54 protein-coding genes (1 of these 54 running past the window's edge) are annotated in these 57,671 nt (G+C 56.8%); 30 read left to right on the forward strand and 24 right to left on the reverse strand.

Features of this window, described 5'->3' with window-relative positions:
• From BM114_RS14530 to BM114_RS09290, 3 genes are all read left to right on the forward strand, one after another.
• The coding region (locus BM114_RS14530; protein ID WP_218151484.1) for a hypothetical protein at positions 1-365 on the forward strand (365 nt) is incomplete at its 5' end.
• Between the two features lie 84 nt (positions 366-449).
• Entirely contained in the window at positions 450-923 is a 474-nt protein-coding gene (locus tag BM114_RS09280; protein ID WP_255406479.1) for a hypothetical protein, read from the forward strand.
• A 578-nt stretch (positions 924-1,501) separates the two neighbouring features.
• Positions 1,502-1,807, forward strand: a complete 306-nt coding sequence (locus tag BM114_RS09290; protein ID WP_143089298.1) for a hypothetical protein — start codon at positions 1,502-1,504, stop codon at positions 1,805-1,807.
• Here BM114_RS09290 and BM114_RS09295 read toward each other — a convergent pair.
• The 3 genes from BM114_RS09295 to BM114_RS09305 all read right to left on the reverse strand — a co-directional run bounded on the left by BM114_RS09295 (position 1,773) and on the right by BM114_RS09305 (position 4,403).
• Positions 1,773-2,603, reverse strand: coding sequence for a hypothetical protein (locus tag BM114_RS09295; RefSeq protein WP_255406480.1), 831 nt, complete (start codon positions 2,601-2,603; stop codon positions 1,773-1,775). The genes BM114_RS09290 and BM114_RS09295 overlap by 35 nt on opposite strands.
• A 93-nt stretch (positions 2,604-2,696) precedes the next feature.
• Positions 2,697-3,386 carry a DUF554 domain-containing protein gene (locus BM114_RS09300; RefSeq protein ID WP_092112744.1) on the reverse strand — a complete coding sequence of 230 codons (690 nt, stop codon included), beginning with the start codon at positions 3,384-3,386 and terminating at the stop codon, positions 2,697-2,699.
• 21 nt (positions 3,387-3,407) lie between these two features.
• Positions 3,408-4,403, reverse strand: a complete 996-nt coding sequence (locus BM114_RS09305) for a homocysteine S-methyltransferase family protein (RefSeq protein WP_092112746.1) — start codon at positions 4,401-4,403, stop codon at positions 3,408-3,410.
• Between the two features lie 347 nt (positions 4,404-4,750).
• Here BM114_RS09305 and BM114_RS09310 point away from each other — a divergent pair, with 347 nt between their 5' ends.
• The 5 genes from BM114_RS09310 to BM114_RS09330 all read left to right on the forward strand — a co-directional run bounded on the left by BM114_RS09310 (position 4,751) and on the right by BM114_RS09330 (position 10,208).
• On the forward strand, positions 4,751-6,544 hold the full coding sequence (locus tag BM114_RS09310) for a sialidase/neuraminidase family protein (RefSeq protein ID WP_092112748.1): 1,794 nt from the start codon (positions 4,751-4,753) through the stop codon (positions 6,542-6,544).
• A gap of 149 nt (positions 6,545-6,693) precedes the next feature.
• Entirely contained in the window at positions 6,694-6,879 is a 186-nt protein-coding gene (locus tag BM114_RS09315; RefSeq protein WP_092112751.1) for a type II toxin-antitoxin system HicA family toxin, read from the forward strand.
• 93 nt (positions 6,880-6,972) lie between these two features.
• The gene (locus tag BM114_RS09320) at positions 6,973-7,374 is read left to right on the forward strand and encodes a pilus assembly protein HicB (protein ID WP_092112753.1); all 402 of its coding nucleotides are present in this window, start codon (positions 6,973-6,975) and stop codon (positions 7,372-7,374) included.
• Positions 7,375-7,451: 77 nt separating this feature from the next.
• Positions 7,452-9,539, forward strand: a complete 2,088-nt coding sequence (locus BM114_RS09325) for a TonB-dependent receptor plug domain-containing protein (protein ID WP_092112755.1) — start codon at positions 7,452-7,454, stop codon at positions 9,537-9,539.
• Between the two features lie 39 nt (positions 9,540-9,578).
• Positions 9,579-10,208, forward strand: a complete 630-nt coding sequence (locus tag BM114_RS09330; protein WP_092112757.1) for a YiiX/YebB-like N1pC/P60 family cysteine hydrolase — start codon at positions 9,579-9,581, stop codon at positions 10,206-10,208.
• A 160-nt stretch (positions 10,209-10,368) separates the two neighbouring features.
• Here BM114_RS09330 and BM114_RS09335 read toward each other — a convergent pair whose 3' ends face one another.
• Positions 10,369-10,902, reverse strand: a complete 534-nt coding sequence (locus BM114_RS09335; protein ID WP_177207086.1) for a cyclophilin-like fold protein — start codon at positions 10,900-10,902, stop codon at positions 10,369-10,371.
• Positions 10,903-11,326: 424 nt separating this feature from the next.
• Between BM114_RS09335 and cysK the strand changes: the two genes are divergently transcribed.
• Entirely contained in the window at positions 11,327-12,274 is a 948-nt protein-coding gene (gene cysK, locus BM114_RS09340) for a cysteine synthase A (protein ID WP_092112759.1), read from the forward strand.
• A 67-nt stretch (positions 12,275-12,341) separates the two neighbouring features.
• On the opposite strand, the gene BM114_RS09345 is transcribed toward cysK, so the two are convergent.
• Positions 12,342-13,226 carry a serine O-acetyltransferase gene (locus BM114_RS09345; RefSeq protein ID WP_092112761.1) on the reverse strand — a complete coding sequence of 295 codons (885 nt, stop codon included), beginning with the start codon at positions 13,224-13,226 and terminating at the stop codon, positions 12,342-12,344.
• 123 nt (positions 13,227-13,349) lie between these two features.
• On the opposite strand from BM114_RS09345, the gene BM114_RS09350 reads away from it, so the two are divergent.
• Entirely contained in the window at positions 13,350-13,991 is a 642-nt protein-coding gene (locus BM114_RS09350; protein ID WP_092112763.1) for a response regulator transcription factor, read from the forward strand.
• 74 nt (positions 13,992-14,065) lie between these two features.
• Here BM114_RS09350 and BM114_RS09355 read toward each other — a convergent pair whose 3' ends face one another.
• Complete coding sequence (locus tag BM114_RS09355) at positions 14,066-15,628, reverse strand: SLC13 family permease (RefSeq protein ID WP_092112765.1); 1,563 nt, start codon at positions 15,626-15,628, stop codon at positions 14,066-14,068.
• A gap of 277 nt (positions 15,629-15,905) precedes the next feature.
• Here BM114_RS09355 and BM114_RS09360 point away from each other — a divergent pair, with 277 nt between their 5' ends.
• A complete protein-coding gene (locus BM114_RS09360; protein WP_092112768.1) occupies positions 15,906-16,199 on the forward strand; it encodes a hypothetical protein in 294 nt (97 codons plus the stop codon).
• Between the two features lie 346 nt (positions 16,200-16,545).
• Here the strand turns inward: BM114_RS09360 and dnaA are convergent, their stop codons facing one another.
• From dnaA to BM114_RS09385, 5 genes are all read right to left on the reverse strand, one after another.
• Positions 16,546-17,955: a chromosomal replication initiator protein DnaA gene (gene dnaA / locus BM114_RS09365; protein ID WP_092112770.1), complete on the reverse strand. Its 1,410-nt coding sequence runs from the start codon at positions 17,953-17,955 to the stop codon at positions 16,546-16,548.
• Positions 17,956-18,383: 428 nt separating this feature from the next.
• Positions 18,384-19,274, reverse strand: coding sequence for an MlaD family protein (locus tag BM114_RS09370; RefSeq protein ID WP_092112772.1), 891 nt, complete (start codon positions 19,272-19,274; stop codon positions 18,384-18,386).
• Positions 19,275-19,280: 6 nt separating this feature from the next.
• A complete protein-coding gene (locus BM114_RS09375) occupies positions 19,281-20,579 on the reverse strand; it encodes an N-acetylmuramoyl-L-alanine amidase family protein (protein ID WP_092112775.1) in 1,299 nt (432 codons plus the stop codon).
• A 132-nt stretch (positions 20,580-20,711) separates the two neighbouring features.
• Positions 20,712-21,092: a dihydroneopterin aldolase gene (gene folB / locus BM114_RS09380; RefSeq protein WP_092112777.1), complete on the reverse strand. Its 381-nt coding sequence runs from the start codon at positions 21,090-21,092 to the stop codon at positions 20,712-20,714.
• A 63-nt stretch (positions 21,093-21,155) separates the two neighbouring features.
• Entirely contained in the window at positions 21,156-23,741 is a 2,586-nt protein-coding gene (locus BM114_RS09385) for an adenosylcobalamin-dependent ribonucleoside-diphosphate reductase (RefSeq protein ID WP_092112780.1), read from the reverse strand.
• 429 nt (positions 23,742-24,170) lie between these two features.
• Between BM114_RS09385 and BM114_RS09390 the strand changes: the two genes are divergently transcribed.
• The 3 genes from BM114_RS09390 to BM114_RS09395 all read left to right on the forward strand — a co-directional run bounded on the left by BM114_RS09390 (position 24,171) and on the right by BM114_RS09395 (position 26,002).
• Entirely contained in the window at positions 24,171-24,908 is a 738-nt protein-coding gene (locus tag BM114_RS09390; protein ID WP_092112782.1) for a nitroreductase family protein, read from the forward strand.
• A gap of 176 nt (positions 24,909-25,084) precedes the next feature.
• Complete coding sequence (locus BM114_RS14385; RefSeq protein ID WP_177207087.1) at positions 25,085-25,255, forward strand: hypothetical protein; 171 nt, start codon at positions 25,085-25,087, stop codon at positions 25,253-25,255.
• Positions 25,256-25,297: 42 nt separating this feature from the next.
• A complete protein-coding gene (locus BM114_RS09395; RefSeq protein WP_092112784.1) occupies positions 25,298-26,002 on the forward strand; it encodes a hypothetical protein in 705 nt (234 codons plus the stop codon).
• Positions 26,003-26,201: 199 nt separating this feature from the next.
• On the opposite strand, the gene crcB is transcribed toward BM114_RS09395, so the two are convergent.
• From crcB to BM114_RS09435, 8 genes are all read right to left on the reverse strand, one after another.
• Complete coding sequence (gene crcB / locus BM114_RS09400; protein WP_092112786.1) at positions 26,202-26,579, reverse strand: fluoride efflux transporter CrcB; 378 nt, start codon at positions 26,577-26,579, stop codon at positions 26,202-26,204.
• Positions 26,580-26,594: 15 nt separating this feature from the next.
• Entirely contained in the window at positions 26,595-28,061 is a 1,467-nt protein-coding gene (locus BM114_RS09405) for an MFS transporter (RefSeq protein WP_255406481.1), read from the reverse strand.
• 88 nt (positions 28,062-28,149) lie between these two features.
• Positions 28,150-30,627, reverse strand: coding sequence for a bifunctional UDP-N-acetylmuramoyl-tripeptide:D-alanyl-D-alanine ligase/alanine racemase (locus BM114_RS09410; protein ID WP_092112789.1), 2,478 nt, complete (start codon positions 30,625-30,627; stop codon positions 28,150-28,152).
• An 18-nt stretch (positions 30,628-30,645) separates the two neighbouring features.
• Positions 30,646-31,470 (reverse strand): GSCFA domain-containing protein, encoded by an 825-nt coding sequence (locus tag BM114_RS09415; protein WP_092112791.1) that lies wholly within the window; start codon positions 31,468-31,470, stop codon positions 30,646-30,648.
• Entirely contained in the window at positions 31,449-31,886 is a 438-nt protein-coding gene (locus BM114_RS09420; RefSeq protein WP_092112792.1) for an NUDIX domain-containing protein, read from the reverse strand. Before BM114_RS09420 ends, BM114_RS09415 begins: the two co-directional genes overlap by 22 nt.
• Positions 31,887-31,891: 5 nt before the next feature.
• A complete protein-coding gene (locus BM114_RS09425; RefSeq protein WP_092112793.1) occupies positions 31,892-34,732 on the reverse strand; it encodes a bifunctional fucokinase/fucose-1-phosphate guanylyltransferase in 2,841 nt (946 codons plus the stop codon).
• Positions 34,729-37,224, reverse strand: a complete 2,496-nt coding sequence (locus BM114_RS09430) for a YfhO family protein (protein ID WP_092112794.1) — start codon at positions 37,222-37,224, stop codon at positions 34,729-34,731. The genes BM114_RS09425 and BM114_RS09430 overlap by 4 nt, the downstream gene beginning before the upstream one ends.
• An 82-nt stretch (positions 37,225-37,306) precedes the next feature.
• The gene (locus BM114_RS09435; protein ID WP_092112795.1) at positions 37,307-37,753 is read right to left on the reverse strand and encodes a hypothetical protein; all 447 of its coding nucleotides are present in this window, start codon (positions 37,751-37,753) and stop codon (positions 37,307-37,309) included.
• Between the two features lie 47 nt (positions 37,754-37,800).
• On the opposite strand from BM114_RS09435, the gene BM114_RS09440 reads away from it, so the two are divergent.
• Genes BM114_RS09440 through BM114_RS09450 form a run of 3 tightly spaced genes read left to right on the forward strand, consistent with a single transcriptional unit; the run spans position 37,801 to position 39,295 of the window.
• Entirely contained in the window at positions 37,801-38,067 is a 267-nt protein-coding gene (locus BM114_RS09440) for a hypothetical protein (RefSeq protein WP_092112797.1), read from the forward strand.
• A 30-nt stretch (positions 38,068-38,097) separates the two neighbouring features.
• Complete coding sequence (locus BM114_RS09445; protein WP_092112799.1) at positions 38,098-38,781, forward strand: 5'-methylthioadenosine/adenosylhomocysteine nucleosidase; 684 nt, start codon at positions 38,098-38,100, stop codon at positions 38,779-38,781.
• Positions 38,782-38,815: 34 nt separating this feature from the next.
• The gene (locus BM114_RS09450; protein WP_092112800.1) at positions 38,816-39,295 is read left to right on the forward strand and encodes an S-ribosylhomocysteine lyase; all 480 of its coding nucleotides are present in this window, start codon (positions 38,816-38,818) and stop codon (positions 39,293-39,295) included.
• Positions 39,296-39,422: 127 nt separating this feature from the next.
• Here BM114_RS09450 and BM114_RS09455 read toward each other — a convergent pair whose 3' ends face one another.
• The 3 genes from BM114_RS09455 to typA all read right to left on the reverse strand — a co-directional run bounded on the left by BM114_RS09455 (position 39,423) and on the right by typA (position 43,157).
• Positions 39,423-40,520 carry an ROK family protein gene (locus BM114_RS09455; protein ID WP_092112801.1) on the reverse strand — a complete coding sequence of 366 codons (1,098 nt, stop codon included), beginning with the start codon at positions 40,518-40,520 and terminating at the stop codon, positions 39,423-39,425.
• A 109-nt stretch (positions 40,521-40,629) separates the two neighbouring features.
• The gene (locus BM114_RS09460) at positions 40,630-41,328 is read right to left on the reverse strand and encodes a porin family protein (protein WP_092112802.1); all 699 of its coding nucleotides are present in this window, start codon (positions 41,326-41,328) and stop codon (positions 40,630-40,632) included.
• Positions 41,329-41,354: 26 nt separating this feature from the next.
• On the reverse strand, positions 41,355-43,157 hold the full coding sequence (typA, locus tag BM114_RS09465; protein ID WP_092112803.1) for a translational GTPase TypA: 1,803 nt from the start codon (positions 43,155-43,157) through the stop codon (positions 41,355-41,357).
• Between the two features lie 231 nt (positions 43,158-43,388).
• Here typA and BM114_RS09470 point away from each other — a divergent pair, with 231 nt between their 5' ends.
• The 6 genes from BM114_RS09470 to BM114_RS09500 all read left to right on the forward strand — a co-directional run bounded on the left by BM114_RS09470 (position 43,389) and on the right by BM114_RS09500 (position 47,710).
• Entirely contained in the window at positions 43,389-43,913 is a 525-nt protein-coding gene (locus BM114_RS09470; RefSeq protein ID WP_092112804.1) for a hypothetical protein, read from the forward strand.
• A gap of 97 nt (positions 43,914-44,010) precedes the next feature.
• Entirely contained in the window at positions 44,011-45,042 is a 1,032-nt protein-coding gene (locus tag BM114_RS09475; RefSeq protein ID WP_092112805.1) for a hypothetical protein, read from the forward strand.
• A gap of 6 nt (positions 45,043-45,048) precedes the next feature.
• On the forward strand, positions 45,049-45,324 hold the full coding sequence (locus BM114_RS09480; protein WP_092112806.1) for a hypothetical protein: 276 nt from the start codon (positions 45,049-45,051) through the stop codon (positions 45,322-45,324).
• Positions 45,325-45,530: 206 nt separating this feature from the next.
• Positions 45,531-45,800, forward strand: a complete 270-nt coding sequence (gene rpsO / locus BM114_RS09485; RefSeq protein WP_092112807.1) for a 30S ribosomal protein S15 — start codon at positions 45,531-45,533, stop codon at positions 45,798-45,800.
• Between the two features lie 346 nt (positions 45,801-46,146).
• Positions 46,147-47,499, forward strand: coding sequence for a leucine-rich repeat domain-containing protein (locus BM114_RS09495; protein ID WP_092112809.1), 1,353 nt, complete (start codon positions 46,147-46,149; stop codon positions 47,497-47,499).
• 7 nt (positions 47,500-47,506) lie between these two features.
• On the forward strand, positions 47,507-47,710 hold the full coding sequence (locus tag BM114_RS09500) for a hypothetical protein (RefSeq protein ID WP_092112810.1): 204 nt from the start codon (positions 47,507-47,509) through the stop codon (positions 47,708-47,710).
• 388 nt (positions 47,711-48,098) lie between these two features.
• Here BM114_RS09500 and BM114_RS09505 read toward each other — a convergent pair whose 3' ends face one another.
• Entirely contained in the window at positions 48,099-49,196 is a 1,098-nt protein-coding gene (locus BM114_RS09505) for an ankyrin repeat domain-containing protein (protein ID WP_092112811.1), read from the reverse strand.
• Between the two features lie 6 nt (positions 49,197-49,202).
• Positions 49,203-50,489: a hypothetical protein gene (locus BM114_RS09510; RefSeq protein ID WP_255406482.1), complete on the reverse strand. Its 1,287-nt coding sequence runs from the start codon at positions 50,487-50,489 to the stop codon at positions 49,203-49,205.
• A 154-nt stretch (positions 50,490-50,643) separates the two neighbouring features.
• Between BM114_RS09510 and BM114_RS09515 the strand changes: the two genes are divergently transcribed.
• The 7 genes from BM114_RS09515 to BM114_RS09545 all read left to right on the forward strand — a co-directional run.
• Positions 50,644-51,300, forward strand: coding sequence for a hypothetical protein (locus tag BM114_RS09515; RefSeq protein WP_092112812.1), 657 nt, complete (start codon positions 50,644-50,646; stop codon positions 51,298-51,300).
• Positions 51,301-51,659: 359 nt separating this feature from the next.
• Positions 51,660-51,881 (forward strand): DUF4492 domain-containing protein, encoded by a 222-nt coding sequence (locus tag BM114_RS09520; protein ID WP_092112813.1) that lies wholly within the window; start codon positions 51,660-51,662, stop codon positions 51,879-51,881.
• 272 nt (positions 51,882-52,153) lie between these two features.
• Positions 52,154-53,761 (forward strand): cytochrome ubiquinol oxidase subunit I, encoded by a 1,608-nt coding sequence (locus BM114_RS09525; protein WP_092112814.1) that lies wholly within the window; start codon positions 52,154-52,156, stop codon positions 53,759-53,761.
• A gap of 263 nt (positions 53,762-54,024) precedes the next feature.
• Complete coding sequence (locus BM114_RS09530) at positions 54,025-55,167, forward strand: cytochrome d ubiquinol oxidase subunit II (RefSeq protein WP_092112815.1); 1,143 nt, start codon at positions 54,025-54,027, stop codon at positions 55,165-55,167.
• Between the two features lie 217 nt (positions 55,168-55,384).
• Positions 55,385-56,635: an energy transducer TonB gene (locus tag BM114_RS09535; RefSeq protein WP_092112816.1), complete on the forward strand. Its 1,251-nt coding sequence runs from the start codon at positions 55,385-55,387 to the stop codon at positions 56,633-56,635.
• 145 nt (positions 56,636-56,780) lie between these two features.
• Positions 56,781-57,347 (forward strand): NUDIX hydrolase, encoded by a 567-nt coding sequence (locus BM114_RS09540; RefSeq protein WP_092112817.1) that lies wholly within the window; start codon positions 56,781-56,783, stop codon positions 57,345-57,347.
• 237 nt (positions 57,348-57,584) lie between these two features.
• A protein-coding gene (locus BM114_RS09545; RefSeq protein WP_092112819.1) for a hypothetical protein crosses the window boundary here: on the forward strand, positions 57,585-57,671 show its 5' portion. It continues 678 nt past the right edge of the window; 87 of the gene's 765 nt are visible here — the first part of the coding sequence; the start codon lies at positions 57,585-57,587; its stop codon lies beyond the right edge, outside the window.

The raw sequence follows: 57,671 nt of genomic DNA on the forward strand, positions 1-57,671 counted from the left end.
TGCAACATAATTCTAAATTAAGCGATGCTAATGTTGGACACTTATTTGAAAGTGGGATAGGAACACTTCTTTCTGTATTTTATTGTTTCGTCTTAACGGATATATTCCTTGCTATACGATTTATATTCGGAAAGGACTTGTGGATTATTCAAATAGACAGAGCACATTCAAAAACTATAGGCGGTTTTATAGTTATCATGTCTCTCGTCCTGGCATTTCTCACTATGAGCTATGTCGGCAATGATGAGATTATAAAGCGAAACAGGCAGCGTGTTAATAAAATCGGAAGAAAATCTTTCTATGTCTTTTGGGGAAGCCTCGCTGTGGCTATTTTAATTTTTTATCTCCTTTTGTTTACAGGGTAGTATAATATTTAATGAATTATTTATACCGGCAAATTTTAACATCTCCTTTGTGATAGCCAACTATTAATTTAAATTAAATTGAATATGAAGACAAAAATGATAGGTAAGAAAAATAGAAATCTATTAGGCTGCATTTCGATAGTGATTTGTTCACTATCTTCCTGTATACCCATAATCCACACAAAATCTCTTGCTGTATTCAAGAATTGTACCCATGACACTGTATTTATAGGTGCATCCCACTATGATAATATTGATAGTGTGGACAGGCAAGTAAACCCACATTATAATTTCCAGGCCAATAGTGGTATTGATACCACCGGCGTTTCTCTGTGGAAACATACAGATTTTAGTCGTGATAGTTTTGTGTATCCAGATTCTGCATGTTCAATAGATGCAAACTACTTATTCCACAATACTGACACATGCTATTTCTTCTTGATAACATTGAACGACGCTAAAAGTTACTCATGGGATGAAATCCGCACTAAGAATTTATTCCATAGGTGGGTTGTCATGAGAGATAAGGAAGGCAGATTGGATAGAAATATAAGGTAAAGGAAATTATGATTAAAAGGAAACATAACAAAATCTTACTTCTGGCGATCATAATCTCATGCGTGTTTGCACTTACTTCTTGTATTGTGGACAGAATAACTTTATTCTGTATAAAAAATTGTACAAACGATACTCTTCTTATTGAACTGACAGATTCCGATACTCTTGATAATTGGATGTATTGGGGTAAACATCCCGAGGATACTATGAGGCCAATTGTGCAAGAAGATACAACTTGGGTTTATATACATGGGGAGAAAGTAATCATAGATAATTTCTTCTATGCACTACCAGATTCAACGGTATTTGCTAGTCCACATGTATTTAATATTAACGACACCTGCTACATTTATGCCATCAAGTGGCAAGTAGCGACACGCTTTCCGCCGGAAGAAATCCGTGCGAAAAAGCTCTATGACAGACGAGCTGTAACCAAAAGGGATTTCCATGATCGCCTCTTCGAGTACAGAGCTACGGATAAATCATCGCCTTCACATTAGATTATCTATCGGAAAGATACAGGTATCGAATCGCAGACAAAATGTATAAGAAAGTTTTTCTACTTTAACGGCTAAAACATGGCAGATATATGGCTACCCTACGGACCAGACCAAGAAAGATGGTATTCCACATTATCCCGCGATGGTACGGATGTCCGTACGACGGTCTATGCCGGGGAATACGAGAAGATTACGGAAAATAGAACGACCCGAGAGTTCTATTATCTTGACGGCAACACCATCATCGTCAGGGAAAACGATATCGTGAAGCCTTATCTTGCCTTCACGGACAATTCAGGCAGCATCCTCTCCGCCATGGACGAGGACGGGACATCAGCCTTTCCATGGCTCATTCGTCCTCGACAACCTCGGAATCATCCGTAGGATCAAAGTAGAGATCGTCAAAATCTTTCACTTCCGACAGCCTTATCAGCGGCTTCCGAGGCAGGCGGACGGTCTGGGTCTCATACTTCTCGTCGCCCTCCTCCTCGGCATCTTCATTCACATTCACCGAAGTCTTCTTAACGCGCGTGAGGAAGTTGACGCTGGTCGTGGAGAGCGTAACGGGTCCGCGAGCCGACAAGGACTCGTATCCGATGAGCACCATGTCGGAGTCCTGACTGCGGAAACAGTACTCCCAGTTGCCGTAGCGGCCGTGCTCGTAGAAAAAATAGAGCTTGTTGTCTCTTATTTCCACCATCAGTATGGGGGCATAATACACGCCGCCGTCCTCGTTCTCCGACGAGAAACAGCTGCGGTTTTCCACCACCGGCTCATACCGGCCGCCCTTGTTGAGGAGCACCATGACTCCCCGCCGGTTGCGGTCCAGGAGCCCCTGCGTCTCGTCTAACACGAAGGCATCCTTGCGCCGAGCCTTGATAATGAGCACACAGTCGTTCACGCCGTCGCCATTGAGGTCGCCGAAGTGTTTCTCCGTCAGCGAGTAGCCCTTGGGCACGAAGTCGGTCAGAGGCCGTCCCTTTACCACGGCTGCGGCAGTATCGCCCCTCTCCACTCGCTTTGTTTCCACCTTTTTACTACCCTTGGCAGCAGTCTCGGGGTGCGACGCTTGCGGCGCCTTTCCCTGACAACCGACCATGAGAATCAGGCAGATAGCCACTTCCACCGCCTTTACAAGCAGCCTGTAAGCCTGTTCCTTGCAATGAATAATTGTGCTCATAGCGGCAAATATATAAAATGTTTGCGAATATCGCACCTGTCGGGCGGGAAAAATGCGCATAGCAACCAAGACGAGAACCTGCCCCCCGGGAAATCAGAAGGCGGCCTTGAGCAGGAACCAAGCTATCGGGACGAGCAGCGCCGGCAGCAGGTTGAGCGTCTTGCAGTCCTTGAGCCTGAGCTGCGAGAGGCCGGAGGCCGTGATGAGCAGTCCGCCGATGATGAGCAACTCGGCCATGAGCGCATTGCTGACGGCGTGGCTCGAGAGCGTTGCCACGAGATAGAACAGGCCCTGCCAGAGGAAGAGCACCGGCGCGGCCAGCACCATGCCGAAGCCGTAGGTGGAGGCGAAGACGGCAGACGACACGAGGTCGAGCGTGGCATTGGTATACAGGAAGGTGTTGTCGCCGTTGAGCGCGCTGATGACAGGCCCCAGCATGGAGAGCGGTCCGATGCAGTAGAGCAGGATGGCGAGCGACAGACCCTGACCCAGGTTGCGGCCATCGCCGTCCTTGGAGAATCTGTTCACCGTGCGCTGGAAGCGGCCGTCGATGTCGAGGCGCGTGCCCACGACGCCCCCCAGTGCCAACGACACGATGAACAACACCGGATACTCGCTCTCCGGGAGGTGGCTGACGGTGGCGTTCAGGCCGATGGCCAGGCTCGCCAATCCCAGCGCATCGTAGAGCATGGTCTTGTATTTCTCCTTGATTCCGCGGTGCAGCACGGCCCCGACGATGCTTCCGAGGATGATGCAGCCCGTATTGACAATGGTTCCTATCATGATATATCAGCGTTTGTTTGTTCATTCCTCCCCGATTTCGCGGGGGCGATACTGCCCGGCCAGCCTGGCCACGGCACGGATATGCTCGGGCGTGGTGCCGCAGCATCCGCCGTAGATGTTGACGAGCCGCTCCTCAAACGCCTGCCTGGCCACGGCGGCGAAGCCCTCGGGCGTCTCGTCGTAGCCGCCCGACACATTCGGCAAACCCGCGCTGGGATGCACGCTCACGGGGCAGCCGGCCATGCGGCTCAGCCGTCGGATCCAGGGCAGCAACTGCCGCGCGCCGCACCCGCAGTTGAGACCGATGGCCAACAGGCCGGCAGGAGCGAGCGCGGCACAGTATTCTTCCACCGACGGTCCCCACGGCATGCGGCCGGAGACAGCGTCCAGAGTGGCGCTGCACATCACGGGAATCTCGTGCCCCAGCGTCTCCGCGAGGTCGCCTACGGCCTTCAGCGCGGCCTCGGCATGGAGCAGGTCGCAGAGGGTCTCGACGAGAATCAGGTCGGCACCGCCGTCCACGAGCCCCCGCGCCTGGTCATAGTAGGCAGCCCGCAACTGCCCGAGGCTCACGCCGCTGCCATCCTTACCGTCGCCATGCGGCGATGCCGACACCCTGCGGTTGGTGGGACCCATGGAGCCTGCCACCCACACCCGCCTGTCAGCGCGCCGCCCGCAGGCCTCCCGCGCGACGGCCGCCGCAGCCCTCGAAATCTCGTAGGCAAGGTCTTCCAGCCCGTAGTCGGCGAGCGAGAGGCGGTTGGCATTAAAGGAGTTGGTCTCCACGATGTCGGCTCCCGCGTCGATATAGGCCTCGTGCATCTGCCTCACTATGTCCGGCCTCGTCAGGCAGAGCACATCGCAGCACCCCTTCAGGCTCACGGGATGGTGCCCGAGGCGCTCCCCGCGGAAGTCTTCCTCGCCCAGGTTCAGGTGCCGCAGGTAGGTGCCCGCAGCCCCGTCGAGGATGAGGATGCGCTCCTTCATCCGTTGCAGTATCTCGTTGCGTGTTGTCATCAGGCCGTCTTTTTGCCCGTAAAGTTACACAAAAAAAAGCGGAAGACACAAGAAAGTTGCAGTTTAATATATAAGTATCGGGAGGATGGGGACCGGGAACTTCCGACAGGACGACGGCTGGCACGAAACCTCGGAGGGGCTGGCGTGAAAACGGGAAGCCGTTATCTACAGGATTACACGCCGTGTGTAATCGGATTACACGCCGCTTGTAACACGATTACACGCCGCTTGTAACATCGTTACACACGGCGTGTAACATCCCCGCAGGAAATCTTCTGCCCCCGGGCGCACCGCTTTCTCGATTCTTTTTAGTATCTTTGCGACAGGAAACCTAACGACAAACCGACATGAAAAAGATGCTGACACTCTCGCTCGCCCTGCTCGCCGCAGGCAGCGCATACGCCCAGACGGGCACGGAACGGGAACCCGTGGCCTATGTGGGAGGCGAAATCTGCAACCCCCGCCTCCACGAGGGCGGCTTCCGCTATGCCATCGGTACGGAGAACATAGAAGTGATGCGCGCCAACCGCACCCACCCCGAGCACGCCGACGGCTACGGATGGACCTACAACCACGCGCCCAACATGACCTACTGGAACGGCTCGTTCTATCTGGAATACCTCTCCAATCCCGTCGACGAGCAGCAGCCGCCGGGGCAGACCTACCTCGTCGTCTCCAAGGACGGCCGCCGCTGGGGCAGCCCGCAGGTGGCCTTCCCGCAATACAAGGCACCCGAGGGGGTAACCATTCCCAAGCCCTATTACGGCTACATACAGCATCAGCGCATGGGATTCTATACCGCCCCCAACGGCCGGCTGCTCCTCCTGGCCTTTCAGGGGCACAGCTACAACCCCTTCAAGGAGGGCGGCATCGGGCGGATGTGCCGTGAGGTGCACCGCGACGGCGCGCTCGGACCCATCTATTTCATCCGCTATTCGTCGCACACGAAGTGGAACGAGGGCAACACCTCGTATCCCTTCTACACCCGGTCGAAGGACAAGGGCTTCCGCAAGGCCGTGGAATCGCTGCTCGCCGACAGGCTCAAGACCCTGCAATGGATTGACGAAGACCGGGGCCTCGACGGTTTCTACGCCCTCAAGGACTCCATCAACACCGTGCAGGCCACCTCTTATTTCCATCGCCGCGACGGCCGCGTGGTGGCACTCTGGAAATGGTCGTATGCCGCGCTGTCGGCCGATGAGGGGCGCAGCTGGACCACGCCCGTGCGCTGCCCGTCGCTCATCATGGCCGGGGGAAAGCAGTGGGGACAGCGCACCGCCGACGGCCGCTACGCCCTCTGCTACAACCCCATCGAGACGCAGCCCTACCGCTACCCGCTCATCACCGTAACGAGCGACGACGGCATCAGCTTCGACTCCGCCGGCGTGGTGCACGGCGAGGTGCCCCCGCGCCGCTTCATGGGCGAGAACAAGGACTTCGGCCCCTGCTATGTGCGCGGCATCACGGAGGGAGAGCAGCGTCCCGACGGGCAGGATATGTGGCTCACTTACAGCGTGAACAAGGAGGACATCTGGGTGAGCCGTGTGCCCGTGCCCGTAAAGACCACCTGGCAGGGCCCCGTGCGGGATGACTTCGACGGCGTGGAGGCAGGTGCCCCCGTTCCCAACTGGAACATCTACCGCCCCGCCTGGTGCCCGGTGTGGGTGGACGAGGCTCATCGGCTCTGCCTCGCCGACAGCGACCGCTATGACTACGGGCGCGCCATCCGCGTGTTCGAAGCCGCCCGCAAGGTGAGCGTGAGCCTCGACCTGACGGTGGAACAGGAGGGCAGCGACCCCTTCGAAATCGACCTCACCGACCGCCATGGCACCCGTGCCGTGAGCCTCCGGCTATTCGGCGGCGAGATTATTGCCTGCGGCAAGGTCATCGGCCACTATCAGCCGGGCACGACAAGGCACATCGCCTTCACCTACGACGACGGCCGGCTGCTCTTCGAGGGGCGGTCGCTGCCCGCCCTGCATGCCGTGAAGGAGGTGGAACGCCTCAGCCTCCGCACGGGCGAATACCGCGACCTGCCCAACCGCCAAACCCCGAACCAGGAACCCGCTCCCCCACTCCCGGGATGCGACGAGCCCACGACCCCGTCGCGCTACGCGGTAGACAATGTGAACATCAGATAACGATGACGCATGACCGCATAGCTTCTCAGAAGGCTACCAAATGTTAAATAAACTTATACGAGGATAAAAAAGATGGTAAAACACTTGTATAAAAGTAGCGTTTTTGCTACCTTTGTATTGTCAATAAGACAAAGGAGCTCTTCAAAATCATGAAGTATAGCCAACTTTACAAGGAGTTGAGAAAAGCAGGATGCATACTCACTCAGCATGGAGCAGAACATGATGAATGGACAAACCCTGATTCCGGAGTGAAGATAAGGATACCACGACATGGCAGCCATGAGGTTAAAAAGGGGCTACTCAACAAGATTTACAAGGTCTTGCTGGGACGATAATCGTCTGGACATACCGCCTGCTTCTGAAATGCCGGTTTGCGGAAACAAAAACAAGGGCTCTTACTATAAAAGCAACTCATAAACTATAAGAATATGGCAAAAAGGATATTGGTAACCATTGAGTTCGGGGAAGACGGGACATACTCCTGCTACAGCGAACAACCTATCGGCGACTACGCCCTCATCGACGGAGATGGAGCCTCCGTAGCAGAGGCGAAGAAGGACTTCCTGAATGCCGTCGAAGAATGCCGTCAGGCTCATCCTGACGATACGAGATACAGTAATCTTGCCTTTGAATACAAGTATGACTTGCGCTCTTTCTTCAATTACTTTAACTTTCTGAATGTTACTGAAATCGCTAAACGGGCCGGAGTCAACCCCTCGCTGATGCGCCAATACACAAGTGGAGTGAAGACCGCAGGTGAAACCACCTACAAGAAGCTCTCCTCGTGTATATCTCAAATAAAGTCGGAACTGCAGACCGCCTCCTTCTGAGGCATCCGGCCACATAGGGCAGAGATAAGGAAAAAGCCTTTGCGGAACGCATTTTTTTCCGTACCTTTGCACCCGTTATGAACAAAGTACGGTTTAACAAGCGCTCGTCCATCGTCTTCAAGCGCTTCTCCAACAAAGGCTATTCACTCTTCGCTGCCCTCGGCAGGGAAGTGATTATCGGCGTGCTGAGCGTAACCACGCTCTCCCATGCCAAGGCCGACGGCATCAGCACCCGCACGGAGAAGGCCGGCGCAGACAGCACCCTGTTGCGTCAGGCGCACGAATTGGACGAAGTAAGCATCACGGCTTCACGAGCGCCGCTGGGTAAGACCCAGCAAGCGAGAATGGTAACCGTGCTGTCGCAGAAGGAGATTGCCGCTGCGCCAGCGCAAAGTATCAACGATCTGCTCAAGTATGTGGCAGGAGTGGATGTCAGGCAGCGAGGTCCCGTGGGGGCGCAGACCGACATCGGCATCCGGGGCGGCAACTACGAGCAGATAACCATCCTTCTGAACGGGGTCAACATCAACGACCCACAGACGGGGCATAACGCCTTCGACTTCCCTTGCAGCCTGTCCGACATCCAGCGCATAGAGGTGCTGGAAGGACCGGCCGCGCGCGTCTACGGCACCTCGTCGATGCTCGGAGCCATCAACATCATCACCCGTGGACACGACGACACCGGTCTCCAGGCCGGCGTGGAGGGAGGAAGCTACGGCTACCTCTCGGCCACGGCACGCACCAGCTACTCCGGCCGCCGGCGATGGAACCACTCCCTCTCGGGCACCTACACCCGCAGCGACGGCTACAGCCGCAGCAAGGCGGGACGCCTGAACATGGACTACAGCGGCGGGAAGGCCTTCTATCAGGGGACCTACGACCACGCCGACTTCGACATCCGATGGCAGGCGGGCGTCAGCACAAAAGGCTTCGGCAGCAACACCTTCTACAGTCCCTCGTCCGACGAACAGTATGAGCGCACCACGAAGACCTTTCTGGCCCTGCAGGGCGACGCCGCCATAGGACGGCTGCACCTGCGCCCGCAGCTCTACTGGCACCATTTCACCGACCGGTTTGAGCTTTTCCACGACAACCCCTACGCCTATCCCTTCAACTATCACCGCACAGATGTGCTGGGGGCGGGCATCAACAGCTGGATGGACTGGAACAAGGTGCACCGCACGGCCCTGTCGGCAGAGATACGCCAGGAAGACCTCGTGAGCGGAAACCTCGGTGAGCCGCTCGACCATCCAAAGCACATCCACGGCACCGACCGCGACTATACCCACGGCATCAACCGCACCAACCTCCAGCTGACGCTCGAGCACGACATCCTCCTCCGTGCCTTCACCCTCTCCATGGGGCTCACGGCGGTGAAGAACAGCTGGTCGGACGCGGGAATGCGCCTCTATCCCGGCATCGATGCCAGCTACCGGCTGGGCGAGCGATGGAAAGTGTATGCGTCGTACAACGCGTCGCTCCGCATGCCGTCGGTTACCGAACTCTACTATAACTCCAAGGGATATAACGCCAACAAGCACCTCAAGCCCGAGGAGCTCGCCGCCGTGGAAATCGGCATCGTGTACAGCGCGCCGGGCATCAGGGCGCAGGCAAACGCCTTCTTCAACCACTACCGCAACCTCATCGACTGGATTATCGACGAGAAGGCAGCGTCGCCGGAGCTCACGACGACCAACTTCGGGCGGATAAACGCCCTCGGCACACAGGCCGATGTACGCCTCGACCTCGGACGGCTGCTGCCCGGGCAACGATGCCTGAAGACCCTGAACCTGGCCTATACCTATCTCAACCAGGACCAGAAACGCTATGAAGGCATCACGAGCCAGTATGTCTTGGAGTATCTGCGCCATAAGTTCGTGGCCAATCTGCAGACGCAAGTGTGGCGCGCCCTCGGCCTGAACCTCAACTACCGCTACCAGAAGCGCAACGGACAGTATGCCACGGGCATCGACGAGGCTACCGGGAAGAAGATCCTGAACCGCTATGCGCCCTACAGCGTGCTCGATGCCAAGCTCACATGGACGGCTCCCCGCCTGACGCTCTACCTCGCGGCCAACAACCTCACGGGGCACCGCTATGCCGACTTCGGCCGCCTGAAGCAGCCGGGACGCTGGGTGATGGCGGGCGTGAACATGCGGCTCTGACCAGGCAAGGCAGCCCCACCACTCAAAAAAAGAACGAAAATGAAAATCAGAATATTGCTTTTATCGCTGTGCCTCACGCAGGGACTGGCGGCACAGCCCAGCCTCAAGGGCGACTGCTCGCACCTCAGAGATGCCGACCTGCTCTTCTTCGCGCCCGGGAAGGGCAATGCCATCACGGATGTAACGAGCGGATTCGCGGGCAGGGGAATCGACCATGTGGCCATCTTCGTGCGCATCGGCGGCACGCCCTGCACCCTCGAGGCCACCCACCGGGGCGTGATCGTGCAGCCCATGGACAGCACCATCGCCCGCCACGAGCGCAGAAACGAGCAGGTGTATGTAGGAAGAGTGCGGAAAGGGCTCGACATTCCGGCCTCACTCGGCAATGCCCTGCGATACTTAGGCAAGCCCTACGACTTCTTCTTCGAACCCGGCGACAGCGCCCTCTATTGCAGCGAGCTCGTCCAGAAGTCGTACTGCGACAAGCGCGGGGCAGCCGTCTTCGCGCCCATTCCCATGAGCTTTCATAACGACAAGGGGGAGATTACGGAATACTGGAAGGCCTACTATCGGAAAGCGGGCAGACAAGTGCCCGAGGGAGCACCGGGGTCGAATCCCGGACAGCTGTCCCGCAGCAAACGGATCAGGATTCTCTACCAACTCTTCTGACAGCTTCCGACATTCCTTCTAACGGCTAAAAGGAAAGCTTTTAACGGCTAAAAGGCGGGCTTCTAACGGCTATCTACTTGCCTTTTAGCCGTTTCCACCCAAATGACCGGCCAGCGTGCACACCCCGCGGGAGGATTTGCCAACGGCCGGAATGCCGCCGCTATCGGATTACGCACTTCTTGCCGTCCACAATATACACGCCTTCTCTCGGATGTTCCATCTCCTGCCCCTCCAGGTTGTAGACCTTTCCGGAAACAGGCTTTGCCGTCGCCGCCGGGACTCCTGTCGTCAGCAAGCTGAAAGAGACCGTCGCGCTGCCGCGACCCAAGGCACTCGCAAGCCCCGAGGCATTGTCTATGCGGCCAATGCAGCTATAGGCATAAGAGGTGGAGAAGGTCTTATAGAACAACACCACGCATGTCGAGCCATAGAGCATGATGTCGCCCTCTTGAATGGTATTGGGATGGATTGTGTTCGTGGGAAGCGACCGGCTCATATAGTTGTATTTCTCATTGCCGTTCAGTTCGGCCATATCCAGCGTCAGGGGTAATAGCGCCTCAAAGGCGCTTGCCGTAGAGTTGTCGGCAAGCGCAGCCGTAAACGACTTGCCGCCGACCGTAACCAGAATCTTCGTTTGTGCCATTGCCATCGATGTTATTGCCATAAATAATACTATCAGGAGCGATTTTTTCATACTCTTGGATTTGTTTCTGCCGCAAAGATAGGTCATTCCCCGCGAAGCAAAGGCAACCAGAACACAGAAGAAAATACCATTTTTACGGAATCGACTGCAGACCCGGACGGAGCCTCTTTACAGATAATCCGGAACATTCTGATTATCAGCTGTTTGCAATAAAGTAAATTCTCACATTCCTTTTAACGGCTAAAAGGAAAGCTTTTAACGGCTAAAAGGCGGGCTTCTGACGGCTATCTACTCGCCTTTTAGCCGCCTTTTACACGGAAGAGGCCTATATATAATAAGGAGAAAGGGCAGGAAGAGCATGGCGCGAGATGCAAAATACCATTCTTGTGGTATTGCGGGGTCTGGATTTTTGTCCTACCTTTGCAGTCGAGAACTGATTCAAACACATAATAAAGATAAAGAAAGGAAACATATTATGACAAAGATTGCAAGACAACTGACGGACCTGATAGGAAACACGCCCCTCGTGGAGCTGGGCAGATACTCGCGGGCACAGGGCCTCGACACCCCCATCGTGGCCAAGGTGGAGTCGTTCAACCCCGGCGGAAGCGTGAAAGACCGCATCGCGCTGGCCATGATCGAAGATGCCGAGAGGCAGGGCAGGCTCCAGCCCGGGGCGACCCTCATCGAGCCCACGAGCGGCAACACCGGCGTGGGACTGGCCTGGGTGGCAGCCGTGAAGGGATACAGGCTCATCCTCACGATGCCCGAGACCATGAGCGTGGAGCGCAGGAACCTCGTGAAGGCGTATGGAGCCGAGGTGCACCTCACCGACGGCAAGGCGGGCATGGGCGGCGCCATCAAGGCGGCGGAAGAGCTGCGCGACTCCATCCCGGGAAGCATAATCCTCCAGCAATTCGAGAATCCGGCCAACCCGCGGCGGCACTATGAGACCACGGCCGACGAGCTCTGGGAGCAGACCGACGGCAAGATTGACATCTTCGTGGCCGGCGTGGGCACGGGCGGCACCGTATCCGGCGTGGGCAGACGCCTCAAGGAGAAGAACCCCGCCATCCGCATCGTGGCCGTGGAGCCCGCCGCCTCGGCCGTGCTCAACGGCAAGCCCGCCGGCCCGCATAAGATTCAGGGCATCGGGGCGGGATTCATTCCCGAGACCTACGATGCCGGGGTGGTGGACGAGGTGCTTGACATAGAGAACGACGATACCATCCGCACGGGTCGCCAACTGGCCCGGCAGGAGGGCTTGCTGGTGGGAATCTCGTCGGGAGCGGCCGCCTTTGCCGCAGCGACATTGGCCAAACGACCCGAAAACAAGGGCAAGCGCATCGTCGCCCTGCTGCCCGACACCGGCGAGCGATACCTCTCCACGGCGCTCTTCGCCTTCGAGGAGTATCCTCTCTAATCAGCATGCCGGCAACCCCAATCGGGCTGCCGGCATGCGTATGGCTGCCGCCAAGCGGCGTGAAGCCCTATCGCTTCAGCACCTTCGACTGCGGGCTGACATCCTCGGTAATCCACATGTTGGCTCCAATCACCGAGTCGTGGCCGATGGTGATGCGCCCCAGAATCGTCGCGTTGGAATAGACCACCACGCGGTCTTCCAGTATCGGATGCCGGGGAATGCCCTTGATGGGGTTGCCGTCGTCGTCGAGCGGGAAGCTGCGCGCGCCGAGCGTTACACCCTGATAGAGCTTCACATGGTTGCCGATGACGCAGGTAGCCCCCACGACGACGCCCGTGCCGTGGTCTATCGTGAAGTGATGGCCTATCTCGGCGGCCGGATGGATGTCTATCCCGGTCTCGGAATGCGCCATCTCAGTGATGACGCGGGGAATGAGCGGCACTCCGCGGCGCACCAGCTCGTGGGCCAGACGATGGCAGGTGAGCGCCTTGAGGGCGGGATAGCAGGCTATGATTTCGCTGTAGCTGGTAGCGGCGGGGTCGCCGTCGTAGGCCGCCTCCACATCCGTAGCCAGCAGGCTGCGGAGCCTGGGCAGCGTGGCGATGATGTCCGTGGCGATGTCGGCTGCCTTCGAGGCCGACGACCGGAGCTCCTCGCCCTCCTCGCGATCCTGAAAGCAGAGCCCCGCGAGGATCTGGTGAGACAGCAGATGCTGGAGCCGCTCCACGGAGACCCCGATGTGATAGTTCATGGTCTGCGTGTTGATGGCCGAGTTGCCGTAGTAGCCCGGGAAGAGGATCGACCTCGTGAGGTCGATGATTTCCTGCAGGGCTTCTTGCGACGGCAGCGGGCTTCCGTCGCAATGTTCATGGCAGAGACCCTTGAGAGAGTCGGGGCAGGACAGCGCCTCGATGGTCTGCCGGAGCACGCCTGAATCTTCAATGTTCGTCATAAGCAAATTCTTTAGCGACTGCAAAGATACGGCAAAAATACCTTTCCGCAAAGCCCCGGCAAATAAATTCTCCGTTTCCGTGCCCGTTTGATTAAAAAAAATGTATCTTTGCAACAAGAGCCTATGCACATAACCATTGCCGACAAACAAGACATCACGCGGGCCGGACTCGTCTATCTGCTCGGACGCAAGGGCTGGAACAGGCACTTCCAGGCCGATAACAAGGCCGGACTGACAAGCCTGATGAAAGCTCACGGCGACATGCTTGTCATCCTCGACTACACGCTCTTCGACCTTAACGGCACCGACGAGCTCCTCATCCTCCACGACCGATTTCCCCACTCGTTCTGGATTATCTTCAGCGACGACCTTTCCGCAGAGTTCATAAGAACCCTGATGACTGCCCACAGCCGCTTCAGCATCCTCTCCAAGGACTCCTCCCTGCGTGAGATAGAAGAATGCATAGGCCTGGGCATGCGCCGCCAGCGGTTCGTCGCGCCGCAGATATCGACCCTGCTGCTCGCGCCCGCCGCCGAAATCAGCAGGGAGAAGAGCCCCCTCACGCCGACGGAGACGGAGATCCTGAAGGACATCGCCCTCGGGCTCACCACCAAGGAGATTGCCGAGAAGCGATTTTCCAGCTTCCACACCGTGAACACCCATCGCAAGAACATCTTCCGCAAGCTGCAGGTGAACAATGCCTACGAGGCCACGAAATACGCCTTTCGCTCCGGCCTCGTGGACTCCGCGGAGTACTATATCTGACTTCCCGAACAGCATCTCGACAAAAACCGGGCTGCCCTCTATGAGCAGCCCGGTAGGGAGATTTCGCCTCAAGCCTATAGAATTCCCATCACCATCTTGACGATGAACAGCGCCACGGGGATGGTAACGCAGGCTATGCCGATGAAGTCGATGTACACGCCGGTCTTGATCATCTTCGTGATGGGGATGTAACCGCTCGCGTAGACGATGGCGTTCGGCGGCGTGGACACCGGGAGCATGAATCCGAGCGAAGCCGAGAGGGCCACGCCGACGGCCACGGGAACCGGGCTGAACCCTGCCGAGAGCGCCGCGCCGATGGCCAGCGGGCCGATCATGTTGGTGGCCGCGGTATGCGATGTGAGCTCCGAGAGCAGCAGCGACATGACGCAGAACACGGCGATGAGCAGGAGCTCAGACGGATTTCCGCCCATGCCGCTCACGATCTGGTCGCCTATCCAGCCCGAGAGACCGGTGGTGTACATCATTCCGCCCATGGCCAGACCTCCGCCGAAGAGCAGCAGCGTGCCCCACTCCACGCCCTCGACGGCCTGTTTCCAGGTGATGGTCATCTTGTTATGCTTCAGGTCCACGGGGAGGAAGAAGAGCAGCAAGGCGCCTATCATGGCGACGGCACCTTCGGGAAGCACGCGGTTGTAGACCTTCAGAATCTCGCTGTCCGAGCCGAACGCGATGTTCAGGAAGCCCGGGGTAATCCAGAGGACGACCGCCACGAGGAACGCAAACATCGTGTTCTTCTGGGCCCGCGTCCACTTGCCGAGCCCCTTGATCTTCTCGGCGATGAACTCGTTGGCACCCTCGATGTGCTTCACATCGGCCGGGAACATGCGGCTGAGGACGATGTAGGCAATCACGAAGTAGATGACCATGGCCACGAATCCCCACACCATCCACTGGAAGAAGCCCACATGGATATTGCTCATCTCGCTCAGGAAGCCGAGCATGATGATGTTCGGGGGGGTGCCGATGGGGGTGAGCACGCCGCCGATGGAGCATGCGTAGGCCGTCATCAGCATCAGCCCCGTGGCATATTTGTAATTGGCGAGGTCGATGATCTTGCCCTTCGCCGCCATCATATCCTTGATGGCGTAGAGCAGGCCGAGGGCGATGGGGAACATCATGGCCGCCGTGGCCGTGTTGCTGATCCAGCCCGAGCAGAGCATGCAGGCCAGGCCGATGGCCAGGAAGATGCGGCGCGGGTTGTCGCCCACCCACTTCATCGACATGATGCCATAGGCTATGCGCTTGTCGATGCCGTTCACCATCATGCCCTTGGCAATGATGAAGCCGCCCAGGAAGAGGAAGATCGTGGGATTGGCAAAGGCCGCGAAGGCCTCCTTCATCTTCACCACATCGAGCAATACACAGAGGGTGGGCCCGATCAGGGAGGTTACCGGGATGGGAACCGGCTCGCAAATCCACCAGAGGCACACCAAGGTCATGATGGCCAGAAGCTTATGCGCCTCCGGCGACAGGGCCCCGATGGGGGTAAACCACACCAAAAGGGCACAGACCGGGCCGCTGACGGCACCGATAAGCCTGCGCCTGCGGTCGAAAACAGAGTCCTGAGGCACCTGCGCCTCAACCTCTTCTAAGGGTTCATTTTTTGCGTCGTTCATATCCAAAGGTCAATAAAAGATTTTAAGCTAAGAATTGGTATCTGCCCGCTAAGTTAGGAAAAAATATCATTCGCCCGGCAAAAAAAACGATAAAAAATCACTTTTCCCTGTTTTTTTCTTCGCAGATTCATTCATTCTAATGAAAAAAATGTATATTTGCAAGGCAAGAGTCCCGGACGGGGAAGCCGACCCGAGGCGCAGACCCACGCCCCGCAAGCCCCGGCACCCGCCGTCCGGACAACGACCGAATCCGGCGCAAGACCTAAATTTACCATATATGAATACGAATGCTATCCTAATCGCCGCCGTCATCATAGTCGTATGCATGGGCATCGCCTACTTCGGCTATCGGCACCGCCACTACATCCAGTTCAGCAAGGAAAACCTCAGGGCCAACATCGGCAAGGTGTTCGACGAGGCCGGAGAGAAGGCCATGCCGAGGCAGAAGTTCATCATGAAGCTGAAGGATGTGTGCGGATGCACGCAGAAGCAGGCCGTGATGCTCCTTGGCAAAGCCCGCAGGGCCGGCTTCATCGCCGTTGACGACAAGGAGGTGAGACGGCCCGAATAGACGGCCCGAGAGTTAACCGCAACTCCTGACAGCCCCGACCGCCCGAGGGGCTTTTCGCCGGCCGCCCGCCCCGGAGCCGCCCGAGCTCCTGCCGGAAACCATCCCCGTTCTTGTCGGAGACTGCCGGAGGAAATGTTACAAGCAGCTTGTAACTGGATTACACGCCGCTTGTAACACGATTACACACGGCTTGTAACATCATCGGGAGCGGCCTGCCCCCGCACGAGCCCATGCAGGAAGGGCGGAAGACGGCAGGCTCCCGCGGCCACGGCGGCTGGCGCAAAAAAGAAGGCTGGAAGCTCACGGAGCTCCCAGCCTTGTGTGTTTAAGGTTATTATAGCTTGTATTATCGCTTCAACTTGAATGAGTTCTCGATGCTCAGGATCTCCTTCTGGAAGTCCTTATCCACCTTCAGGCGGTCGGCCACGCGGTTGCAGCTGTGGATGACGGTGGCGTGGTCGCGCCCTCCCACGAGCTTGCCGATGCGGCTGGTGGGCATCTTGGTGTATTTCTGGGCGAAGTACATGGCCAGCTGGCGCACCTCCACCACCTCGTGCTTGCGGCTCTTGCCGTTTACGGCGGCCGGAGTTACATTGAAATGCGTGCACACTTTCTCCAGGATGTCGTCGACCGTGAGGGGGGCGTCGTCCACCTTGACGGCGCGCCGGATGACCCGCTCGGCCAGCCGCATGTCGATGTTGCAATTGTAGACCACGCTGTAGGCCAGCAGCGAGTTGACCACTCCCTCGAGGTCGCGCACGCTCCCGTTGGCCGTCTCGGCGATGAAGCGGATGACCTCCGCGGGAATCTTGAGCCCGTCGCGGCGGCACTTGCTGTTCAGGATGTCGACGCAGAGCTGGGTGTTGGGCTTCTCGAGCTCGGCTATCAGCCCGCAGGAGAACCGCGTGAGCATGCGCTCGTTCATGCCCTGGAGGTCTACGGGCGGGCGGTCGCTTGCCAGGATGATGCGCTTGCCGTTGCGGAAGAGGTGGTTGAAGATGTGGAAGAAGGTGTCCTGGGTCTTCTCCGCCGTCATCCACTCCTGCACATCGTCGACGATGAGCACATCGATGGTTTGATAGAAGCTGATGAAGTCGGGCACCGTGTTCTGCAGCGTGGCGTTCACGAACTGCACCTTGAAGAGGTTGGCGCTGATGTAGAGCACGCGCTTCTGCGGATAGAGCTGCTTGACCTTGACGCCTATCGCATTGATGAGGTGGGTCTTTCCGCAGCCCGAAGGCCCGTAGATGAACATGGGGTTGAACTGTGCCGTCTGCGGATGCTCGGCTATGGAGAGCCCTACGGAGCGCGGCAGCTTGTTGCTGTCGCCCTCGATGAAGTTCTCAAAGGTCTGGTGAGGGTTCAGGTGCGGGTCCAGTTGCTGCGGCTGGGCAGCGTCGAGCAGCGAGGGGGCGGCGTTTCCCTTCGTCTGCACGCGCGGCTTCAGGCTGGAGTCGGTGGGGGCTGCCTCGATGTCCTGCGACAGCTTGTGCTCCTTGTCGGTAACCACGCGGTAAGTGAGTTTCACCCCTTCCCCGAAGGTGCGCACCAGCACTTTGCACAGCAAGTCCACATAGTTCTCCTCCAGGTATTCATATACATAGGTACTGGATACCTGCAGCAGGATGGTCTTCGAGGCGTCGTCGAACTTCTCGAAGACTATCGGCTTGAACCATGTATTATATGGTTGCAGGGATACATTCTCACGGATGAGCGCAAGAGATTCCTCCCAACGAGCGTCAGGACTTACTTTCATCTATATACTTAATTAATATACCTTTCGATGGTAATTGGTTTTTTTGACTTCAGACTGCAAATATCGCAATTTTTTTTAGAACTTGCAAATTTTTGCTTTCTTTCTTTTTTTGTATAGAAATCGGAACCCCCCATAGACAAAGCGATTAGCCGCAATCGGGCTTTCCGGCCGCAAGACGGCAGTTGCAAAAATGTAAGATTCTGATACATAGGTTTTTCCGGACAATTGCTTAAAGTGTAATGGTTTAAGAGTGAAACAGGAAGCCCCGACGATGCAATCCACCATGAAATGAGCGGCTTACCGCTCCGGTACGGCGCATGAAACATCGGGAGCTGCTATTTAGACAAAATCTATTTAGCAGGGAGCTTTTTCCCGGGGCCCGTCGTCCGGTCTGCCTGCATCGGCGGGAGACCGTAATCTGGAGGCCATCACTTGTCCTTCCTGCCGAACAAGGAGAAGTGGACATAGCGCTTCGGATGCGCCTTGATGTTGTTGAGCAGGGAGTCGGCACTATTGACGGTCGCCGTGAGGTCGTAGTAGAGGCGGCTGTCGTTCATCAGCAGGCCGAGCGAGCCTTCCTTGCCGTTGATTTTCTCCGTTACGGCCTTCACATTCGCCAGCGTCTGGTTTACCTCGTCCATGGTCTTCTGGATGTCGACTGCCGCGAGGTTAGCCGTCAGCCGGTTCGTATTGTCAAGCACCCCGTCGGCCTTGCTGACCAGTCCGGGCACATTTCTGTTCAACGACGCCATGAGGGTATTCAGCTCGCGGGTCGAGGTGGTCAGGTTATCAGTAGTGGTCTGGATGTTGTGGAGCGACCGTGCGATGGCCGGATCGGCCAGCAGGGTGTTCACGCTGACCAGGATGGAATCCAGCTTGGGCAGCATCTGCTCTATCGTGGGAACGAGCGCCGAGAGCTTCCCCATGAGGCCTGCATTCAGTTCGCCGACGATGGTGTCGCCCGGCTCAATGCGCCGGGGATTGTCGGCCAGCAGGAGATTCATCCTCACATTGCCCATCAGGTCGCTCTCGATGGAGGCCGAAGAGCCCTCGGGGATGCGGAGGTGATTGTCTACATCGAAGGCGACGACTACGCCGTCGTTGCCTTCATAGTCGTAATTGATAGACTTCACCACACCCACCTGATAGCCGTTGGCATAGATCGGGTTAGACTCCGCCAGCCCGCTGATGTTCCTGAACTTGATGTAATAGGCGCGATCCGTGGAGAAAAATGACTTCCCCTTCAGGAAATTCATCCCGAAATAGAGGATCACGATTCCCAATATGGCCACGACGGCTATTTTGATTTCTTTCGTCATAATCGCTTATCTGTTGGTTTTAAACTCGCGTATCGCCTCCTGCACATCCATCCTCCGCCCTCCCTTGAAGGCTACGATGAATGCCTGCGGGAAGTCCGCGACAATCTGCCTGCGGAGGCGGGCTATCTCGTTATAGTCGGTGGAAGCCCCGTAAGTATACTTGAACATATTGCCCTCCTCGTAACATTCACACCCCTTGAGGGTCCTGAAGCGGGCGTCGCCCTCCCTGAGCCTCTTGCTCGTGGCCATAATCTGAACCTTGAAGAGTGGCTTAGAGGCGTCAGCCGGCATGGCGAGGAGGCCGCTGCTTCCCGTTGACGACGGATGGCTGGTCTGCGGCTGGTTACCGGCCGACGAATCGCCGGCAGCCGCCTGACGGGTCTCCGCCTGGGGGGCGGGCTGCTCCTTGGGGCGAGCTGCAGCTCCGCCACTTGCCGGTTCGGGTTTCTTATAGGTGTCGGGCACCACCTGCGGGATGGCAGGGGTGGTCTCGATGGCCTTGAACGGCACGGTAACGGTCTTGTCGTGCTTGGAGCGATACTTCATGAAGGCATTGTAGAACCCGTTGCTGTAGGCAGCCAGGGCGGCATCGGAGTTCAGGAACCGCTCCTCGTCGGGCGTGGAGATGAAGCCCAGCTCCATCAGACAACCGGGCATGGAGGTGAGGCGGAGCACCGCGAGGTTATCCTGATGGGCACCGCCGTTACTGCGCCCCGTAGCCGCGCAGATATACTGTTGCAGATTCTTGGCCAGATCCGTGCTGTTCACGCGGTTCTGGTCCTGGATAAACTCGAACATGATGTCGCCCTCCGCACTGTTCAGGTCGAGCCCGTCGTAGGTCTTCTTGTAGTCTTTCTCGAGAAAGATCACGGCGTTCTCCCGCTTGGCCACTTCCAGATTCTCGTCGATACCACGGCTGTTGCCGTTGCGGCGGCTCCGCCCCAGCGTATAGGTCTGATACCCCCGGGCCTGCCGGCCGCCGGCCACCGCATTGATATGGACGGAGACGAAGAGATCGGCCTTCTTCATATTGGCAAAGGCCGCACGCCCCGAAAGCGTAACGAAGACATCGGCCGTGCGGGTATAATACACCTTCACATCCGGGCACTTGCGCTCAATCAGGCGTCCGAAAGCCAGCGCATACTTCAGCGTCAGGTCCTTCTCCTTGGAGATGGAGCCCACGGCACCAGTGTCATGACCGCCATGCCCGGCGTCCAACACCAGCGTGAACTTGTGGCTGGCGGCAGTCGCCACCATCGCAAAAGCCATCAACGCCACCAAAGAGAAAACCTTCTTTCTGCCCATGCTATACCGAAGAGTAATCGGAGGATGCGGAGGATGAGACGGTATGGACGCCCCTTGCCCGTTGCGCTCCGTGAAATTATTGTTTAACCTCCATGCAAAGGTAACCATTTACGGCGAGAAAACCGCCAACGGCTACTTCGTTTTATCATTTATTAAGTGTACTTCCACCCCGGCTCCCTCACAGTCAGCCCCCATCGGGGGATTCTTCTTGGTCATCCAGAGGTCGATGGAGCGTATCTCGGGATACTGCCGGAGCAAGCGGTCGGAGATGCGGCGGGCCACATGCTCAATGAGGTTGCACGGAGTCAGCATCTCTTCCCCTACGAGCTCATACACCTCGGCATAGTTTAGGGTGTCGGCCACCGCGTCGGAGCGCATCGCCTCCTCCATCGGATAGCCGATGCGGAGGGTGAGCTCGTAGTCGTTTCCCGTAACGCGTTCCTGCGGCAACACGCCGTGCAAGGCATGAAACCGCAGGTTACGCAAATATATGTAAGTTGATTGTATTTCCATATATCCTTGTTTGTCTTGGGGGCCGTCGGCAGCCCCGTTCCTCCCCGGAGGGAAGATGCGGGACTATCCGCAGCGGCTGGCTCCGCAGTTGGTGCAGATGAGGCAGCCCTCCTGATAGACGAGCGACTCATGCCCGCAGACAGGGCACTTCTGCCCCTTGGCCTGGGTGCCGTCGGCCACATATTTCTTCAGGGCGCGCTCCACGCCGTTCTTCCAGGTGTTGATGCTCTCGTCTTTCAGCTGCAGCGAGCCCACGAGCTTGATCACATGGTCGATGGGCATGCGGTAGCGAAGCACGCCGGAGATGAGCTTGGCATAGTTCCAATACTCCGGGTTGAACTTCTCGGAGAGGCCCTCGACGGTGGTCTTATAGCCCCGCTTGTTCTCGAACTGGAAGTCGTAGCGATGGGTTCCGTCCTCGTTGGTCTGCTTGATGATCTTTCCCTTGACGACGGTCTTCGGCAACACGATGCCCTCGTCGTCGTCCTGGAGACCCGTGAAGATCTCGTAGGGATAGCCGTCAAGCAGCCCCACGAAGGCCACCCACTTCTCCTTGTTGTTCTGGAAGCGGACTACATCGCACTCCAATTCCCTGGGACGGGTCTCGGTAACGACCGGCGCCTCGCACGGCGAATTGAACTTCGTCTCCATGTTGTTGTCCTTCACCTGCTCCTTCTCGTCGGCCTTCTTCTCTTTCTTCGACACGGAGATCATCACGCCCGACCGGCTGCCGTCGCGATAGATGGTGCAACCCTTGCACCCGCTCTTCCACGCCTCGACATAAAGCTTATTCACCAAGGCCTCGTCGACATCGTTCGGCAGGTTTACGGTTACGGAGATGCTGTGATCCACCCACTTCTGGATGGCTCCCTGCATGCGCACTTTCATCAGCCAGTCCACATCATTGGCCGTGGCCTTGTAATACGGCGACTTGGCCACGAGCTCGTCGATCTCCTCCTGGGAGTAACGCTTCGTGGCGTCGTAGCCGTTTATATTCATCCACTCGAGGAACTTGCGGTGATAGACGATATATTCCTCGAAGCTGTCGCCCACCTCGTCTACATAGTCCACATGCACATCGGTGTCGTTCGGGTTCACCTTGCGGCGACGCTTGTATACCGGCATGAACACCGGCTCTATGCCCGAGGTGGTCTGGGTCATGAGGGAAGTGGTGCCCGTGGGGGCTATCGTCAGGCAGGCAATGTTCCTGCGGCCGTACTTCACCATATCCTTATAAAGCTCCGGGTCGGCCTCCTTGATGCGCAGGATGAACGGATTCCTGGCCTCGCGCTTGGCGTCGTAGATGGCAAAGGCACCCCGTTCCCGAGCCATCGTTACCGAAGAGCGGTAGGCATTCAGGGCCAGCTCCTTGTGCACGGATACGGAGAAGTCGGTGGCCTCCTGTGTTCCGTAGCGCAGCCCCATGGCTGCTATCATGTCGCCCTCGGCCGTAATGCCCACGCCCGTGCGGCGTCCCTTGCCGCTCTTGTCCTTGATTTTCTCCCAGAGATGATACTCGGTCTGCTTCACCTCGTCGCTCTGGGGGTCTACCTTTATCTTCTCCATGATGAGTTCTATCTTCTCCATCTCCAGGTCGACGATGTCGTCCATCACCCTCTGGGCAAGCTGCACATGCTTCCTGAACTTGTCGAAGTCGAAGTAAGCGTCCTTGGTGAACGGGTTTACGACATAGCTATAGAGATTGAGGCTTATCAGCCGGCAGCTGTCGTAGGGGCAGAGGGGAATCTCGCCGCAGGGGTTCGTGCTGACGGTGCGGAATCCCAGGTCGGCATAGCAGTCGGGTATGCTCTCGCGAAGGATGGTGTCCCAGAAGAGCACGCCCGGCTCGGCGCTCTTCCATGCGTTGTGGACAATCTTCTCCCAGAGGTTCCTGGCCGAGATTTCCCTCCGCACCTTGGGATTCTTCGCGTCGACGGGAAACTGCTGGGTGTAGGGCTTTCCCTCGGTGGCGGCCCGCATGAACTCGTCGTCTATCTTCACGCTGACATTGGCGCCGGTAACCTTTCCCTCCGTCATCTTCGCGTCGATGAAGGCCTCGCTGTCAGGATGCTTGATGCTGACAGAGAGCATCAGGGCTCCGCGACGCCCGTCCTGGGCCACCTCGCGGGTAGAGTTGCTGTAGCGTTCCATGAAGGGAACCAAGCCCGTAGAGGTGAGCGCCGAGTTGTTCACCGGGCTTCCGGCCGGGCGGATGTGGGTCAGGTCGTGGCCTACGCCGCCTCGCCGCTTCATCAGCTGCACCTGCTCCTCGTCGATCTTCATGATGGCTCCGTAGGAATCGGCATTCCCGTCGAGCCCTATCACAAAGCAGTTGCTCAGCGAAGCCACCTGGAAATTGTTGCCGATACCGGTCATCGGGCTTCCGGCAGGTATGACATAGCGGAAGTGGTCGATCAGATCGAACACCTCCTGGGCGCTCAGCGGGTTCTTATACTTCCGCTCGATGCGGGCAATCTCGTTCGCGATACGCCAGTGCATATCCTCCGGCGACTTCTCGTAGATATTGCCGAAACTGTCTTTCATGGCATACTTGTTCGCCCAGACTCTGGCGGCCAGCTCATCGCCATCAAAGTACTTCAAAGAGGCCTCATAGGCTTCCTCGAAAGAATAGGTCTTTGAATTTTCCATTGTAGTTCATCGGTGGTAAGCGAAGACCCGCCGCACTCTCTCACGAGAAAGCACCGCAGGAAAGTCGGGGAAACGCCAACTGCCGTCAAAAGTCCTGTCCTGACAGGCCAAAGACAACACCGGACCGTCCGCCCACTCCCAGGCTTCGCCCTCCAGCCTTTATTTTTCGTTATTGTTAATAGTTACCTTCTTTTCGCGCAGCCTCCGCACCGAGGATGCCGTTTCGTGATTCCTCCAAGTCAAACCAATCATCATCTTTTCCACAGAGAAGAATTCGGAGGTCAGTCATTATATCCCTATCGATTGCAAAACTACAATATATTTTCGAGAAAAAAAACTATTTCGGGAAATTTTTTCCAAAAAACTTTCCGCAAAGTTTCCCGTTTTGGAAAACTTGAAGTATATTTGCAACAAACAAAAATTACGATTATGAAAACCATCAATACTCGCAGGAGCATCCGGAAATACTCTTCCCGAGAAGTTGAAGACGCCTTGCTGAAGAGACTCCTCAGCGAGTCGGAGCGCACCCAGACCCTGGGAAACCTGCAACTTTACTCCGTCGTCATCACGCGCGACGACGGCAAGAAGGCCGAGCTGGCACCGGCTCACTTCCACCAGCCGATGGTGAGCGGAGCCCCCGTGGTGCTCACTTTTTGCGCGGATTTCCGGCGCACATCGCTCTGGGCGGAGAACCGCAGGGCCACCCCGGGCTACGACAACCTTCTCAGTTTCCTGAACGCGGCCACCGACACCTTATTATATTGCCAGACTTTCTGCAACCTCGCCGAGGAGGAAGGGCTGGGATTGTGTTTTCTGGGAACCACCGTCTATATGCCGAAGGAGATTATCCGCATACTGCGCCTGCCGAAACTGGTATTCCCTGTTGCGACCATCACGCTCGGCTGGCCCGACGAGTCGCCCGAATTGAGCGACCGGCTCCCCCTGGAGGCCATCGTCCACGAGGAGACCTACGAGGACTACACGCCCGAGCGAATCGACCGGTTCTATCAACCCAAGGAGGCTCTGCCGGAAAACAAGCACTTCGTGGAAATCAACCACAAGGAGACTCTGGCACAGGTTTTCACGGACATCCGCTACACCAAGAAGGACAACGAGGCCATGAGCGAGGGGCTGCTGGAAGCCCTCCGGCAGCAGGGATTCCTGTAAAAAACGAATTCCACGGCGACAAGACATGCCCATATAATTCAAGATATGGCCTTTTATGCGCACCTTTTGTAAGTTTCCGTAATTAAAATCAGCAAAAATCCTCAAAAAAACTTGTTTTATATTGATATGTTATATATATTTGCAGCTGTATAATTAACCTTTAACACAATAAGCCAATGAAGAGAATTCCATTTGGGTCAATTGTGATTTTCATTGCATCTGCGTGTTTGGAAACCGAAATCAATGAAACTAATATCGGTGCAACAAATGTGGGAAAATATATAGTTTCCCCACAGCAAGCTAAACTGAATACGCAGTTTTCAGCAAAAACAAACATTAACTCATAAAACTATAAGAACATGAAATCCTTGATAAAAATTCTGTCCGTAATGGCATGTGTTGTTCTCTTTAATGCATGTGATAGTAATAATGAAGAAGGAGAAGATAATACTGCGATTTTCGGTGATAGCTTTCAAATAGCCTTCTACAGTCCGAGCGGCACCAATATAATAGATTCCCTCCAACTGGTAAAAGATGTCAACAGCAAGGTCTTCCGTATTTCAGAAGACATTCTTACGGCTTCTCTCACGCGAGAGAGCGACGGAACAACTACCGGACCTGAAGGCAGCCCGACCCAAAACCATTCAGAATCACATCTATGGCTTCCTTCCTCAATGACTTTTATCAATGGCTCTGCGTGGCAAAAGGATTCACCTTTCAAAGAAGGCTTGGATGTCGTACCGGAAATAAAAACCATCTTAGGGGAAAGAGGGTCGTTCCTGTCCATCCAGTTTGGGGACATGAACTATTCCAGTTCATATGGAAGCAAGAATAAAGAGCAGGATGAAGGCTATGCTTTCAAGCTCGTCTCCAAGACTCTGTTCGGTGATGAGAACACGCATATATTTAAGTTGTATTATCATATAGAAGGTGCCTTAGGCGAGTTCTATAAATGCGAGTTTGACGGGAAAGACATGGAAATCCAGTCAGACAGACTTTATAGTTTGACAAAGGAATACAATTCCAAGGCATATCCTATCAGTCGTAAGGTAGCCGCAATCAACTATATCTTAAAAGTGAATGTAGAAAGATAGCACCCTCAGCGGACGCCTGTTGACACCCGATGGGCATGGACTTCTTTAAACGATATTTCCTCGAAAAGTAAAAGGCGGCTAAAAGGTCGCCTTTTAGCCGTTAGAAGGCGGGCTTTTAGCCGTTAAAAGGAAAGCTTTTAGCGGCCTTTTACTTTGCGGCCAGCCACGCCCCGTATTCCAGCTCGTTTCCTCCGCCCGCTCAAAGCATTTTCGCCAGCTGGTTGCCCAGCAGCAGGGCGAGGAATCCCACGGCAAGACTTGCGAAGACATAGAGCATCAGGCACAGGTGGCTCCCATCCCGCAGCAGGGCGGAATTCTCGTTCATGAAAGTAGAGAAGGTGGTGAATCCGCCGCAGAACCCCGTGGTGAGCACGAGCCGCGTGTTGGCACTCATCAGATGGCCTGCCGACGGAATCCCGGAGAGCAGACCGATGAGCAGGCAGCCCAGGATGTTCACGGCGAAGGTGCCCCACGGGAACGCCATCACCGCCAGCGACTGCACCCACCTTGAGACGAGATAGCGCATGCCGCCCCCGACGAAGCTGCCCATGCCCACGAGTAAGAAGTCCTTTATCATATACCTTTTTATATATTAGCACTCGACGGGCTTGTATTTCGGAACGAGCCCCTTCATGACGAGCCACCCGGCCAGGTAGGCCACCGAACAGTAGCAGAACAGAATCATATAGGCCGCCTCCTTGCCCTCGAAGCCCAGGAATACGGACTGCGCCGCGTCGCAATGGTCGATGAGGCGGCCGCTCAGGAAGTTGATGAGAAACGAGCTCAGGCCGCCCGCCATGCCGTTGATGCCCGTGATGGTGGCCACCGCGCTCTTCGGGAAGAGGTCGCTCCCCACGGAGAAGAGGTTGGCGCTCCAGCTCTGGTGGGCCGCCCCGATGATGCCGATGAGCACGATGGTTATCCAGCAACTGTATCTGCCGAGCGGCTGCGCCATCAGTCCGAGCAGGGGGAAGAGCGCGAAGATGAGCATGGCACGCATGCGACAGGCATAGGGGTTCTTGCCCGTGCGGTTGATGAGAATCGTCGGCAGCTTGCCCCCGTAGAGGGAAAGCATGGTGATGGCATAGAGCACGAAGATGAGCATCTGCGCCATCGGGGTGTCGGAGGTGTAGCCGTAGACATCGCTGATGTAGGCCGGCGTCCAGAAAAGAAAGAACCACCACACCCCGTCGGTGAGGAACTTGCCGGAGAGGATGGCCCAGGTCTGGCGCAGCTTCAGGCACTGCCCTATCGACATCTTGTGCTTCTCATTCTGGGCTTCGCCCTCCACCCTTGCGTCCTGGAGGATGTATTCACGCTCCGCGTCGTTGACATGCCTGTTCTCCTTCAGCGGCTGATAGACGAAGAGCCAGAAGCCCATCCACACGAAGCCGAGCGCGCCGATCAGCACGAAGGCCATCTCCCAGCCGTTGCCCACGCCGATATTCTTGAAATAGCGGGCCAGCGTGGGAATGCTCAACGGGGCTATCAGGGCGCCCACGGTAGCTCCGGCGTTGAAGATGGAGGTGGCGAAGGCGCGGTCTTTCTTCGGGAAATACTCCGCCGTAACCTTGACGGCCGCGGGGAAGTTGCCCGACTCTCCGGCGGCCAGAACCACCCGGGCGGCCAGGAAGAAATAGACGCTCACCATCGAGACCGTGGCTGCCACATCGCCGACGGCACCCACCAGCTGGGCGGCGTCTTCCACTCCCACTACCTGCTCCGTGGCCCATCCGCACGCCGCATGCAGGCAGGCACCCGCCGACCAGATGCCGATGGCCCATAGATAGCCGCGCTTCGTGCCGAGCCAGTCTATGATCCGGCCGCTGAAGAAGTTGGCGATGGCATACATCACGGCGAATGCCGCCGCAATGTTTCCATAGTCGGTGTTCGTCCAATGAAACTCGGGGGCGATGAAGTCCTTCCAGGTCAGCGAGAGGACCTGCCGATCCAGATAGTTCACGGTGGTGGCGAAAAAGAGCATCGCGCAGACAATCCAGCGGAAGTTTGTCATCTTCTGCTGCATGCCCTGGCTGGTGTTTGGTGTGTCATAGTTCATGTTCATGGTATGTTTTCAGTTCTTGTTTTCATTATGGAGGAGCCCGCCCGCAGGCCTTCCTGCTCCGGGGAGACCTGCGGCGGAGCGTTTAGTCTTGGAAATACACGCGCTTCACGCGGTTGGAAATGCCCGTGAGCACCTCGTAGGGGATGGTGTCGAGCACATCCGAGAGCACCGTTACGGGCAGGTGGTCGCCGAAGATTTCCACGCTGTCGCCCTCCTTGCAGGGGATGTCCGTTACATCAATCATGCAGACATCCATGCAGATGTTGCCCACATACTCGGCCTTCTGTCCGTTTACGAGGCAATGGCAGCGGCGGTTGCCGAGGCGGCGGTTCAGGCCGTCGGCATAGCCTATCGGGATGGCGGCTATCACGGAGTCGCGGGTCAGGGTGCCCTTGCGGCTGTAGCCCACCGTCTCGCCCGCCTTCACGCGGCGCAGCTGGAGGATGGTGGTCTTGAGGGTAGAGACATTGTTGAGGATTTCGTTGTTGCGGGGATTGATGCCGTAGAGGCCCAGTCCCAGCCGGCACATGTCCAGCTGACGGTCGGGGAAGTGCTCGATGCCCGCCGAATTGTCTATATGGCGCAGTATCTTGTGGTCGAAGGCGGCCTGCAGCTGGCGGCTGCCGGCGTCGAAGAGCTCGAACTGCCGTGCGCTGAAGTCGTCGAACCCGTCGCTGTCGGAACCCACGAAATGGGAGAATACCGAGCGGGGGATGATGGCGTTCTGGTGCTTCAGGCGGTCGATGAGGCGCTCCATGTCTTCCTCGGGGTTGAAGCCGAGGCGGTGCATGCCCGTGTCGAGCTTGATATGGACGGGATAGCCGGTGATGCCCTCCTTCTCGGCAGCCTTTATCAGGGCCTCGAGCAGCCGGAAGGAGTAGACCTCCGGCTCAAGGTCGTAGTCGAACATGGTCTTGAATGCCGTCATCTCGGGATTCATGATCATGATGTTGGAGGTGATGCCGTTCTTGCGGAGGGTTACCCCCTCGTCGGCCACGGCCACCGCCAGATAGTCCACCCGATGGTCCTGCAGAGTCTTGGCCACCTCCACGCTGCCGGCACCATAGGCATCCGCCTTGATCATACACACCAGTTTGGTCTCCGGCTTCATGAAGGAACGATACCAGTTGAGGTTGGCGACCAGGGCCGAGAGGTTCACCTCGAGAATCGTCTCGTGCACTTTCTGCACGAGGAGCTCGGTCAGCCGGTCGAAGCCGAACTGCCGCGCGCCCTTCAGCAGGATGACCTCGTCGCGCAGGGAGGCGAACACCTCGCTCTGGATAAACTGCTCCACGCTCCTGAAGAAGCACTTCTCCGGGATGCGTATATCGTCGGCCTGGGCAGTAATCTGCGGTCCGATGCCGATGAATTTCTCCACACCGCGCTTCTCGCAGAGGGCCGACACCTCCCGGTAGAGCTGCTCCGGGGTCTCCCCGCTCTGCTCTATATCGCTCAGGATCAGGGTGCGACGGCGTCCCTCATGGTCCGGTCGGCGCGCCATGAAGTCGAGGGCTATGTCGAGGGAGTTGATGTCCGAGTTATAAGAATCATTGATCAATGTGCACCCGTGCTGGCCCTGCTTCACCTCCAGGCGCATGGCCACGGGCTCCAGATGCTGCATCCGCTCGTCCAGATCCTCGGCGCTCACCCCGAGGTGAAGGGCCACCGCGGCACAGATCACCGAGTTGACGATGGAGGCATTGTCGATGAACGGCAGCGAATACCAGTTCTCCTCGCCGCCCCGGAAGCTATAGGTAACGGTCGTGGCGGTGGCCTTCTTCTCCACCGACTTCACATACAAGGCGGCATGCCGGTCGCTCATCGACCAGCAAAGTCGCTCGCCCTTGTAGCCTTCTGCTTGCACCACCTTCCCCACGATGTCGTCGTCGGCATTGTAGACCAGCGTCTTGGCATCGTGGAAGAGCTGCGCCTTCTCGCGGCATTTGGCCTCCAGCGACTCGAAATTCTCCTGGTGCGCCGCGCCGATACCCGTCAATACGGAGATGGTGGGCTGGATGATGTTGCGCAGCGGAGCCATCTCCGTGGGCTCGCTGATGCCCGCCTCAAAGAGCCCCACCTGTGTGCTTTCGTTCAAAAGCCATACGGAGAGCGGCACTCCTATCTGCGAATTGTAGCTGCGCGGACTGCGCGTTACCGCCATCTGGGGCGACAGCAGCTGATAGAGCCACTCCTTCACCATGGTCTTGCCGTTGCTTCCCGTGATGCCCACCACGGGTATGCTGAACTTCTCGCGGTGGCGCTCGGCCAGGCGCTGCAGGGCCTCGAGCGTACTCTCCACCTTCAGGAAGTTGGCCCCGGGGTAGTCTTTCTCATAGTTAGCCGGCAGGGTTTCCACGACAAAGTTATACACCCCGCGGCGGTAGAGGTCGGGAATATAGTGATGGCCGTCGTTCCGCTCCGACTTGAGCGCAAAGAACAATGTCTCCTCCGGGAAGCAGAGCGAACGGCTGTCGGTAAGCAGGAAGCCGATATTGGCATTCTGTTCGCCATAGCGGCGCGCACCCATCAGGGCTGTTACCTTTTCTATAGTATATGTCATTTCTATGTTAGTGTTTCCTTATTCCAGTGCAAAGTTAGGATATTTTTCCGAAAGAGCCCGAACTCTTAACATTGTTTTATCCATAAAGCGGCGGTATTCCTCCGAGTCGGGAGCAAACGGCCGGTGTGCCAGAGCCTCTTTCAGGGGCTTCCATTCGTTGAGGAAGTCAAGGGTCGCCTGTCCGAAATAGGCCTCCGAGAACTTATCCCAGATGTAGGCCACAGCCTGCTCCGAGGGGTGCAGCATGTCCTCCTTGTAGAAGCGATAGTCGCGCAACTCGTCGTTCACGATTTCATAGGCGGGGAAATAAGTCAGGCTCGAGTCGGGCCGGTCGGCGGCCTTCACCACCCTGTCTACTGCCAACAGGAGGGTGGCCTTCGACAGCTGGCTCTCATGGTAGCCGTATTTGCGATAGCGGATGGGGCTCACCGTGAAGACAACCTTCACCCGCGGATTGACATTCCGCAACGCCTCGACGGCCCGGAGGAGATAGTCGGCGCACTCGTCCACGCTGAGCAGCCGCTCGATGAACAGGTTCTGGGGACGCTTCTGGCAGTTGTCCACGATCTCGCCCGTTTCCTTAAGCACATAGACATGATTCGTGCCCAGGGTAAAGACGGCGACATTGGGCACCTTGCCGGCCTCCGACTGGCGCACGACGGTGTGCAGCACCGAGGCAGGATTGTACATCACGCCATAGGGATTCACCGTGGCCCGGAACCTTTCTTCCTGGAAACGGCGACCCATGCTGTCGGCAAAGCAACTGCCCACAAAGAGCATTTCCTCACAGGGAGGAATCTCAAACGGAGCCTTGCGAATCTCTACCTGCGTTCTGAATTCCATCTTTCGACAGCCTTTCGTAATATCATTTCGTGGTCGAAGGCCAGCTGCGGCAGGTCGTCCAGCGAGAACCACCGGGCCTTCTTGGCATCATCTGCACCCCTCACCGCCACCACGGCCGGCAGCTCTACATAATAAGTGATGGACACGATGCGCTCACGAGGATCGCGGTCGACGGCCGTAAAGGCTCCTACCTGGTGAACCTCGGCCACCGTGAGTCCCGTTTCCTCCTCCAGTTCGCGGCATGCAGCCTCCTCGGCGGTCTCGTCGATGTTCATGAAACCGCCCGGGAAAGCCCACTCGCCACGGCAGGGGTCGTTCTTCCGCTCGATGAGCAGCACCTTCGTGTCTGCCCCGTCGTGCGCAAAGACCACGCAGTCGGCGGCAACGGCGGGATGGGGATGTTTATAAGTATACATATGCCTTAACTTCTTGAAACCTGCAGTCCTGTCTCACTCAGCGACATCTCCACGAAGCGCACGTTGTCATTCGGCCTGTTCTCGCCCAGTATCTGCCGGATGCGGGCGGCTGCCTCCGGGTCTTTGGCTATCATGTAGAGATAGCCTCCGCCGCCCGCGCCGGGCAGCTTGTAGCCCGCACAGAGGTCGTCCACGCTCCGGATAATCTCCGCCACCGCCTCCGGGTTGGTGCCGCGGTCGAGCATCTGGTTCTGCTTCCAGGTCTTCCGCACCAGCTGCCCTATCTCGCTGAAGTTGCCCCGCTGGATGGCCTCATACATATCCATGGTGTGCGCCTTCATCTCCCGCAGCACCGCGAGCTCGTCGTGCTGGTTGAGGAACATGCGGCGCACGATTTCCGAGAGGATGTTCTTTGCCGTCCGGGTGATGCCCGTATAGTAAAGCAGGTGGCAGGCACGGTATTCCGGCTGCATGAAGACCGACGAAGGCAGCCATCGCGCTATCGGTTTCTGGTCGAATCCCTTGTCGCTCTGCAGGAGCTTGATGCCCGGGAGGATTCCTCCGAACTGGTCCTGCCAGCCTCCGCCGGTGGTGAGAAGCTGCTCGAGAACCAGCGTCCGGCGCCCAATCTCGTTCTTGTCCCACATCAGCCCGCAGAAATCATTCAGCGCGCCGAGCACCGTCGAGGCGAGGATGCTGCTCGTGCCGAGCCCCGAACCGGCAGGAATGGCAGAGAGCATGGTAACCTCTATGCCGCAGCCGAACACCCGGAGCTGCTCCTCGAGCGAGCCGAACTTTTCCACGGAAAAGCCAGGCTGGAAGCCTGCCAACACCAAGGCGGCCTTGGGAATGGAGAAAGGACTCCCCACATGGTTGAAGTCGGCCAGCTCTTCATAGGTGCTCACCTGCTCCGAGGCACCGAGGTCGATGCTGCGGAGCACGACACGGTATTCCCTGCTCGGGCGTATATAGGCCTGCAACGGGGGCTGCCCGTTCAGCTCGATGGCAAGGTTGATGACATTTCCTCCCTCCATCAGGCAGTAAGGCGGGGTGTCGGTCCACCCACCGGCAATATCAATGCGCACGGGGCTCCGCCCCCACACGATCTGGTCGGGATGGACGGTCATGCGCGGATGCTGCCTCGACGCGAGGGCGGTCTGCGTCAGGCCTTCACGCAGAAGACCGAACGCCTTGGCCTCGTTCGCCGCATATTCCTGGCCACGCAGACGCTCCAGCTCGGAACGGAACATGGCGTCGTGGATGCGCGTGAGCAAAGGCTCGCTCTCCGGGAGCGGCGACGGCTCGGCCACGCTGTGGGCGGCAAACTCACGGGCGGCATCCTCCAGGTCGACTTGATAGAACACGCTGTGGGCATAGTTCTTGGCCAGGAAAGGCCAGTTCTTGCCCCGATTCTCCCGTCTTTGCTCCGACAGGCGTAGCAGGTTGGCCTCCGCGGAAATCTCGTCGGCACTCATCTTGCGGCAGTGCTGCCACAGGAAGAGTCCGCCCTGCTGGTAAGGCTCGTTCAACATCCACCGCAGCGCGAGGCCGGCATCATGCACATTGTCCACCACGGGGAAGATGCGTGCCGACTGGAGGTCGTCCGCGCCCTCTATGGCGGCCGTGTCTATCCTGCGCTCCTCGGCCCATTTAATAAAAGGAAGGCCGATAAAAGTAGTGGCGGCATCGGTCAGACTGCCGCGAAACAGGTCGTTGAAACCGTAGGGGCGCACCACAAACCGGCTCTCGCCCACCGGCACGATGTCTACGCACTGCCCCGCCTTGAGCTCTATCTGCCAGTCATTTTCCGGAACTCCGGTGATGATATGGTCGTGCGCTATGGTCCATTGCTCACTCACGCAGCTGTTCTCTATCCACAGATTCCTGTTCTCCTCGGTGATTTTTATCCACACTTCAGAGTTCTGTTGGAAGATGGAGGGGTGCGGTTTGCGGGAGTGATGCATGATTTCACGCTGGTCGTTCACGAGATTCTGCACGGCAAGGGTCGACGAAATGATTTCCCGCGAAGTGCCGTAATGGTAGAATTCGCCTCCGGGCAGCGGCACCACGGCCACCTTCAGGCTGCGCACCTCCGGGTCATCCATCGTCGGCTCGGTACCCAGACAGCATCCGAACTCGCCATACAGGTCATAATTCGTAATCTCGCCATCTTTCACGGAACGCTTCATGAGCACCTTGACGGCCTTGTCGGAGAGCAGCCACACGCCGATGTCGGTGAGATAATAGTTGTCTTGCCGCACCTGCGCCAGCGTCTCCACGGAGGGTTTCTGGAGCATGCACTTCAGCTCCGAGGGAGCCGCGTGCGACGAGACGAAGACCCCGTGGTCCTTGGCAATCTCGGCGTCGAGCCACAGCCCGTAGCACACCACATCCGCATCGGGGACGGGCTGGAGGGGTTCCGTCGAGCGGATGTATACATCTCCGCTCACGATGAGCGTGTGGAGACCGGACGGAGCCTCGTCCATGATCTTTTGGTAAAGGGGAATCTGCAGCGACAGCAGGTCTTGCGAGAGACGCTGACCGCGTTCCCAGCGGAATACGGGAATCGGGGTGAGCACCTTGCCCGACGGCGCATAGGCCGGCAGTCGGCGGCTCTGTCCGCCGGCATGGAGCAGCAGTCGCTTCTCCGACGACAGCCATTCGTCGAACGAGAGGCCTCCGCCCTGTGCCTCGAAGGCGGCTTTCAGCAGCCATGCCGAGCCTCCTCCCGATCCCAGCTTGCGATCTACGGGGTCGTTGGTGCAGAACCATTCGGCGCGGTCATAACCGGTTATATCATGGAAGTGCCTCACCAGATTGGGCGGCAGCGATAACAGTTTTTTCATTTCACGACCTTCTTTTTCTTACGATATTCTGAATAGATGCCCAGCAGAATCACGAGCAACAGCACGCCGTAGGCGATATAGGCGATGGTCTCCGTGGTGCTCACGCTCTTCGGGAAGAAGCTGAGCACCACCTTGTGGGTGCCCGCCTGGATGTGGATGGCACGCAGGATGTAGTCCACGCGGCCCACTTCCGCGGGCTCGCCGTCTACCGTTGCCGTCCATCCGGGATAGTAAACCTCGGAGAAGACGAGCACGCCGCCCTTGTCTGACTCCACCTGATAGGTCAGCTGGTTGGGCTCATAGGCCTCGATGGTTACCACGGACTTCGCGTCCTGCGGAGCCGCCTCGCCCAGCTGTTCCCTGAAGCGGGCGTCGGCAACGGCCTCGTGGCGCAGGTCTATCTGCCCGATGCGGTCTATCTCCTGATTGGCATTGTCCACATAGGAAATCCGGTCTACGAACCAGGCGTTGCCATAGGCGTAGGGGTTCTGTATCGGAACGGTCTGCCCGGCCTGGAGAGGAACGATGAAATACTTCGTGTTGAGCATGTTCAGCACCGGATAGAGCGAGTCGCCGTCAATCTTGGTCATGTCGCCGTTGGCCTCCGCTATGGCGGGCATCAGCTTCGACATCTCGGGATTGATGTAGGCCTCTATCATCTCCTGATAGCGGCGGAGCTTGGCCGCGTGATAGCCGCCGATGCTCTTATGGTAGTAAGAGGTCTCGTTTTCGTTGAAGGTGTTCGTGGCAAGATTCAGCACCCGGTAGTCCAACGCCTTGTCCTGCAGGATCTGCCGGTCGGTCGGCGTCATCTGCTGGGGCGTGTCGCGCACGCTCTTCTCCACGAACATGTCGTCGTTGAGATAGCGTTTGTTCACCTGCCACATGTCTATCAGGCAGAGCAGGGCTATGGCTCCGACCATCCATCCGGCCTTCAGCTTCCTCGCCTTGAAGAACAGGAGGCAGAGGGTGCCTATCAGGATGATCCAGAATGAGCGCCAGCAGTCGGCCGTGAAGACGGCCTTGCGCATCTCGGTGAGGTTGCTCACCACGGGACTATAGTATTCCGCGGGCAACTGCTTCAGGGCCTCCAGTTCGGAGGGCGACACGAAGTCGGAGAAGAAGACGCCCGGAGCCAGCGCGAAGAGCAGGGCCAGGCCGCCCGTGAGGGCAAAGCTCAAGTAGACCCACTTCACCTTGCGCGTCAGAATCTCGGGCTCGTCGACCACCCGCTTCAGCGCCATCATGGCCAGCAGGGGAATGGTGAACTCGGCGATGACGAGGATGGACGCCACCGTGCGGAACTTGGAATAGAGCGGCACATAGTCGAGGAAGAAGTCGGTGAGCGGCATGAAGTTGCGCCCCCACGACAGCAGGACGGAGAGCACCGTGGCGCCAAGCAACGCCCACTTCATGGGTCCCCGCACGATGAACAGCCCCAGGATGAAGAGCATGAGCACGAAGGCACCCACATAGACGGGGCCGCTGGTGCCCGGCTGGGTGCCCCAGTACTGGCCCAGCTGCTGATAGATCTGATAGAAATTGGGGTCGGCCTTCTTCATCGCCGTCTCATTGGCGGCCAGCGGCACGCTGGCTCCGCCCTTGGCGTTGGGGATGAGCAGCGTCCATGTCTCATCGAGGCCGTAGCTCCATTGGGTGATGTAGTCGCGGTCGAGACCGCTGTTGGTCTGATTGGCGGAGTTCTTCTTCACGAGCTCGCTCTTGCCGCGCATGCTTTCCTGGCCGTACTCCCAGGTGTGATAGAGGTTGCTCAGGTTGATGCAGATGCCGATGGCGGCACCCACCAGACAGGCCAGCGTGGCCTTGGCAAACCGCCCGAGCTGCTTCTCCCTGACGGCTTCCACGAGGAAGGCCACGACCATGAAGAGGATGATGAAGAGGTAATAATAGGTCATCTGCACATGGTTGGCCTTCACCTCAAAGGCCGAGAACACGGCCGTGAGGATGAGTCCCCACAGGAACTTGCCCCGGTAGGCGAGCACCACGCCCGCTATCATCGGCGGCAGATAGGCCAGCGCCATCACCTTCCAGATGTGCCCCGCGGCGATGATGATGAAGAAATACGACGAGAACGCCCACAGGATGGAGCCCAGCGCGGCCAGTTCCCTGCGGAAGTCGAACGCCCGGAGCAGGATGTAGAAGCCCAGCAGGTAGGCGAATACATACCAGACATTGTCCGGAAGCCACAGGTGATAGGCGTCCATGGCCTTCTGCAGGCCGTTGGTACTCGCATAGGACGGCGAGGTCTGATAGGTCGGCATGCCGCTGAAGGTGGCGTTCGTCCAGCGCGAGACCTTGCCCGTCTTCTGATAATACTCGGCAGCCTCCTGCCCCGCTCCCCGCCCGGCGGACGAGTCGTGGCGGAAAAGTATCCGCCCGTCGATGTCGGCCGGCATGAAGTAAACAAACGAGATTGCCGTAAACAAGGCCACGGCCGCAAGGTCGAGCCAGTATTTCTTCAAAGTCTTCATCTTGTTATTATATTCTTTTTCATCGTTCCCCCCGCATCGGGATTCCAGGTTGGAGACTCTTGGTGAGCCTGTCTCCTAAACACTAATGCGACGGGGTCAGATCCGTTACTTTATCTATCTTATAATTTTTCATTTCCACCTTCAAGGCCACAGTCTTGACTTTGCTCTGCATACGGTCGTCCATGTCATTGAAATCATAGGTTACGATGTAGGCATTTCCTTCTATTTCCACTTGCACAGTCCGCGATGACAACTCGTCGATGCCGTAATTGCAGGTAACAAACTCATAGGCAATTCCGTGGAGACGGTCTTCCTTGGTGTCCTTACACAGTTCCGCGGAGCAATAGATAGCCATCAGCGAGTCGCATTTGGCAAAGCTCTGCCGCATGTCCTTCATGCTGAAGGCCTTGCCATATTGCTGATAGAAAGAGAGTATCTTGCAGCCATCTTCCTCACCAAGGTTCTCTGCCCACAGGTTGGCGGCAAGGAGAACACCTGCCATTGCCAAAATCCAAAAGCTCTTTTTCATCCCGTCTTATCCGTTTTTTACTGCAATATGAGATTGTCCGAAACTCTATGAAAGGCAAGAAGAATATCTCTTTTTGCCATTTCACAGGCAAAATTAAAACATTTAAAGGTAAAAAACAAGAAAACGGAGATATAAAAGTACAAAAAAGCGAGCACAGCCCCTTTCTCCTCCCCCCGGCCGCACAAATTCGGGCTCACGACCGGAAAAACCACCCCGCCCTGCATGGAGGCACGAACAAAGCGGCCCCGCCGACAGCCCGAGGAGAGAAAAAGAGCAAGTTTTGGGGGAATTCTTCGTTTAAATCGGCAGTTTGATGTAACTTTGCGAACAAAACATCAGGAATCATGAGAATAGGGATTATCGTGGCGATGGACAAGGAATTCCGCCAGCTTTGCACTCTTCTGAAGGAGAGTACGACCGAGCACCGCCACCACAAGGACTTCACCCTGGGCCGCATCGGCGGCAACGAGGTGATTCTGCAACAGTGCGGCATCGGCAAGGTGAACGCCGCCGTGGGCGCCGTGGAGATGATAGACGGCTATCAGCCCGACCTCGTGCTGTCCACGGGCGTGGCCGGAGGTGCCAGCGTGAGCCTCGATCCGCTGGATGTGGTGGTGGCAACGGAGTGCGCCTACCACGACTTCTACTGCGGCAGCGAGGTGGAATACGGGCAGGTGATGGGGCTCCCGCCACGGTTTGCGGCTCCCGCGAGCCTCGTGGAGAAAGCCCTCGCCCTCGAGACGGAGACCCGCATCGTGGCGGGACTCACCGTATCCGGCGACTGGTTCGTAGACTCCAGGGAGAAGATGAGCGCCATCCTCGACCACTTCCCCGAGGCCATGGCCGTGGACATGGAGAGCTGCGCCATCGCCCAGACCTGCCACCTCTGCGGCGTGCCCTTCGTCTCGCTGCGCATCATCAGCGATGTGCCGCTGAAAGACCACAAGGCAGCGCAGTACTTCGACTTCTGGAACCGCATGGCCGAGGGCAGCTTCCGCGTAACCCGACAGTTCCTCGAAGCCCTCTGACCCGCGCCTCCGAAAACAACAAAAGACAACAGATATGAACAAGATTCCCAGCTTTACCATCAATCACGAGAAACTCCTCAGGGGCATCTATGTTTCCCGCAAGGATGCCGTGGGCAACGAGACGGTTACCACATTCGACATCCGCATGAAGGAGCCCAACCGTGAGCCGTCCCTGCACCCGGGAGCCCTGCACACCATCGAGCACCTGGCCGCCACCTTCCTGCGCAACGACGAGGAGTGGAAAGACCGCGTCGTCTACTGGGGGCCGATGGGCTGCCTGACGGGCAACTACCTCCTGCTGCGCGGCGACTATGAGAGCCGAGACATCGTGGAACTGATGAAACGCACCTTCGCCTATGTGGCCGACTTCGAGGGCGAGATACCCGGAGCGGCACCCAGGGACTGCGGCAACTGGCTGCTCCACGACCTGCCCATGGCACGATGGGAGGCACGCAAGTACCTGACCGAGGTGCTGGAGCACATCGGAGACGAGAACCTCACCTATCCGGAATAGCCCTTCAAGAAGAATGCGGCAGGAAGCACCGCTGCTCCTTGCCGCATTTCAAGATGTTACAAGCCGTGTGTAACACGATTACACGCCGTGTGTAATCGCATTACAAGCGGCGTGTAATCCCACCATCCTATTTATCCAGCTCGTTGAGGGCAAACATATAGGCTCCCAGGGAGATGGCCGGAGAAGCCCCGAGCTTCGTCCGGAGCACGCCGATGCGCTTCACCGGGTCGTAGTCCACGCACTCGTCGGTGCCGGGAACGGCCACCTTCACGGCACCTCCCTTCAGGAACTCGGCCAGCTCACCGGGGTCTTCCAGGTTGTAGACCCTCATCTGCATGTGCCCCACCTGCTCGCCGTTCATCATCTTAAGTTTGCTGTTCATCTCGCCGACCAGCGACGGGAAGATGAGGTCGGAGCTGTGAGCCACGCCGCCGCCGATGACCACGAGGCCGTCAACGATCGTGTCGGCCGTGGCAATGGCGTCGCCCGCCATCTCGCCCAGCTCGGCAAAGCTCTTGCGCGCAGCCTCCGCGTTGCCCGGACGGCGACCCGCGGCAATCTCGCTGATGTCCTTCGGCGTGAGGTCGGAATCATCGCCCGAGAGCTCCCTGTAGACGCGCTGCACGGCACGGATGGCCACGCTCTCCTCGGCTATATACTCGGGATATTTCTTGTTGCGGAAGCACCAGATGTCGCCGCCCACGCCGTTGTCGCCCAGCAGGAGCTCGCCGTTGATGACCACGCCCGCGCCGAAGCCGGTGCCGAGGGTGATGCCCAGCAGATGGCTGAACCGCTTGGGGCTGCCCGCCTGTTCAAGAAGACGGTTGACTTCGGGCAGCGCCCCGCCCATGGCCTCGCCGTAGGCGAAGAGGCTGCCGTCGTTGTTGATGAACACGGGCACGCCGAACTTCCGCTCGAGGAACGGGCCCAGGGCGATGCCGCCACGGAAGGAGGGGAAGTTGGGCAGGTCGCCGATGATGCCGTTCTTATAGTCGGCCGGGCCGGGAAAGGCGAAGCTGATGGCGCTGGGTGCGGCCGGCACCTGCGCCTTGATGTGCTCGAAGCCCTTGACGAGCTGCCCCAGACAGTCGTCGAGACTGGCCGCCATGGAAGGCAGCGTGTAGGATTCCACGATTTCCCTGCCGCCCTGCATGGCGGAGAACACGAAGTTGGTGCCGCCGGCATCGAGCGTAAGGATGATTCTCTGATCGTTCTTATAGTCCATTATGGTTGGTTTTTAGGTTGTTGTCAGGTAGTTTGGGTTTGTCGGCTGCGGGCCGGAGGGCTTGCGCGAGGCAGCTTTTCCCCCGCCCTGCCGTGGCTGCCAGCCGTCCTCAGAGGTTGAACTTATAGCCCACGGTGAAGGTGAAGAAACTGTTCTTGGCCCCGCTCGTATTGCTGACCTTCAGCAGTCCGAGGTTATAACGGGCGTCGAGCACCACATTCATATACTCATACGACAGGCCGAGGGGCACGGAAAGGTCGAACTGATGGTAGCCGTTGGTGGAGCTGACGCTCAGGGTTTGCGACTCGCCATAGGTGCCTACGCCGGTAGACTTGTCATAGGTTACATCCGAGACCTCCACCTCGTATTTGTCATGGACGAGGAAGCCCGCCTGCACACCGGCCTTCACGGCAAAGCCCGGAGCCAGATACAGGTTGGCCATCACGGGCACGAGGACATAGTCCAGACGGGTGTGTCTGTCATGATAAGCCGAATACACGGCCTGTTCATCCGTCTGGGTCTGCAGGATTTCCGTATCGCTGGTCCGATAGCCGAGAGCGGCATAATAGGCCCCGAGCGTCAGGCTGAGCTCGTCGGTGCACTGATACTCTCCCTCAAGGCCGGCCGTGAAACCGGCTCTGTACTTGGGTTTCATGGGGTGTCCGTTGTCATAGTAAATGTCCTCTTTGGTTATCTTGGCAATGCTCACCCCCAGTTTCGGAATCAGGGAGAATGTGCCCGGGCGGCTCTGGGCACTCGTCGTGAGGGCTGCCGTCAGAAAGAGTGCCGCCAAAAACATCTTTTTCATAATCCTCCTATTTATAATCGTATCTCTTATTCCTTGTTGGCGCGCTTGCGCTCCAGATGGTCGAGGAGTATCTTGCGCATGCGCATGCTCTTCGGGGTAACCTCCACATACTCGTCGGCCTTGATGTATTCGAGGCATTCCTCCAGGCTCATCTCGGTCTTGGGAACGATGCGGGCCTTGTCGTCGGAGCCCGACGCGCGCACATTGGTGAGCTGCTTGGCCTTGGTTACATTGATGACGAGGTCGTTGTCGTGCACATGCTCGCCTACCACCTGCCCGCTGTAGACCTCCTCGCCCGGGTCGATGAAGAACTTGCCGCGGTCCTGGAGCTTGTCGATGGAGTAGGCATAGGCGGTGCCGGTCTCAAGAGCCACCATGGAGCCGTTTACCCTCCGCACGATGTCTCCCTTGTAGGGCTGGTACTCCTTGAAGCGGTGAGCCATGATGGCCTCGCCCTGACTGGCCGTGAGCACATTGGTGCGGAGGCCGATGATGCCACGAGAAGGGATGTCGAAGGTGATGTTCACGCGGTCGCCCTCCGTCTCCATGCCGGTGAGCTCGCCCTTGCGGCGGGTAACCATGTCCACCATCTTCGAGCTGTATTCCGTCGGCACATTGATGTCGAGGTCCTCGATGGGCTCGCATCTCACGCCGTCAATCTCCTTATAGATCACCTGCGGCTGACCCACCTGCAGCTCGAAGCCCTCGCGGCGCATGGTCTCCACGAGCACGGAGAGGTGGAGCACGCCGCGTCCGCTTACGATCCACTTGTCGGTGGAGTCGTCCACCGGGGTAACGCGGAGAGCAAGGTTCTTCTCCAGCTCCTTGTTCAGGCGGTCGCCGATCTGGCGGCTGGTGCAGTATTTGCCCTCCTTTCCGAAGAAGGGGGAGTCGTTGATGGTGAAGAGCATGCTCATCGTGGGCTCGTCGACGGCGATGGGCGGCAGGGCCTCCGGGTTCTCGAAGTCGGCAATGGTGTCGCCGATCTCGAAGCGCTCGAGGCCTATCACGGCACAGATGTCGCCCGAATCCACATGGTCGGTGCGCTTGTGGGTGATGCCCTCGAAGGTGTGCAGTTCCTTGATCTTGGTCTTCTCCTGGGTACCGTCGCGATGGCAGATGGTGATGTTCATGCCGTCGCGCAGCGTTCCGCGATGCACACGACCCACGGCGATGCGGCCGGTATAGTTGCTGTAGTCGAGCGATGTAATGAGCATCTGCGGCGTGCCCTCCAGCTGCCTGGGAGCGGGGATGGCCTCGAGAATCTTGTCAAGCAGATAGTCTATGTTGTCGGTGGGTGCCTTCCAGTCTTCTCCCATCCAGCCGTTCTTGGCCGATCCGTAGACCACGGGGAAGTCGAGCTGGTCCTCGGAGGCGTTCAGGTCGAACATGAGGTCGAACACCATCTCGTAGACTTGCTCCGGACGGCAGTTGGGCTTGTCGACTTTGTTTACCACCACAATCGGCTTCAGGCCGAGCTGAAGGGCCTTCTGAAGCACGAAGCGGGTCTGCGGCATGGGGCCTTCGAACGCGTCTACGAGGAGCAGACAGCCGTCGGCCATGTTGAGCACGCGCTCCACCTCGCCCCCGAAGTCGGAGTGTCCGGGAGTGTCGAGGATGTTTATCTTGACACCTTTCCATGTTATCGAAACATTCTTTGAGAGGATGGTGATGCCCCTCTCACGCTCGAGATCATTGGAGTCGAGCACCTCACCACTGTTATCCTGACCCTCACGGAAGAGCTTTCCGGCGAGCATCATCTTGTCGACCAGCGTGGTTTTTCCATGGTCGACATGTGCAATCACTGCAATATTCCTGATATCTTGCATTTGTATAGCTAATAATTTCGGACGCAAAGATACAAAGAAATATTCAAACCGAATACAAGATTGCGATATTTCTATGATTTTAAAGAGGAGACGAAGCCCGCTGAAGAAGCTGCGGAAATCGGCAAATATCGCCGACGGGCATGATTTTTCCTCCCACGGGCTTTGCGGTTCCGATTTCTTTCCGTATATTTGCGCAAGACAATCTATTTACTTTTAACGAACCCGACAATTATGAACAACAATTCTCCTGATGTTTTCTGGATTATCTACATCAGCATTCTATGGGCTGCAGTATGCCTGACGATGTTCATCTACATCAGGCTTTTACAGGCCAAAAGTCTCAATAGTGGAAAGGGATTGTCGCACCTCACTTTGAACAAGACGACTCCCGAAAAGCAGGAAACCACTTACCCTGAAACCATAGAGGAAACGGAAGTGTTCCGAAAGTTCATGAAGTATTCCTACGAAGGCTCCTCCCATATACCTAAGGAATCCGACTGGCTTGACCTGGAGAAAGCCCTCGACCAATATTTCCCCTCCTTCGAAAAGAAGCTTTTATCCTCGCACCAGCTTTCCGAAATAGAGCTCCGCACTTCCATTCTCATCAAGTTAGGAATGAAGCCCAAGAAGATTGCCACCCTCCTATGCCACAGCAAAGAGGCCGTAGCTTCCATCCGCAGGCGGTTATGCATGAAAGTCCTAAAATCAGAAGTCCCCACTCCCGGGGAATGGGACGCATTCGTCCAACAACTCTAATGCACACTCTTTGCACACACGGGAATCACCATTCACGCGTTTTTCCTGCTATCTTTGTAACATAATTGATTTTTTAACCCCTTAAACATGATTAGTTATGAAAAAGATTTTTGCATTTGCACTGGTGCTGCTTTCTCTCTTATTAGGATGTCGTTCAGAGAATCAAGAAGAAGCGTATGTTTCAAAAGAGAACACCACTCACAAGTCCAGCATCTATTCTGAACTTGAAAATTACAACAAAAAAACATTTAACATTTCTGAGGAAAGAAAAGGAAACGGTTGGCGTTTAGGAACAGGTTGGGCTGTTACCACAGCTGATATTATGGCCGTTGTTCCTGCTTTCAAAATTTGCACAGGTGTTGCGGCTTTTATAACAGCTCTTTCTGGGGGAACGGCTGGACCTGCTACAGCGGTTGGCGTACTCGTAGGAACTGCATTTCTTGCTGGGGGTGCTTCGTATGGGACATATAGAGGCATCTGTGCAGGCGGTGTGGCTATGATAACAGACGAATATTTAAATAATTTATATGAAAATAATGAAACTCGTCCAACTATTATTTCTTTTAACGAAAGGCATACAAAGGACGCCTCAATAAAAAATAATTGCATCGTTTTTACCAATGACAGCATTTACGAAGAAATAGGACAACTACACAATTTGTTTGTATCAAACACAATATCTCATACCTTTAAGTCTACGAATCCTATTACCTATTCAACAACACCTCCTACGGAAGATCCAGGCGACCTACCTCCAATAGTCTACGAAGAGGTTAATTCATATGGTTTGACCTGTTTTTCCGATAATGATATGGTGAATATGACATCTACTATCAATGAAAAATTAGAACCATTTCGAAATAGTTATAATTATAAAGAGACTATTAACACTTTTATAGCAAATCAATATTTGTCTGAAAATGCAGCAGGTATTCTATCGCTTTTCATAGATGCACTTACACAGTATTCACCTGATTCTGAAATGATTGGTAGTACTATAAATACCTACAAAAGCAAAGTAAAAGAAACCTACGAATTGACAAAAGAAGAGAAAGACATTCTTATCATCGCATTTAGCGTTGCAGAATCCACCATAACTTATTGGTCTAACTTCGAACTATTTGAATAAACTCGTATGATGATGAAACAGACAGATTTACTTTCAGAACAGATTCAGGAGAACGAGAAGGAAATAGACGACTTTTTTGAAAGACACCTGCACATCAAAATCAGGCATCTCCTGCGTGCGATATGGATTATCGGAGTCGTCATGAGCATTGTCGGACTGGTTCTCTATTGGGGGACTCCCTATATGCGGGGCTTCGTTTACATCATGCTCCCTCTCGGCCTCTTCGGGCTGCTTGATATACTCTGGGACTCCATCCTCAGCCACGGCAAGGATACCAAATAGACCCAACGAAAAGACGCTCGACGGCAAACTCGGAGACAAAAAGCCAAAAAAATGCGATAAATATTTGCCTGTTTCACCAAAAAGTTATACCTTTGCACCGCAATTTCGGAGAATCCGATGCATTCAAGGGCGTTGCCGGTTGTGATTAAGGCCGCCGTACGCCCGCGGGATGTAATGTTGCGACAACCATTAATCAAACCACAACTATGTATTTAGACAAGACCAAGAAGGCAGAAATCTTCACGGAGTATGGCCAGGGCACGACCGACACCGGTTCGGCAGAGAGCCAGATCGCACTGTTCACCTATCGCATCAAGCACCTCACGGAGCATGTAAAGGAGCACCACAAGGACTTCGTTACCACCCGCTCGCTGACGATGCTGGTCGGTAAGAGACGCAGATTGCTGAAATATCTCTACAACCAAGATGTAGAGCGCTATCGTGCCATCACCAAGAAGCTCGGCCTTCGCAGATAACAAAGGTAAAGAGATTAGTTCAGTTCCCCGTTCCCATCATGGTGAACGGGGACTTTTTATCTCCCCGCCAGAGCCCCTCGCCATCAAACGGCAATGCCGTCCCCGGCAGTCCCCATGAAAACAGCCGAGTAACAAAAACATGAAAAAAACAGTCCGACAAAGAAAATCGCAATGTCCCCTCTTTTTGCTGTCCGCCCCGTGAAATCCATTCATCCCCGCCCCATAGGCGGATAGCCAGATACAAAGTATAATAAATATAGGTGTAATGCGTACCAGGAGGGCCAAACAACCCTTCCGTAGATTCATCGACAAAAATTAACGAGTTACAAATTAAAAGAACAAGAACATGAAACACTTTAAACTGAAAAACCAAGAATGTGCGCAAAACGGCATCAGGGCCATCGGGCGCATGAGGCCACTGCTCATCATGCTCGGCCTGATCTGCTGCCTGAATGCCTCAGCGGCCGAGACCTATCTATGGGGAACGGCCAACGGCACGAGGTTCTACCTGAAGGTGGAAGACCCCGTGAACAAGACCGTGCAGGTGCATGCAAACAGCGAGACCAGCTACAGCGGAGACATCGTCATTCCCGAAAAGATCATCGCGGAAGACGGCATAGAGTACACGATAAACCTCGTAGACCAGAGAGCCTTCTCAAACAACACGGCCATCACCTCCATCAGCATTCCCGGAACGGTTACGGAAATCGGGCAGTACACCTTCTCGGGCTGCACGGCATTGAAGACGGTAACGCTGGGCAAAGGCGTCGAGAGAATATTCAAATATGCTTTTGAAAACTGCACGAGCCTGGAAACCATCACCTTCCCGCACAGCAACCTCTATTTCGAGAAAGAGACCTTTACAGGATGCGGAAGCGTTGCCGAGGTGTATCTCAACGACGACAACCCGCAGGCCGTTACAGGCACCGACCCCTTCGAGGTTATCTCCCGCAACGCCACGCTGTTCGCCCCCTATGGAACAGAGGATAGATACAAAACCCTCTATGGATGGAAAGACTTCACCATAAAGCCCTATCTCGTGCTCGACGAGAACGAGACACTGGCACTCGCCACGAGAATAGAGTCCATCCGCACCATTTTCAAACGCAGCATCAAGAGCGACAAGTGGAATTCTTTCTGTGTGCCCTTCGCTCTCTCGGCAACCGACATCGCGACAGTATTCGGAGCGGGGACGCGCATACTGGAGTTTGACCCTAACTCAACCGAGTCTACCCTCAACTTTATCGATGCAAACGGCATCACGGCAAATAAGCCGTGCCTGATCAAGCCCACGAAGAGTTGGAGTACATATGTATTCAACAGCCTGACCGTTGACCCCTCCACCGCATTGGCGGTATCGGGAATCAACTACGACTTCACGGGCAACTACTTCAACGGCAATGTGCCCCAGGGCGCATGGTTCATCAGCAACAACATGTTCTACAAGGCCGTGGATGGCACCGACAAGCTGAAAGGCTACCGCGCATACATCACGCCCGCAGGCAGCAGCAACGGAGCGAAGCAAATGCACTTCACCATCTCCTCGGCAACCGGCATAGGCAGCATTGCCGATGCGCGGCAGCAAGGCCAGGACATCTACGGAATCGGAGGAGAGCTGATCCGGAAGAACGCCACCTCCACCGCGGGCCTGAAAAAGGGCATATACATTCAGGGCAACAAGAAAATCATAATCAAATAAACCAGTCATGAAAAAGGACTATACTGCTCCGAAGACAGAGCAAATCGAAATACACACAGAACGGTTGATGGGTCCCAACAGCGTAACCGAGAACGGACAGACTTCACCCGACATGGGGATAGGCGGCGACAGCCCGGGCGGACAGGAAGCCGACTCAAAGCCAGGCTTCTTCGAGAACGAATGGACGGCAAACAACCCCTGGGACGACTGACGGCACGCCGATTGCCGTGCCTGAAACAGACAGCAGAGCACCGCAACTCACCCTCCGGCAAGAAAGCATGGAGCCATAAGGCCATCGCAAAACTTCCATATACCTTACTGCTGCGGCAGTAAGGTATATTTCTTTAAAGAAGAGAACCGGCAGCCAGAACTTCGGAAGACAGTTCATTCTCCGGCCTATGCTCCAAGCCTCTAAGAAGTAAGGTTCCTAACAGCCTTCCACCCACTTTCCAGCAGCCTCTTGCCTTCCTTAATAGCTACCTTCCACTCCCCCTCCGGCCTCACCCCGCGGCAAGAGCGAGGAGGAGCGGCTTAAGGAAATACATTGGTCAGCTTTCCTTTTATATTGCTTTCTGGTGATGACCCGGCGGGCTGCCGCCTCAGCGCCGGTAACCCACCCTGCCCAGCTTGATGGGCTCCGGGTTGGCCAGCACCCATTTCACGGCGAGCTCATAGAGGCGATTGAAATCCTCCTCGGTGCTTTCCGGGCCGATGCTGCGGGCCAGGGCTGCCAGTTCCTGGTTCTCGTCTTCGGGCCTGCCGGGCAGCAATGCAGCCAGTCCCGTGCGCTTCAGGCCGGGAATGGGGTGCCCCATGGCGAAATAGCCGGGCAGAGACTGAGGCAGTTTGCGATAGTCGCGATCCCAGTTGCAGGCTCCGTTGTCGAGCACTTCGCGGGCCACCTTGCCGCAGATACGGATGACTTCGCCCTGCACCGTGGGGGCATGACCCGACGCGGGGACAAGCATATTCCAGAGTTCTTCAAACTGAGCGCCCACTTCTTTCGCCTTCACGGTAATGCGCTCGCTGCCGTCGTGCCTATGAACGGGTTCTACGGGCGTTACGCCGAACAGGGTATAGAGGTGCCGGAGGCCTGCGTCGGCGGCTTCGAGCCGGTTGGCAGCAAAGTCCGGGCGCGCCGCCTCAAACGATTTCCCTATGCAGATCACCTGCTCCCGGGTCTCCGCCGTAGGCTCGTCGCCTGCCTCGAGGAGTAGTCCGGCCATCTGCGCCACCCGCGCAATATCGCTGTTGCTGCATTCCTTGAGCAGCTCGAGGAGCGGCGTCTCACCCATCTGATTGCGGGCACGGACATCGGCACCGTGAGCCAACAGCACCTCCATGACTTCCGGACCGCTGGCAAAGTGGAGCACCCCGTTGCCATACTTGTCTTCGGCATGCACATCGGCTCCAAGGCCGAGCAGCAGTTTCACCTTCTCCTCCTGATTGGTAGAGGCATGTACCAACAGGGGCGTACGCCCATAACAGTTGTGCCCCTCGATGTCGGCACCGTGAGCCACGAGCCAGGAGATAAACTCACAGGAGACGCCATACATGCACAGGGCGGGCGTCTTCATCCAGTCGCGCTCGTAGGCGTTGATGTCGCACTTCTCAAACACTTGTTCCAGTTCGCGGATGTCGTTGCGCTCCATGATTTCCTTGAAATCCCGGGGCAGGGTCTGTCGTTTCTTTGCCATTTGCCGTTATACTCTTGATAAGACTTCGTTTCTCGTTCCGTGCACCACCATCTGCCTGAGATTGAGCCCCGTGATACGGCGTACAAGGCCGTCGTTGACGCAGTCGTGGCGGGTCCAGAAGCCCGGCAGGATGACCGCGCGGCCGTTTCTCCGATAGAAGCAGGTGTCTTCGAGGAAGCCTACGGTCTCGGGTTTCTCCCTATAAAAGGCCGTGGAGAACTCATAGCGGTTGCCGTCGACACCCCGGACGGTGAAGTGGTCGCCTCCGCCCTGCACCCGCAAACCGCTGCGCAGACAGAGTTCGCGCAACTGGGGATAGGTGATGTAGATGCCGCGGCTTGCGGGGCGCATGTCTGAATCAGCCCAGACGGCCAGCAGGAAAGGCTTCTGCCCGGTGTCGAGAAACACATTGCGCACATCGCCATCACCGCCAACGAACAGCCCGCGGAGCGAGTCGCGCTCGGCTTCCGTCATCTCCGGCCAGCGTCTCGACAACTGCAGCTGTTCCTCGTTCCATGCCTGGAGGTTGGCGTCGGTAACGCCGTTGCCCCCGTCGGCCATCAACTGGTGATATTCCATCACGCTGTTATAAAACTTCTGACACACTTTCCGGCGGTCTGCCTGTCCATAGAGCCCGTATTCCAGATAGTGAGGGCTCTTGCTGCCGGGCTTCGATTCCTCCAGGCCGTCCATGATGTTCATGGCCATCCCCCCGCCCCCAAGGGCGTAACAGTGGCCTTGCATATACATGCGCAGATAATAATAGGCACGGCGGTCCACCCCCTCTTTGGCAAGCCAGGCCTCGAAAGCGTCTATCAGCCGCTTCGCGCGCCAGATGTCGTCGACCGTTTCCACCTCCCACCGGGCAGCCCGCAGCGAGAATCCCCCGCGCGGGAAGCGGCTCCAGAGACGGCGCGTGGGTGCGTCGAAGGTGCGCAGCGGCCCCTGCTCAAACTCCTGCTCGCAGCGCAGGACGACCACCTTGTCGAAATCGGTAATGATGTGCCTCTCCGTCTTCAGCATCGGCACGGGATAGCTCTTGATGTGGCTGGCCACCCGGAAGGTGTCCTTGGGATAGCCCGAGAGCGTGAAGGTCCACACGCGCCAGTCCTCCGTCCATCCCCGCCTGGTCTTGTATTTGGGCTGGAGCGTAATCTTCTGGCCGGGGAATTCCTTCTTCAAATATTCCAAGACTTCCTCCCTGGTGTCGAAGCGGAGGACGCAATCGGCCAGCACGAGCAGCGCCAGGGCGACCGCGCTCCACAAGAGGAGTCCATGCAGGAATGTCTTCATACCTATAATATTTGCCTGGTGCAAAGATAGGAAGTTTTCCCGAAACGGCAAGCGAGATTGGGAAAGTATGCTTTTTTTAACAGACGGAAAGGAGGGAAATTCGCTTTTTGATATATCTTTGCAGCGTAATACCTATCACAGAAAGGAGTTCCACATGAAGAGAATCGCAGCCATCCTGACTGTCTGCCTGTCGCTGATGCTAAGCACAGGTTGCATAGCTCAACAGAAGAACGGTCTTCCGAAAGCCGCTGAACACAAATCCATATACTTGCCGATGAAAACCCTTTATGACACACTACCGTCCTGCAAGCTGCCCTTGAGCTATCCGGGCACCGTCACGGGCATGAAGCCCGTGAGGAAAGACCAGTTAGATAAAGACCAAATGTTGCCACCGGACAGCACGCACTCCCTCCCGCTCCGCCTTTTCGGCGAAGACTGGAATCATCTTGAAGACCTCACAGCCTGTAGGCTGACCGATAAGACTGGTGCAAGGCTCATCCTGCTTAAGGCTAATGCCAGACGGTTTCCGGAAGACAGCAAAGGCATAGAACACTTTTATCTTCTATCGCTCGGCGGCGACTGGCGCGTGAAGGACTGCCGGGAGGTATATACCGCCTATGTGCATTGCGGCAAAAGCCGGCCACCGATGTATGCCAAGCAGGAGTTCAGCATCGGCACCGACCGTGTATGCACCGTCAACACCACTTACTACAACTTCGATACCCACGCCATGGTGCACAAGGTCTCCACCGTGCTCCATGTGGACGGCGAAGGTTCTTTCAGCGAGGAGAAGCGCACCACCTTGTATTAATGATGGGGTAAGGGAGCCTCTCTTCCGTACATTTTCCATCCCGCCTTTTTCTTTTAGCCGTCAGAAGGAAAGTAAAAGGTGGCTAAAAGGAGAGTAAAAAGCCGTTAAAAGGAAAGCTTTTAGCCGCCTTTTACTTGACCCCCTCCTGCGGCCTCCTACTCTCCCCTCCCGTAGAGGGAGGAGTAAATCTCTCCTCGATCCTCCCCCAAGGGGAGGGAGGAAATTGGCTTTTATTCTTACTCCTTACTCCCCTACTCCCTTGCTCCCGACAGAAAAGAAAATAAAATTTGTAATTTTTACAGAAAACAGTTGGAAGTATCAGGATTTTTTCTTAAGTTTGCAGGCGTAATAAGATTCATGTGAAGACACTCGGACGATTTCTCTACCAGACTTACCGCCTCTACTACGACGGTTTCCGCGGCATGACGCTGGGCAAGACGCTGTGGGCTGTGATACTCATCAAGCTCGTCATCATCTTCGCCGTGCTGAAGCTTTTCTTCTTCCCCGACTTCATCGGCAGCCATGCCAAGGAGGGACGGGAGGCGGACTTCGTGGAGACGCAGGTGTTAAATAGGGAGTAAGGAGTAAGAATAAAGACCTCACCCCAGCCCTCCCCCAAGGGAGGGAGAGTTCTCTTCCCTTTGGGGAGAGAGGTTAGAATAAGAGAATAAGAGAATAAAAGAATAACAGAATAAAAGAATAAAAGAATAAAAGCCAATAGCCTCCCTTACTCCCTCCCCTTGGGGGAACCATCGGTCATCGACCGAGTGGTCGCTGTCGGCGCAGCCGGTGCGACAAACAAACGAGGGAGGTAATGGTCGGGGAGAGGTGTTAATTAATTAAATAAACTACTATGCTAAACCTGTTATTAGACATTACCGCGGCAATCGTAGACTGGTCGAGAGCCCAGTTCGCATTGACGGCCATCTACCACTGGCTCTTCGTGCCGCTCACGCTCGGCATGGCCGTCGTCATGGGCATCGCCGAGACCTGTTACTACCGCACGGGCAAGCCGTTCTGGAAAGACACGGCGCGCTTCTGGCAGAAGCTCTTCGGCATCAACTTCGCCATGGGCGTGGCCACGGGCATCATCCTCGAGTTCGAGTTCGGCACCAACTGGAGCAACTACTCCTGGATGGTGGGCGATGTGTTCGGCGCGCCGCTGGCCATCGAGGGCATCGTGGCCTTCTTCATGGAGAGCACCTTCGTGGCCGTGATGTTCTTCGGCTGGAACAAGGTGTCGCGCGGCTTCCACCTCGCCGCCACCTGGCTCACGGGTCTCGGCGCCACCATCTCGGCATGGTGGATTCTCGTGGCCAACGCGTGGATGCAGTATCCCGTGGGACAGCAGTTCAACCCCGACACCATGCGCTTCGAGATGACCTCGTTCTGGGATGTGGCCTTCTCGCCCTTCGCCGTCGACAAGTTCTGCCACACCATCACCTCGTCGTGGATCATCGGGGCCGTGTTCACCGTGGGCGTGAGCTGCTGGTATCTGCTCAAGAACCGTGAGCACCGCCTCGCCAAGGAGAGCATCAAGATAGGAGCCTCCGTGGGGCTCGTGGCCTCGCTGCTCGCTGCCATCACCGGCGACAAGAGTGCCTACAAGGTGGCCCATGTGCAGCCCATGAAGCTCGCCGCCATGGAGGCTCTCTACAACGGAGGCCACGACCAGAGCCTGACGCTCGTCTCGGCCGTGAACCCCTTCAGGCAGCCCGACTACGAGAACGAGCAGGAGGCACCGCTGCGCATCGCCCTGCCCTACGGTCTCTCCGTGCTCGCCACCCGCACGCTGCACGGATATGTGCCCGGAGTGAACGACCTCATTAAAGGATACACGCGCGAGGACGGCACCCGAGAGCCCTCCTTTGCCGAGAAGATAGCCAGCGGCAAGAAGGCCATAGCCGCCCTCGCCGCCTACCGCAAGGCCACCGGCGGCCGACAGCTGGCTCCCGACGAGCTGCCAGCCGAGGCCAGGGCGCAGCTGCCGATACTGAAGGAGAACATCCGCTACTTCGGCTACGGATACATCAAGAATACGGCGCAGCTCGTGCCCCACATCCCCCTCACCTTCTATGCCTTCCGCGTAATGGTAGGCCTGGGCTGCCTCTTCATCCTCTTCTTCGCCGTGGTGCTCTGGCTTGTCTACAAGCGCGACATCACCCGCCACCGCTGGCTGCACATCACGGCCCTCGCCCTCATCCCCCTGGCCTACATCGCCAGCGAGTCGGGATGGATCGTGGCCGAGATGGGACGACAGCCGTGGACGATACAGGACATGCTCCCCGTGGGCGTGGCCGTCTCTGACATCGCCGCCGGCAGCGTGGCTCTCACCTTCTTCATCTTCCTCGGGCTCTTCACCACGATGCTGCTCGTGGAAATCAGCATCCTCTGCCGCCAAATCAAGAAAGGGCCGGAGCATGAGGTACAGGAAGTAAGGAGTAAAGGAGCAAGAGAGTAACACCTCTCCCCGGCCCTCTCCCAAGGAGAGGGGGTTCTCTCCCCTTGGGGGAGAGTTAGAGAGGGGTTAAAACAATAAAAGCCAACAGCCTCCCTTACTCCCTCTCCTTGGGAGAGGGCTGGGGAGAGGTAATAATAAAAGAATAAAAGCCAATGACATCCTCTCACCTTTCACCTTCTTAATATCCCCTCCCCTTTGGGGAGGGTAAGGGAGAGGTGTTTCTCCTTGGAGGAGGGCTGGGGAGAGGTAATAATTAAAGAACTATGACCTACTCATTCCTACAACAATACTGGTGGCTCGTCATCTCAGTGATGGGAGCCTTCCTCGTGTTCCTGATGTTCGTGCAGGGCGCCAACTCCATGATATTTCAACTCGGCAAGACGCCCCAGGAGCGGCGCCTCGTCATCAACTCCACCGGGCGTAAGTGGGAGTTCACCTTCACCACGCTCGTTACCTTCGGGGCCTCGTTCTTCGCCTCGTTCCCCCTCTTCTACAGCACCAGCTTCGGCGGTGCCTACTGGATATGGATGCTCATCCTCTTCTCGTTCGTGCTGCAGGCCGTGAGCTACGAGTTCCAGAACAAGCTGGGCAACTTCCTCGGCCCCAGGGCCTTCCAGGTGTGCCTCGTGATTAACGGCATCGTGGGGCCGCTGCTGCTCGGCGGAGCCGTGGCCACTTTCTTCAACGGCAGTAACTTCATCGTTGAGAAGGCCAACATGACGGCAGCCGTGCAGCCCGTCATCAGCCACTGGACCAACGCCTCGGCAGGACTCGACGCGCTGCTCGATGTATGGAACCTCGTCTTCGGCGCAGCCGTGTTCTTCCTCGCCCGCGTGCTCGGCATCCTGTATGTGAACAACAACATCGCCGACGACGCCATCCGCGCCCGCATCCGCCCGCAGCTCACCGTGAACGCAGCCGTGTTCCTCGCCCTCTTCCTCGCCTTCTTCCTCCGCACCCTGCTGAAGGACGGCTTTGCCGAGGATCCCGCCACGGGCGTCATTTTCATGGAGCCGATGAAATACCTCCACAACCTGCTCCAGCAATGGCCGCTCGCCGCGATATTGCTTGTCGGCGTGGTGCTCCTGCTCTACGGCATCGGGCGCACGCTGGCGCAGAAAGACTATATCAAGGGCATCTGGCCTGCCGGCATCGGCGTGATACTCACCGTCGTCGTGCTCTTCCTCATGGCCGGATGGAACCACACCGCCTTCTATCCCTCGAACGCCGACCTGCAGAGCTCGCTCACCATCGCCAACAGCTGCAGCAGCGAGACCACCCTGCGCGCCATGTTCTGGGTGTCGCTCCTCGTGCCCGTCATCATCGCCTACGGCGGCTACGCCTGGTGGTCGATAGACCGCAAGAAGCTCGACCGCAAGGAGATAGAAGAGGGAGAGGCGTATTAATGAAAACCCCTCCCCGACCCTCCCCCAAGGGGAGGGAGAGTTCTCTTCCCTTTGGGGAGAGATAGAGAGGGGTTAGAATAAAAGAATAAGAGAATAAGAGAATAAAAGCCAATAGCTTCCTTACTCCCTCCCCTTGGGGGAGGGTTGGGGAGAGGTGTTCTCCCTTCGGGGAGAGATAGAGAGGGGTCTTGCCCCCCTTTACTCCCGCCTATGAATTATGAATTATAAATTAAAAATACTCGCCGGGCTGCTGATCATCTTGATTGGCGGCGGACTGGCCTTCGGACTGCTCTCTAGTAGGACGGCACGCAGGCCGGACGCAAAGGGCGGCGACAGCGTGCCGGCACTGGCATTGCAGTCGCTGAGATCGGCAGCCGTCGACACCGCAGGCGACATCAAGGTCATCAAGGCCTACTACAGATTCCTCATAGAGGACACCTGCGCATGGGAGGAATACAAGGAGAAGGAGCACCAGTTCCTCACGCAGACGCTCATCGACAAGCTCGCATATTATGATGAGGCCGATGCGCTCCCGCTGTTTCCCATCATGGGCGACCTCCGGAACTTCCCGCTCCGCAACCTGAAGGTGAGAGCCCTCGGCGGCGAGTGGTATCAAGTGAGCCTGTTCGAGGAAAGGTGGACTACCCTCCCCGTCAGGATGGTTACCGACCGCGACGGCCGCCGTAAGATAGGCTATGCCGTGCCGTTCGGCTTCAACGGCGCGGTGTCCGACTCCCTCATCCTTCCCCGCCTCATCAGGATGCAGGAAAAGCAGCCCGACGCCCTCAGCTTCCTCAGGGCCTTCTTCCACTCCTATATCTCGCTCAACCACACCATCGACCTCGACGCGCCTGCCTACAGGGACTATCTGTGCGAGAAATTCGCCGCCCCGGGCGTCTCCACGACCTACTCGGGAGACAGCACACGCCGCTGTCTCAACTGGCTGGACGACCTGGTCGACAGTCCCCGGCAGGAAGCACCCAGATACACCATCAGCCCCACCGACCGCAAGAAATGGTACCGGGTAGAGACTACAGACCCGGAATATTACTTCTCCTTCCTGCTGCGCGTGGTAAGGCAGAAAGGCCACTACTTCATCGCCGCCATGGGCAGCGACCCGGAGTCAGACCCCGAGCAGGGCGAGGACGACCGCATCATCTACGAGATGGTTGAGGAGCAACCCTCCTTTCCCGGAGGCGAGCATGCCCTCATGGAATACCTGATGAAGAAGGTGGACTATCCGAAGAAGGAAGCCCGGAAAGGCGTCAGCGGCCGCGTCGTGGTCTCGTTCGTCGTCAACCAAGACGGCTCCATCTCCGACATCGAAATCGTGCGGCACGCCTCGGTGAGGCTCGATGCCGAGGTCATCAAGGCCGTGCGCTCCATGCCCGCGTGGGAACCGGGGAAGAAAAACGGCCGACCCGTAAGGTCGAAGTATACCCTCCCCGTCAATTTCAAGTTGGAATAGGAAATAAATAGGGAGTAAGGAGTAAGGGAGTAATGAAGTAAGGAGTAAGGAGTAAAGGGAGGCTGACGAGGCCGCAGGGCAAGACCTCACTTTTCCCGGTCGTTTTCTTTCCGTTTCCCTGTTTTTTCCCTATCTTTGCCCCTGTATGGAATTCAGAGACGAAGAAATGAAATGGAAGGTTCGCTCGAGAGAGAAACTCTTCGAGCGACCGTGGCTTACCGTGCACCGCGACGAGGTGGAGCTCCCCGACGGGCGCGTCAACGGGGAATACTATGTGCTGCACTACCCCGCATGGGTCAATGTCATTGCCGAGACCGACGACGGCAGGCTCATCCTCGAGCGCCAGTATCGCCACGGGCTCGGCACCATGTCGACGGAAATCTGCGCCGGGGTCGTGGAGAAGGGCGAGGAGCCCCTTGCCGCGGCCAGGCGCGAGCTGCTGGAAGAAACCGGCTATGGTGGTGGAGAGTGGACGCTCCTGATGACCACCGCCCCCAACGCGGGCTCCATGGACAACCTCTGCCATTCCTATCTCGCCCGCGGCGTGCGGCAGGTTTCGCAGCAACACCTCGACCGCACCGAGGATATCAAGGTCTACCTCTTCGAGCGGGAGGAAGTCTTGCGGATGCTGAAAGCCGGAGAATTTCTCCAGGCCATGATGGTAGCCCCGCTGTGGAAATACTTCTCCCAGCATACCAGCCTGCTGGAATAGGAAATATTACCTCTCCCCAGCCCTCCCCCAAGGGGAATACCCCTCCCCAACCCTCCCCCAAAGGGAGGGAGTAAGGAAGCTATTGGCTTTTATTCTCTTATTCTCTTATTCTTTTATTCTCTTATTCTCTTACAGGGAATAGGTTTCTCCATACTCCCGCCATGTCCTTTCCCATGGTCATGGGCGGCGCGGGAGCGTATCTTTGCGACAGAAACCATAAGAAAGGAGAAATGCCGTATGAAATCGAAACCGTTCCTGAAACTTAATCTCAACCTGCTGCGCCGCCCCGACCACAAGTGGCTGCTCGGAAGCGGGATGACGCGG

Source organism: Prevotella sp. KH2C16, from assembly GCF_900113305.1.
Taxonomy (GTDB): domain Bacteria; phylum Bacteroidota; class Bacteroidia; order Bacteroidales; family Bacteroidaceae; genus Prevotella.

Excerpts from the sequence above, each read along its gene's own strand:
- BM114_RS09480 (WP_092112806.1), top strand. The coding sequence starts at position 45,049 with ATGATGATGAAACAGACAGATTTACTTTCAGAACAGATTCAGGAGAAC.
- BM114_RS09310 (WP_092112748.1), top strand. The coding sequence starts at position 4,751 with ATGAAAAAGATGCTGACACTCTCGCTCGCCCTGCTCGCCGCAGGCAGC.
- BM114_RS09290 (WP_143089298.1), top strand. The coding sequence starts at position 1,502 with ATGGCAGATATATGGCTACCCTACGGACCAGACCAAGAAAGATGGTAT.
- BM114_RS09375 (WP_092112775.1), bottom strand. The coding sequence starts at position 20,579 with ATGGGCAGAAAGAAGGTTTTCTCTTTGGTGGCGTTGATGGCTTTTGCG.
- BM114_RS09280 (WP_255406479.1), top strand. The coding sequence starts at position 450 with ATGAAGACAAAAATGATAGGTAAGAAAAATAGAAATCTATTAGGCTGC.
- BM114_RS14385 (WP_177207087.1), top strand. The coding sequence starts at position 25,085 with ATGAAGAGAATTCCATTTGGGTCAATTGTGATTTTCATTGCATCTGCG.
- BM114_RS09440 (WP_092112797.1), top strand. The coding sequence starts at position 37,801 with ATGAAAGGCAAGAAGAATATCTCTTTTTGCCATTTCACAGGCAAAATT.
- BM114_RS09385 (WP_092112780.1), bottom strand. The coding sequence starts at position 23,741 with ATGGAAAATTCAAAGACCTATTCTTTCGAGGAAGCCTATGAGGCCTCT.
- BM114_RS09425 (WP_092112793.1), bottom strand. The coding sequence starts at position 34,732 with ATGAAAAAACTGTTATCGCTGCCGCCCAATCTGGTGAGGCACTTCCAT.
- BM114_RS09510 (WP_255406482.1), bottom strand. The coding sequence starts at position 50,489 with ATGAAGACATTCCTGCATGGACTCCTCTTGTGGAGCGCGGTCGCCCTG.
- folB (WP_092112777.1), bottom strand. The coding sequence starts at position 21,092 with ATGGAAATACAATCAACTTACATATATTTGCGTAACCTGCGGTTTCAT.
- cysK (WP_092112759.1), top strand. The coding sequence starts at position 11,327 with ATGACAAAGATTGCAAGACAACTGACGGACCTGATAGGAAACACGCCC.
- BM114_RS09460 (WP_092112802.1), bottom strand. The coding sequence starts at position 41,328 with ATGAAAAAGATGTTTTTGGCGGCACTCTTTCTGACGGCAGCCCTCACG.
- BM114_RS09450 (WP_092112800.1), top strand. The coding sequence starts at position 38,816 with ATGAACAAGATTCCCAGCTTTACCATCAATCACGAGAAACTCCTCAGG.
- BM114_RS09395 (WP_092112784.1), top strand. The coding sequence starts at position 25,298 with ATGGCATGTGTTGTTCTCTTTAATGCATGTGATAGTAATAATGAAGAA.
- BM114_RS09335 (WP_177207086.1), bottom strand. The coding sequence starts at position 10,902 with ATGAAAAAATCGCTCCTGATAGTATTATTTATGGCAATAACATCGATG.
- rpsO (WP_092112807.1), top strand. The coding sequence starts at position 45,531 with ATGTATTTAGACAAGACCAAGAAGGCAGAAATCTTCACGGAGTATGGC.
- BM114_RS09500 (WP_092112810.1), top strand. The coding sequence starts at position 47,507 with ATGAAAAAGGACTATACTGCTCCGAAGACAGAGCAAATCGAAATACAC.
- BM114_RS09390 (WP_092112782.1), top strand. The coding sequence starts at position 24,171 with ATGAAAACCATCAATACTCGCAGGAGCATCCGGAAATACTCTTCCCGA.
- BM114_RS09415 (WP_092112791.1), bottom strand. The coding sequence starts at position 31,470 with ATGGAATTCAGAACGCAGGTAGAGATTCGCAAGGCTCCGTTTGAGATT.
- dnaA (WP_092112770.1), bottom strand. The coding sequence starts at position 17,955 with ATGAAAGTAAGTCCTGACGCTCGTTGGGAGGAATCTCTTGCGCTCATC.
- BM114_RS09430 (WP_092112794.1), bottom strand. The coding sequence starts at position 37,224 with ATGAAGACTTTGAAGAAATACTGGCTCGACCTTGCGGCCGTGGCCTTG.
- BM114_RS09505 (WP_092112811.1), bottom strand. The coding sequence starts at position 49,196 with ATGGCAAAGAAACGACAGACCCTGCCCCGGGATTTCAAGGAAATCATG.
- BM114_RS09530 (WP_092112815.1), top strand. The coding sequence starts at position 54,025 with ATGACCTACTCATTCCTACAACAATACTGGTGGCTCGTCATCTCAGTG.
- BM114_RS09305 (WP_092112746.1), bottom strand. The coding sequence starts at position 4,403 with ATGACAACACGCAACGAGATACTGCAACGGATGAAGGAGCGCATCCTC.
- BM114_RS09405 (WP_255406481.1), bottom strand. The coding sequence starts at position 28,061 with ATGAACTATGACACACCAAACACCAGCCAGGGCATGCAGCAGAAGATG.
- BM114_RS09345 (WP_092112761.1), bottom strand. The coding sequence starts at position 13,226 with ATGACGAACATTGAAGATTCAGGCGTGCTCCGGCAGACCATCGAGGCG.
- BM114_RS09525 (WP_092112814.1), top strand. The coding sequence starts at position 52,154 with ATGCTAAACCTGTTATTAGACATTACCGCGGCAATCGTAGACTGGTCG.
- BM114_RS09315 (WP_092112751.1), top strand. The coding sequence starts at position 6,694 with ATGAAGTATAGCCAACTTTACAAGGAGTTGAGAAAAGCAGGATGCATA.
- BM114_RS09475 (WP_092112805.1), top strand. The coding sequence starts at position 44,011 with ATGAAAAAGATTTTTGCATTTGCACTGGTGCTGCTTTCTCTCTTATTA.
- BM114_RS09540 (WP_092112817.1), top strand. The coding sequence starts at position 56,781 with ATGGAATTCAGAGACGAAGAAATGAAATGGAAGGTTCGCTCGAGAGAG.
- BM114_RS09470 (WP_092112804.1), top strand. The coding sequence starts at position 43,389 with ATGAACAACAATTCTCCTGATGTTTTCTGGATTATCTACATCAGCATT.
- BM114_RS09360 (WP_092112768.1), top strand. The coding sequence starts at position 15,906 with ATGAATACGAATGCTATCCTAATCGCCGCCGTCATCATAGTCGTATGC.
- BM114_RS09355 (WP_092112765.1), bottom strand. The coding sequence starts at position 15,628 with ATGAACGACGCAAAAAATGAACCCTTAGAAGAGGTTGAGGCGCAGGTG.
- BM114_RS09455 (WP_092112801.1), bottom strand. The coding sequence starts at position 40,520 with ATGGACTATAAGAACGATCAGAGAATCATCCTTACGCTCGATGCCGGC.
- BM114_RS09535 (WP_092112816.1), top strand. The coding sequence starts at position 55,385 with ATGAATTATAAATTAAAAATACTCGCCGGGCTGCTGATCATCTTGATT.
- BM114_RS09370 (WP_092112772.1), bottom strand. The coding sequence starts at position 19,274 with ATGACGAAAGAAATCAAAATAGCCGTCGTGGCCATATTGGGAATCGTG.
- BM114_RS09350 (WP_092112763.1), top strand. The coding sequence starts at position 13,350 with ATGCACATAACCATTGCCGACAAACAAGACATCACGCGGGCCGGACTC.
- BM114_RS09410 (WP_092112789.1), bottom strand. The coding sequence starts at position 30,627 with ATGACATATACTATAGAAAAGGTAACAGCCCTGATGGGTGCGCGCCGC.
- typA (WP_092112803.1), bottom strand. The coding sequence starts at position 43,157 with ATGCAAGATATCAGGAATATTGCAGTGATTGCACATGTCGACCATGGA.
- BM114_RS09330 (WP_092112757.1), top strand. The coding sequence starts at position 9,579 with ATGAAAATCAGAATATTGCTTTTATCGCTGTGCCTCACGCAGGGACTG.
- BM114_RS09435 (WP_092112795.1), bottom strand. The coding sequence starts at position 37,753 with ATGAAAAAGAGCTTTTGGATTTTGGCAATGGCAGGTGTTCTCCTTGCC.
- BM114_RS09420 (WP_092112792.1), bottom strand. The coding sequence starts at position 31,886 with ATGTATACTTATAAACATCCCCATCCCGCCGTTGCCGCCGACTGCGTG.
- BM114_RS09295 (WP_255406480.1), bottom strand. The coding sequence starts at position 2,603 with ATGAGCACAATTATTCATTGCAAGGAACAGGCTTACAGGCTGCTTGTA.
- BM114_RS09325 (WP_092112755.1), top strand. The coding sequence starts at position 7,452 with ATGAACAAAGTACGGTTTAACAAGCGCTCGTCCATCGTCTTCAAGCGC.
- BM114_RS09320 (WP_092112753.1), top strand. The coding sequence starts at position 6,973 with ATGGCAAAAAGGATATTGGTAACCATTGAGTTCGGGGAAGACGGGACA.
- BM114_RS09515 (WP_092112812.1), top strand. The coding sequence starts at position 50,644 with ATGAAGAGAATCGCAGCCATCCTGACTGTCTGCCTGTCGCTGATGCTA.
- crcB (WP_092112786.1), bottom strand. The coding sequence starts at position 26,579 with ATGATAAAGGACTTCTTACTCGTGGGCATGGGCAGCTTCGTCGGGGGC.
- BM114_RS09495 (WP_092112809.1), top strand. The coding sequence starts at position 46,147 with ATGAAACACTTTAAACTGAAAAACCAAGAATGTGCGCAAAACGGCATC.
- BM114_RS09445 (WP_092112799.1), top strand. The coding sequence starts at position 38,098 with ATGAGAATAGGGATTATCGTGGCGATGGACAAGGAATTCCGCCAGCTT.
- BM114_RS09300 (WP_092112744.1), bottom strand. The coding sequence starts at position 3,386 with ATGATAGGAACCATTGTCAATACGGGCTGCATCATCCTCGGAAGCATC.